At 72.6% G+C, this 56,284-nt stretch carries 52 protein-coding genes and 1 pseudogene (2 of these 53 cut by a window edge); 33 read left to right on the forward strand and 20 right to left on the reverse strand.

Features of this window, described 5'->3' with window-relative positions; genetic code table 11:
• Positions 1-170: the 3' end of a serine hydroxymethyltransferase gene (gene glyA / locus AC1UE5_RS11240; protein ID WP_482923191.1), read on the forward strand. The gene continues 1,123 nt to the left of window position 1, outside the view; only the last 170 of its 1,293 coding nucleotides appear in the window; the start codon falls outside the window, past its left edge; it ends in the stop codon at positions 168-170.
• Between the two features lie 3 nt (positions 171-173).
• Here the strand turns inward: glyA and AC1UE5_RS11245 are convergent, their stop codons facing one another.
• Positions 174-1,631 (reverse strand): calcium-binding protein, encoded by a 1,458-nt coding sequence (locus tag AC1UE5_RS11245; protein ID WP_482923193.1) that lies wholly within the window; start codon positions 1,629-1,631, stop codon positions 174-176.
• A gap of 116 nt (positions 1,632-1,747) precedes the next feature.
• Between AC1UE5_RS11245 and AC1UE5_RS11250 the strand changes: the two genes are divergently transcribed.
• Positions 1,748-2,572 carry a DUF6597 domain-containing transcriptional factor gene (locus AC1UE5_RS11250; protein ID WP_482923195.1) on the forward strand — a complete coding sequence of 275 codons (825 nt, stop codon included), beginning with the start codon at positions 1,748-1,750 and terminating at the stop codon, positions 2,570-2,572.
• Here the strand turns inward: AC1UE5_RS11250 and AC1UE5_RS11255 are convergent.
• The 5 genes from AC1UE5_RS11255 to AC1UE5_RS11275 are packed head-to-tail and all read right to left on the reverse strand — an operon-like array spanning position 2,569 to position 9,195.
• Positions 2,569-3,657 (reverse strand): glycosyltransferase, encoded by a 1,089-nt coding sequence (locus tag AC1UE5_RS11255; protein ID WP_482923197.1) that lies wholly within the window; start codon positions 3,655-3,657, stop codon positions 2,569-2,571. The genes AC1UE5_RS11250 and AC1UE5_RS11255 overlap by 4 nt on opposite strands.
• Positions 3,654-5,654 (reverse strand): polysaccharide biosynthesis protein, encoded by a 2,001-nt coding sequence (locus tag AC1UE5_RS11260; RefSeq protein WP_482923199.1) that lies wholly within the window; start codon positions 5,652-5,654, stop codon positions 3,654-3,656. The genes AC1UE5_RS11255 and AC1UE5_RS11260 overlap by 4 nt, the downstream gene beginning before the upstream one ends.
• Complete coding sequence (locus AC1UE5_RS11265; RefSeq protein ID WP_482923201.1) at positions 5,602-6,492, reverse strand: NAD-dependent epimerase/dehydratase family protein; 891 nt, start codon at positions 6,490-6,492, stop codon at positions 5,602-5,604. The genes AC1UE5_RS11260 and AC1UE5_RS11265 overlap by 53 nt, the downstream gene beginning before the upstream one ends.
• A complete protein-coding gene (locus AC1UE5_RS11270; protein ID WP_482923203.1) occupies positions 6,489-7,352 on the reverse strand; it encodes an NAD-dependent epimerase/dehydratase family protein in 864 nt (287 codons plus the stop codon). The genes AC1UE5_RS11265 and AC1UE5_RS11270 overlap by 4 nt, the downstream gene beginning before the upstream one ends.
• 22 nt (positions 7,353-7,374) lie before the next feature.
• Complete coding sequence (locus AC1UE5_RS11275; protein WP_482923205.1) at positions 7,375-9,195, reverse strand: NHL repeat-containing protein; 1,821 nt, start codon at positions 9,193-9,195, stop codon at positions 7,375-7,377.
• 175 nt (positions 9,196-9,370) lie between these two features.
• Here AC1UE5_RS11275 and AC1UE5_RS11280 point away from each other — a divergent pair, with 175 nt between their 5' ends.
• A complete protein-coding gene (locus AC1UE5_RS11280; RefSeq protein ID WP_482923207.1) occupies positions 9,371-10,567 on the forward strand; it encodes a glycosyltransferase family 4 protein in 1,197 nt (398 codons plus the stop codon).
• On the opposite strand, the gene AC1UE5_RS11285 is transcribed toward AC1UE5_RS11280, so the two are convergent.
• The 3 genes from AC1UE5_RS11285 to AC1UE5_RS11295 are packed head-to-tail and all read right to left on the reverse strand — an operon-like array spanning position 10,564 to position 12,655.
• Positions 10,564-11,043: a hypothetical protein gene (locus AC1UE5_RS11285; protein WP_482923209.1), complete on the reverse strand. Its 480-nt coding sequence runs from the start codon at positions 11,041-11,043 to the stop codon at positions 10,564-10,566. The two genes, AC1UE5_RS11280 and AC1UE5_RS11285, sit on opposite strands and share 4 nt — an antisense overlap.
• Positions 11,040-12,059 (reverse strand): DUF354 domain-containing protein, encoded by a 1,020-nt coding sequence (locus AC1UE5_RS11290; RefSeq protein ID WP_482923211.1) that lies wholly within the window; start codon positions 12,057-12,059, stop codon positions 11,040-11,042. The genes AC1UE5_RS11285 and AC1UE5_RS11290 overlap by 4 nt, the downstream gene beginning before the upstream one ends.
• Positions 12,056-12,655 (reverse strand): TetR/AcrR family transcriptional regulator, encoded by a 600-nt coding sequence (locus AC1UE5_RS11295; protein WP_482923213.1) that lies wholly within the window; start codon positions 12,653-12,655, stop codon positions 12,056-12,058. Before AC1UE5_RS11295 ends, AC1UE5_RS11290 begins: the two co-directional genes overlap by 4 nt.
• Before the next feature lie 50 nt (positions 12,656-12,705).
• Between AC1UE5_RS11295 and AC1UE5_RS11300 the strand changes: the two genes are divergently transcribed.
• Genes AC1UE5_RS11300 through AC1UE5_RS11320 form a run of 5 tightly spaced genes read left to right on the forward strand, consistent with a single transcriptional unit; the run spans position 12,706 to position 17,448 of the window.
• Positions 12,706-13,629, forward strand: a complete 924-nt coding sequence (locus AC1UE5_RS11300; protein WP_482923215.1) for a ribonucleotide-diphosphate reductase subunit beta — start codon at positions 12,706-12,708, stop codon at positions 13,627-13,629.
• Between the two features lie 22 nt (positions 13,630-13,651).
• Positions 13,652-14,026: a cupin domain-containing protein gene (locus tag AC1UE5_RS11305; RefSeq protein WP_482923217.1), complete on the forward strand. Its 375-nt coding sequence runs from the start codon at positions 13,652-13,654 to the stop codon at positions 14,024-14,026.
• Complete coding sequence (locus AC1UE5_RS11310) at positions 14,023-14,958, forward strand: hypothetical protein (RefSeq protein ID WP_482923220.1); 936 nt, start codon at positions 14,023-14,025, stop codon at positions 14,956-14,958. The genes AC1UE5_RS11305 and AC1UE5_RS11310 overlap by 4 nt, the downstream gene beginning before the upstream one ends.
• A complete protein-coding gene (locus AC1UE5_RS11315) occupies positions 14,955-15,455 on the forward strand; it encodes a metallophosphoesterase family protein (RefSeq protein ID WP_482923222.1) in 501 nt (166 codons plus the stop codon). The genes AC1UE5_RS11310 and AC1UE5_RS11315 overlap by 4 nt, the downstream gene beginning before the upstream one ends.
• Positions 15,456-15,465: 10 nt before the next feature.
• Complete coding sequence (locus AC1UE5_RS11320; protein WP_482923224.1) at positions 15,466-17,448, forward strand: SpoIIE family protein phosphatase; 1,983 nt, start codon at positions 15,466-15,468, stop codon at positions 17,446-17,448.
• A gap of 18 nt (positions 17,449-17,466) precedes the next feature.
• On the opposite strand, the gene AC1UE5_RS11325 is transcribed toward AC1UE5_RS11320, so the two are convergent.
• From AC1UE5_RS11325 to AC1UE5_RS11335, 3 genes are all read right to left on the reverse strand, one after another.
• Positions 17,467-17,919 carry a VOC family protein gene (locus tag AC1UE5_RS11325; protein WP_482923226.1) on the reverse strand — a complete coding sequence of 151 codons (453 nt, stop codon included), beginning with the start codon at positions 17,917-17,919 and terminating at the stop codon, positions 17,467-17,469.
• Positions 17,920-17,929: 10 nt separating this feature from the next.
• Positions 17,930-18,376 (reverse strand): helix-turn-helix domain-containing protein, encoded by a 447-nt coding sequence (locus AC1UE5_RS11330; protein WP_482923228.1) that lies wholly within the window; start codon positions 18,374-18,376, stop codon positions 17,930-17,932.
• Between the two features lie 100 nt (positions 18,377-18,476).
• Entirely contained in the window at positions 18,477-19,370 is an 894-nt protein-coding gene (locus AC1UE5_RS11335) for a cation diffusion facilitator family transporter (RefSeq protein ID WP_482923230.1), read from the reverse strand.
• 151 nt (positions 19,371-19,521) lie between these two features.
• Between AC1UE5_RS11335 and AC1UE5_RS11340 the strand changes: the two genes are divergently transcribed.
• The 9 genes from AC1UE5_RS11340 to atpC are packed head-to-tail and all read left to right on the forward strand — an operon-like array spanning position 19,522 to position 26,606.
• Entirely contained in the window at positions 19,522-19,890 is a 369-nt protein-coding gene (locus tag AC1UE5_RS11340; protein WP_482923232.1) for a hypothetical protein, read from the forward strand.
• Positions 19,887-20,777 carry a F0F1 ATP synthase subunit A gene (atpB, locus tag AC1UE5_RS11345; protein WP_482923233.1) on the forward strand — a complete coding sequence of 297 codons (891 nt, stop codon included), beginning with the start codon at positions 19,887-19,889 and terminating at the stop codon, positions 20,775-20,777. Before AC1UE5_RS11340 ends, atpB begins: the two co-directional genes overlap by 4 nt.
• 15 nt (positions 20,778-20,792) lie before the next feature.
• A complete protein-coding gene (atpE, locus tag AC1UE5_RS11350; protein ID WP_482923235.1) occupies positions 20,793-21,062 on the forward strand; it encodes an ATP synthase F0 subunit C in 270 nt (89 codons plus the stop codon).
• Between the two features lie 22 nt (positions 21,063-21,084).
• Complete coding sequence (gene atpF / locus AC1UE5_RS11355) at positions 21,085-21,669, forward strand: F0F1 ATP synthase subunit B (RefSeq protein ID WP_482923237.1); 585 nt, start codon at positions 21,085-21,087, stop codon at positions 21,667-21,669.
• Positions 21,670-22,206, forward strand: coding sequence for an ATP synthase F1 subunit delta (gene atpH, locus AC1UE5_RS11360; protein ID WP_482923239.1), 537 nt, complete (start codon positions 21,670-21,672; stop codon positions 22,204-22,206). It abuts the gene before it with no gap.
• 2 nt (positions 22,207-22,208) lie between these two features.
• Complete coding sequence (gene atpA / locus AC1UE5_RS11365; protein WP_482923241.1) at positions 22,209-23,801, forward strand: F0F1 ATP synthase subunit alpha; 1,593 nt, start codon at positions 22,209-22,211, stop codon at positions 23,799-23,801.
• Complete coding sequence (gene atpG, locus AC1UE5_RS11370; protein WP_482923243.1) at positions 23,798-24,715, forward strand: ATP synthase F1 subunit gamma; 918 nt, start codon at positions 23,798-23,800, stop codon at positions 24,713-24,715. Before atpA ends, atpG begins: the two co-directional genes overlap by 4 nt.
• An 18-nt stretch (positions 24,716-24,733) precedes the next feature.
• Entirely contained in the window at positions 24,734-26,158 is a 1,425-nt protein-coding gene (gene atpD / locus AC1UE5_RS11375) for a F0F1 ATP synthase subunit beta (RefSeq protein ID WP_482923245.1), read from the forward strand.
• A gap of 10 nt (positions 26,159-26,168) precedes the next feature.
• On the forward strand, positions 26,169-26,606 hold the full coding sequence (atpC, locus tag AC1UE5_RS11380) for an ATP synthase F1 subunit epsilon (RefSeq protein ID WP_482923247.1): 438 nt from the start codon (positions 26,169-26,171) through the stop codon (positions 26,604-26,606).
• 68 nt (positions 26,607-26,674) lie between these two features.
• Here atpC and AC1UE5_RS11385 read toward each other — a convergent pair whose 3' ends face one another.
• From AC1UE5_RS11385 to AC1UE5_RS11395, 3 genes are all read right to left on the reverse strand, one after another.
• Complete coding sequence (locus tag AC1UE5_RS11385) at positions 26,675-28,567, reverse strand: hypothetical protein (RefSeq protein WP_482923249.1); 1,893 nt, start codon at positions 28,565-28,567, stop codon at positions 26,675-26,677.
• A gap of 76 nt (positions 28,568-28,643) precedes the next feature.
• Positions 28,644-30,506 (reverse strand): hypothetical protein, encoded by a 1,863-nt coding sequence (locus tag AC1UE5_RS11390; RefSeq protein WP_482923251.1) that lies wholly within the window; start codon positions 30,504-30,506, stop codon positions 28,644-28,646.
• A 112-nt stretch (positions 30,507-30,618) separates the two neighbouring features.
• Entirely contained in the window at positions 30,619-31,524 is a 906-nt protein-coding gene (locus AC1UE5_RS11395) for a manganese catalase family protein (RefSeq protein WP_482923253.1), read from the reverse strand.
• A 117-nt stretch (positions 31,525-31,641) separates the two neighbouring features.
• Here AC1UE5_RS11395 and AC1UE5_RS11400 point away from each other — a divergent pair, with 117 nt between their 5' ends.
• Positions 31,642-33,276: a SpoIIE family protein phosphatase gene (locus AC1UE5_RS11400; RefSeq protein ID WP_482923255.1), complete on the forward strand. Its 1,635-nt coding sequence runs from the start codon at positions 31,642-31,644 to the stop codon at positions 33,274-33,276.
• A 4-nt stretch (positions 33,277-33,280) separates the two neighbouring features.
• Here the strand turns inward: AC1UE5_RS11400 and AC1UE5_RS11405 are convergent, their stop codons facing one another.
• Both AC1UE5_RS11405 and AC1UE5_RS11410 read right to left on the reverse strand, forming a co-directional pair.
• On the reverse strand, positions 33,281-35,371 hold the full coding sequence (locus AC1UE5_RS11405; protein ID WP_482923257.1) for a PKD domain-containing protein: 2,091 nt from the start codon (positions 35,369-35,371) through the stop codon (positions 33,281-33,283).
• An 81-nt stretch (positions 35,372-35,452) separates the two neighbouring features.
• A complete protein-coding gene (locus tag AC1UE5_RS11410; protein WP_482923259.1) occupies positions 35,453-35,935 on the reverse strand; it encodes an Lrp/AsnC family transcriptional regulator in 483 nt (160 codons plus the stop codon).
• 68 nt (positions 35,936-36,003) lie between these two features.
• Between AC1UE5_RS11410 and AC1UE5_RS11415 the strand changes: the two genes are divergently transcribed.
• The 4 genes from AC1UE5_RS11415 (at position 36,004) to AC1UE5_RS11430 (ending at position 40,953) form a co-directional block, all read left to right on the forward strand.
• Complete coding sequence (locus tag AC1UE5_RS11415; protein WP_482923262.1) at positions 36,004-37,395, forward strand: cystathionine beta-synthase; 1,392 nt, start codon at positions 36,004-36,006, stop codon at positions 37,393-37,395.
• Positions 37,392-38,507 (forward strand): trans-sulfuration enzyme family protein, encoded by a 1,116-nt coding sequence (locus AC1UE5_RS11420; RefSeq protein WP_482923264.1) that lies wholly within the window; start codon positions 37,392-37,394, stop codon positions 38,505-38,507. Before AC1UE5_RS11415 ends, AC1UE5_RS11420 begins: the two co-directional genes overlap by 4 nt.
• Positions 38,508-38,573: 66 nt before the next feature.
• Entirely contained in the window at positions 38,574-39,662 is a 1,089-nt protein-coding gene (locus AC1UE5_RS11425; RefSeq protein ID WP_482923266.1) for a hypothetical protein, read from the forward strand.
• 46 nt (positions 39,663-39,708) lie between these two features.
• On the forward strand, positions 39,709-40,953 hold the full coding sequence (locus tag AC1UE5_RS11430) for a Glu/Leu/Phe/Val family dehydrogenase (protein ID WP_482923268.1): 1,245 nt from the start codon (positions 39,709-39,711) through the stop codon (positions 40,951-40,953).
• On the opposite strand, the gene AC1UE5_RS11435 is transcribed toward AC1UE5_RS11430, so the two are convergent.
• Both AC1UE5_RS11435 and AC1UE5_RS11440 read right to left on the reverse strand, forming a co-directional pair.
• Complete coding sequence (locus tag AC1UE5_RS11435; protein WP_482923270.1) at positions 40,865-41,617, reverse strand: TVP38/TMEM64 family protein; 753 nt, start codon at positions 41,615-41,617, stop codon at positions 40,865-40,867. The two genes, AC1UE5_RS11430 and AC1UE5_RS11435, sit on opposite strands and share 89 nt — an antisense overlap.
• Positions 41,578-42,504, reverse strand: coding sequence for an isoaspartyl peptidase/L-asparaginase family protein (locus tag AC1UE5_RS11440; protein ID WP_482923273.1), 927 nt, complete (start codon positions 42,502-42,504; stop codon positions 41,578-41,580). Before AC1UE5_RS11440 ends, AC1UE5_RS11435 begins: the two co-directional genes overlap by 40 nt.
• 175 nt (positions 42,505-42,679) lie before the next feature.
• On the opposite strand from AC1UE5_RS11440, the gene AC1UE5_RS11445 reads away from it, so the two are divergent.
• The 11 genes from AC1UE5_RS11445 (at position 42,680) to AC1UE5_RS11495 (ending at position 56,200) form a co-directional block, all read left to right on the forward strand.
• On the forward strand, positions 42,680-44,530 hold the full coding sequence (locus AC1UE5_RS11445; protein ID WP_482923275.1) for an ATP-dependent nuclease: 1,851 nt from the start codon (positions 42,680-42,682) through the stop codon (positions 44,528-44,530).
• A gap of 70 nt (positions 44,531-44,600) precedes the next feature.
• Positions 44,601-45,749 carry a M20 family metallopeptidase gene (locus AC1UE5_RS11450; protein WP_482923277.1) on the forward strand — a complete coding sequence of 383 codons (1,149 nt, stop codon included), beginning with the start codon at positions 44,601-44,603 and terminating at the stop codon, positions 45,747-45,749.
• Between the two features lie 26 nt (positions 45,750-45,775).
• Positions 45,776-47,260, forward strand: coding sequence for an LCP family protein (locus tag AC1UE5_RS11455; protein WP_482923279.1), 1,485 nt, complete (start codon positions 45,776-45,778; stop codon positions 47,258-47,260).
• Positions 47,257-48,798 (forward strand): LCP family protein, encoded by a 1,542-nt coding sequence (locus tag AC1UE5_RS11460; protein WP_482923281.1) that lies wholly within the window; start codon positions 47,257-47,259, stop codon positions 48,796-48,798. The genes AC1UE5_RS11455 and AC1UE5_RS11460 overlap by 4 nt, the downstream gene beginning before the upstream one ends.
• Positions 48,799-48,843: 45 nt before the next feature.
• Positions 48,844-50,178, forward strand: coding sequence for a UDP-glucose dehydrogenase family protein (locus tag AC1UE5_RS11465; RefSeq protein WP_482923283.1), 1,335 nt, complete (start codon positions 48,844-48,846; stop codon positions 50,176-50,178).
• A gap of 2 nt (positions 50,179-50,180) precedes the next feature.
• Positions 50,181-51,287, forward strand: coding sequence for a nucleotidyltransferase family protein (locus tag AC1UE5_RS11470; protein ID WP_482923285.1), 1,107 nt, complete (start codon positions 50,181-50,183; stop codon positions 51,285-51,287).
• Positions 51,288-51,298: 11 nt separating this feature from the next.
• Positions 51,299-52,348, forward strand: a complete 1,050-nt coding sequence (locus AC1UE5_RS11475; RefSeq protein ID WP_482923287.1) for a bifunctional phosphoglucose/phosphomannose isomerase — start codon at positions 51,299-51,301, stop codon at positions 52,346-52,348.
• Between the two features lie 48 nt (positions 52,349-52,396).
• Positions 52,397-53,149 (forward strand): hypothetical protein, encoded by a 753-nt coding sequence (locus tag AC1UE5_RS11480; protein WP_482923289.1) that lies wholly within the window; start codon positions 52,397-52,399, stop codon positions 53,147-53,149.
• A 67-nt stretch (positions 53,150-53,216) separates the two neighbouring features.
• Positions 53,217-53,573, forward strand: a complete 357-nt coding sequence (locus tag AC1UE5_RS11485) for a MerR family transcriptional regulator (protein ID WP_482923291.1) — start codon at positions 53,217-53,219, stop codon at positions 53,571-53,573.
• 24 nt (positions 53,574-53,597) lie between these two features.
• A complete protein-coding gene (gene ahcY, locus AC1UE5_RS11490) occupies positions 53,598-55,016 on the forward strand; it encodes an adenosylhomocysteinase (protein WP_482923293.1) in 1,419 nt (472 codons plus the stop codon).
• An 11-nt stretch (positions 55,017-55,027) separates the two neighbouring features.
• Positions 55,028-56,200, forward strand: coding sequence for an adenosylhomocysteinase (locus tag AC1UE5_RS11495; protein WP_482923318.1), 1,173 nt, complete (start codon positions 55,028-55,030; stop codon positions 56,198-56,200).
• 10 nt (positions 56,201-56,210) lie between these two features.
• Here the strand turns inward: AC1UE5_RS11495 and AC1UE5_RS11500 are convergent.
• Positions 56,211-56,284, reverse strand: a pseudogene (locus tag AC1UE5_RS11500) (hypothetical protein); its annotated part runs 706 nt beyond the window's last position; the annotation flags it as partial.

Genomic DNA, 56,284 nt, shown 5'->3' on the forward strand with positions numbered 1-56,284 from the left:
CAACCCGCGGCGTCCAGGCCGACGACTTCGCCGAGATCGGCGAGATCATCGCGGCCGCGCTGCAGGACGACTTCGAGGCCCGCAAGGGGGAGCTCGGCGACCGCGTCGCCGCGATCGCCGAGCGCTACCCCCTGTACGAGCACCTGGGCAAGGCCGCCGCGACGGCCTAGCCGCTACTTCGTGAGGGTCACCGTCGTCCGGCGCTTGCCCGCGACGACGGTGAGCTTCACCGTGTGCTTCTTCGCCAGCCGCTTCTTCGCGGCCTTGGTGAAGCGGATCGTCACCTTGCCGCCGCGCTTCGCGCGGCCGCTGCCGACGGTCCTGCGGCCCTCCAGCGCGCGCACCATCGTGCCGCGCTTGACGCCCGTGAGGGTGAGCTTGAGGCCGCTGCGCAGCGCCGGGGCGAGCTTGAGCTGCTTGCCGTTCGCCCCGTCCTTCTTCGTCGTGCCCTTCTTCGGGTCCGTCGCGACGGGCTTGGGGCCGGCGGCGGCCGCGCGGTCGACCTGCTCGCAGTCGGGCGCGATGGTGTCCGCGGCGTCCGCGATCACCTTGTCGGTGCCGGTGCCGCACGTGACCGAGTCCGCCTCGCCGTCGCGGACGTTGACGGTGTCGTTGCCGAACGGGTGCTTGCACCACAGGTAGCTGCACTCGCTGGTGGCCTGGTCGGCGGTGATCGTGTCGCGGCCGGGCCCACCGGTGATGTTGTCGTCGCCGAAGCCGCCGTCGAGGCGGTCGTTGCCGGCGCCGCCGTCGACGGTGTCCTCGCCGTCGCCGCCGCGCAGCTCGTCGTCGCCGCCGTTGCCGATCAGCGCGCCGGGCTCGCCGACCTGGTGGAGCTTCATGAACTCCGGCGCGTCGGTGCCGACGATGCGGCCGCCCGGCGCGGTGAGCGTGAGGCGCTCGACGCCCTGGATGTCGTCGTTCTCGCCCGGCCGGCCGTCGTCCGCGCCTCCGCCGAGGGTGAACGCGCTCTGCGGGTCGCTGTCGGTGAAGCGGGAGCTGTAGTCGGCGTCGATCGTGTCGATGCCCGCGCCGCCGTCGACGACGTCGGTCGACTGCTGCTCGTAGCCGTCGGGCGCGAGGTTGTCGTTGCCGTTGCCGCCGCTCAGCCGGTCGGCGCCCTCGCCGCCCTCCAGCGTGTCGTCGCCGTCGCCGCCGTCGAGGACGTCGGCGTTGGTCCAGCCGCGCAGCTTGTCGTTGCCCGGGCCCCCGATCAGGGTCTCCTTGGCGCCGAAGCCGCCGAGGTCGTCGGCGCCGTCGCCGCCCTCCACGACGATCGTCGCGTCGGCCCAGAAGTCGGAGCTGGTGGCGAACGAGTCGTCGAGGTCGCCGAGGACGTACTTGATCGCGCCGGCCGGCCGCGGGCACTCGACGAAGTTGCCGTTGTCGCGGTAGTCGTCGCACTGGGCGGGGAACGCGGTGAGCGTGTTCCCGTAGCCGGGGCCGATCGCGGCCTTCGTGCTGTCGAAGCTGCCGCGGTAGAGGTTGACGTCGTTGTCCTCGCCGTTCGCGGCGCGGAAGACGAGGTCGTCGCCCTCGTACGCGAGGGTCGCGGCGCCGGCCGTGGAGGCGGCGCCGCCGAGGGCCGCGGTCGCGGCCAAGGCAGTCAGCAGGAGGCGGGTCGATGGCATGCCCGGGACCTTCGCCGCCGGGGACCCCGGCACGCGTCGGGGGGATGACGGGTACGCACCCCCGATGACGGCCGGGGCCGCCGCCTCCGGACCCCGGCGAGGTAGCGTGGGGGCGGATGGAGACCACCAGCCGCCGCGGCATCGTCAACCCGCGCGAGGGGTTCCGCCACTTCCGGCTCACGCGCGAGGAGCCGCACCCGGACCTCGCGCCCTGGGTCGAGCGGCACTGGATGGTCGAGTGGGATCTGCGCGGGCGGCCGCCGTTCACCCAGCAGGTCATCCCTCACCCCTCGGTGAACGTCGCGTCGGAGCCGGGCGGCACGTGGGTGCACGGCATCGGCACGGCGCGGTTCGCGCGCGAGCTGACCGGGCGCGGCGCGGCGTTCGGGACGAAGTTCCGTCCCGGGGCGTTCGCGCCCTTCCACGGCGCGCCGGCGTGGGAGCTGACCGACGCGGTGCTGCCGGTCGGCGCGGTCTTCGGGGCTGACGGCGATGCGCTGGCGGAGCGCATCGCGGCGCGCGGCGCCGGCTTCGACGCGCACGTGGAGGAGGTCGAGGCGTTCCTGCTCGCGCGGCGGCCGGCGCCGGACTCGAACGTCGCGACGATCCACCGGATGATCGTCGCGATGCTGGAGGAGCCCGCGAACCTGCGCGCCGCTGACGTCGCCGAGCGGTACGGGATGTCGCAGCGCACGCTGCAGCGGCTCTTCCGCCGGTACGTCGGCGTGGGGCCGAAGTGGGTCCTGCAGCGCTACCGCATCCACCAGGCGGCGGAGCTGCTCGCGGACGGCGAGCACGACGACTGGGCGGCGATGGCGCTGGATCTCGGCTACTTCGACCAGGCGCACTTCGTCAACGACTTCCGCGCGGTGGTCGGGATGCCGCCGGCGCAGTACGTCGCCGTGTGCGCGGCGGCGCGCGAGGAGCTGGCGGCGGCCTAGCGGCGGCGGCTCGCGGCAGCCGCGCGCAGCACGGCCTCCATCCGCTCGACCTGGCGGGAGAGCGCGTGCGGCTCGGCCGCGGCGCGCGCGGCGGGGTTCGGGGTGCCGAGCGCGGCCGCGCGCTCCAGCCCGGCGCGGATGCTGTCGACGTCGAGCGGGTCGACGAGCGCACCCGCCTCGGGCGTGACGAACTCGGGTGGCCCGCCGACCGTCGTCGCGACGACCGACCGCTGCGACGCCATCGCCTCCAGGACGACCTGGCCGAGCGGCTCCTCCAGCGACGGCAGGACGAGCGCGTCCGCGGCGGCCATGTAGCGGGGGATCTCGGCGTGGGGGACCCGGCCGCGCAGGACGATGCCCTCACGGCCCTCCAGCTCGCCGCGCAGCTCGCCGTCACCGACGCAGACGAGCGTCCCGCGCCCGAAGGCGGCGAACGCGTCGCGCAGCCGCACGACGTTCTTGCGCTCGATCAGCGAGCCCGCGAAGAGGAACACCGGGCCGGGCGCATCGGCGAGGCCGAGCTCCGCGCGTGCGGCGGCCGGGTCGGCGGGCGCGAACGCGTCGAGGTCCACGCCGCAGTCGATCACGATGCTGCGGCGCGCCTTGAGCGGCAGCGTGTCGCGCAGGAAGGCGGAGTTGAAGATCGTCGTGTGCGCGCGCCGCAGGACGAACGCGGTCGCGCGCTGGACGAGCGAGCCGTGGAGCGCGTTGCGCACGTCCTGCCCGTGCGCCATCACGACCAGCGGCGGCCAGCGGCCGACCGTTACGAGCGCGGCGGCCAGCCCGGCGGGCACGAGGAAGTGGGCGAACACGACGTCGGGGCGGCGCGTCCGGGCCAGACGGAGCGTGTCGAGCAGGAGCTTGGCGTCGCCCGCGCGCCCCGCGCCGCGCCGGTCGACCACCGCGCGGTCGACGGTGTGGCCGCGCCGCTCCAGCTCCTCCACGACCTGCCGGACGAACACGCCGAGGTCGGGGTCGTCCGGACCCGGCCAGAACTGCGAGACGAGCAGGATCCGCAGCGGGCCGGTGCCGGGGACCTCGCCGCCCGGGGCGTCCGGCGTGGGGAACGGGCCCGCGGTGGTCACGGCCGCTGGGCGGCGCCCGGCGCGGGCGCCATCGCCTCCAGCCACAGCGCGCGCCGCGCGTCCACGTCGCCGGCCGCCTCGACCTCGTCGACCAGCGCCGCGGCCAGCGCGAGGTCGGCCACGCCGTCGATCGTCGCCACGCCCTGGCGCAGCTCGCCGCCCAGCTCCTCACCCGGTCCCACGAGCACCTCGCTCATGGTCTCCCCGGGCCGGACTCCGGCGATGTGCATGTCCGGCTCGCCGCCGACCGCCGCGCGCCAGATGCGCTGCGCCAGCTCCCCGATCGGCATCTCGATCGGGTCGTGCGCCGTCACGAGCCGTGCGCCCTCCTGCGCCGCCAGCGCGCCCTGCGCGACGAGCGACGCGGCGTGCGCCATCGTGATCCAGAAGCGCTCCATCGACGGGTCGGTGAGCGTGAGCGGGACGCCGGCGCGCGACTGGCGCAGCCACAGCTCGGTCGCGCTGCCCGCGCTCCCCAGGACGTTCACCAGCCGCACTGCGGCGCGGCCGCCCCCGGCGCGCTCGGCCGCGTGGGCGGTGAGCGCCTCCATCATCTGCTTCGTGCGGCCGTAGAGGTTCGCGGCGCGCGCGGCCTTGTCGGTGGACGCGACGACGACGCTCGACGCGCCCGCGGCCTCGGCGGCGCGCAGGACGTTCCACGAGCCGTCGAGGTTCGTCGCCGCGAACTCGGCCGGGTAGCGCTCGGCCCAGTCGACGTGCTTGTAGGCAGCGAGGTGGAAGACGAGGTCGGGCCGCGCGCGCGACGTCTCGGCGTCGAGCCGCACGCGATCGCGGATGTCGCACAGCACGTGCTCGAACCCCGCCAGGCGCAGCGCGCCCTTCTGGTGGCGGTCGGCGGTGAGCGCCGCCTCGTGCGTGTCGAGCACCGTGATCAGCTCGGGGCGGAACGCGGCGAGCAGGTTGGTGAGGGAGCGGCCGATCGAGCCCGCGCCGCCGGTGACCAGCACGCGCGCGCCGGCGAGCCGGTCGGCGAGCCCGAGCACGTCCGGCACCGGGTCGCGGCGGCCGATGACCTCCTGCCAGTCGAGCGTGTCCGGCGGCAGGCGCCGCGGCGGCGGGCGCCAGCGCTCGGCAGGGCGGGCGAACGCGCGCTCCAGGTGGCGGTAGCCGTCCTTGATGTGCGGCGAGAAGCGGTGGTCGGGCTCGTTGATCTCGGCGACGACGTACGGGACGAGCTCGCCGATGCGCGCGGCGATCGGGTCGAGGTCGAGCTCCCCCTCGGGCGCGTCGTAGTCGAGCCCCTCGCCGAGGATGCCGCGCGCGTTGGAGACGTGCGCGACCTGCGTGTGCGGCCCGAGCTCCTCCACGTAGCGCTCCAGCTCCAGCCCCTCGTCGCCGGCCAGGCCGAAGAGCGTCGGGTAGGCGGCCGCGAACGCGCGGAAGAGCGCGGCGTGCGAGGTGTCGAGCGTGAAGCCCAGCGCCGGCACCCGCGCGCGCCAGTCGAGCATGTCCTGCCAGTGGCCGCCGACCGGCGTGTAGAACGCGCCGCCGGTCCGCATCCGCAGCACGGGCGGGACGTTCTCGATCAGCGGAGCGACGCCGTGCGCGGCGCACGTGTCGGCGAAGAACGTGAGGAACTCGGTCACCGCCGCCTCGTCCACGCGCGCGCCCGCGCGGAACTGCTCGGGCGTGAGGGGGATGTAGAGGTGGATCGTCAGCACCGGCGAGCCGATCGCGGCGGCGAACCGCGCGCTGCGCTGGATGCCCGTGCGGGCCTCAGCGTCGAGGCGGTCGACGCGCACGTGGTTGCCGCTCGGCCACGAGACCGGGGACTCGGCGAGCAGCGTCAGCTCGCGCGCGCCGACGCCGGTGCGGACGACCTCGATCGCGCGCTCGACGGCCTCGTCGGACGCGACGTGCGGCGGCAGGAGCGCCAGCTCCATCCCCCGCCAGTCGCCGCCCTGGAGGCGGTCGGCGATCTGGTCAGGCTCCGGCGCGGCCTTGAGCAGCGGGATGGGAGCGGAGCCAGTGGACATACGCGGCGACCGCTTCGGGGAGCGGGCGGACCGGTGATGCTAGCCGTGGGACGCCCGGATCCAGGGCGTAGCTGTCGTTCTCGCCGGACGGCAGGTCGCCTCCCGGCCGGTCGATCGGGGTGCCGGAGCCGACTGCGGCGACGGTCAGCTCGGCCGCTTCGAGCAGCGGCGTGGCGACGCCGGAGCCCGCGTAGAGCAGCTCCGGCCACGCGTCGAGCGGCTCGGCGGCGAGCTGCTCGATGCCCGCGACGAGGTCGTCGACGTAGAGGAAGTCGCGGGTGCGGTGAGGGTCGCCGGGGATCGCGATCGGGCGCCCGTCGAGCGCGCGGGCGGCGAACGCGGCGATCGCGCCCGTCGCGCCCTCCCAGGCCACCTGGCCGGGGCCGAAGACGGACGTCATGCGCAGGGAGGTCGCGGGCGCCTCGTGCGCGGCGCACGCCGTCTCGCCGAGGAGCTTGGAGATCGCGTACGGGTCGGGTGCGGACGCCGCGCGCGCGGACGAGGGGTAGACGAGCCCCGCGCCGTGCTGCGCGCACGCCTCCAGCAGGTTGAGCGTCGTGCCGGCGTTCTCGCGCACCGCGCGCGCGGGGTCCTCGCGGGCGCGGCGCGGGTCGGGCACGCCGGCGAAGTGCAGGACGGCGTCGCGGCCGGCCACCAGGTCGCGGGCCTCGGGTGCGCCGGCGTCGGCCTCGACGAGGCCGGGGAGATCGCGGGAGGCGGCACGCTGCGCGTGCCCCGGGCGGGCGAGCGGGAGGACGTCGTGGCCGCGCTCGCGCAGGAGGGTCGTCGCGCGCCAGCCGAGGTAGCCGGTCGCGCCGGTGACGAGGAAGCGCGTCACTGCGCGAGGTACCCCGCGACCGAGTGGTCGTACGTGTAGGGCGAGACGACCGTCCACGCGGCGCCGCCGACCGGCGCACGGCCCTCGGCCAGCGCGGCGACGTCGCCGACGGTGATCGTCTCCGCCGCGACGTTGGCGATCTCGTCGTGCGCCTCCAGAGCGATGCGCGCGACGTCGGCCACGTGCACCGCGCCGATCGTGGCGCGGCCGCCGGCGTCGATCGTGAGCGGCTCGCCCGCGGCCGCCAGCCGGCGGAACTTGTCGATCACGGTCTGCGACTCGGGGCGCTCGTGCTCGACCGGGCTCGGGCCGTAGACGATGCCGAGGCGCAGCAGCGCGAGGGGGAACCCGTGGCGGTCGGCCTCCATCCGCAGCAGCAGCTCGGCGTACACCTTGGAGAGGTGCGCGAGGTCGCCCTGTGGCCCGTACGGGCGGTCCGTGTCGACGGTGCCGACCAGGCCGGTGCCGTACACGTGCAGCGAGCTGCCGTAGACGAGCGGCGGGTTGCCGTGCTCGGCGGTCGCCGCCGCGACGTGCCGAGGGCCGACGAGGTTCGTCTGCTCGGTGTAGTCCGGGTCGGCGAACGAGAGCGGCCGGCTCGCCTGGGCGGCGAGGAAGATGACGCGCCCGACGGTGCCGTCCGGGCCAGCCGCAGCCGCGAACGCCGCATCGACGTCCGCGCGCGAGCGGATGTCGCAGTCGACCACCCGCGCGCCCCGCGGCTCGAGCGGGGAGACCTGCGTGCGCTCGGTCGTCGACCAGTTGTCGGCGAGGACGACGTCGGCGCCGGCGTCGAGCGCCCGCTCGGCGACCTTCGCGCCGATGTACCCGGCGCCGAGGATGAGGAGGCTGCCCGCCATGTGCGCGGGCAGCCTAGCCCGCTCAGCCCTGGACCACCGTGATGACGCTGCCGCCCTTGACGGCGCGGCCGTTCTTGCCGACGCGGCAGGTGCGGTAGGCGCGCGTCTCGCGGACGGTCCTGCCCTTCGCGTCCTTCGCGACGACGTGCACCTCGAACGTGTCCTGCTTGAGCTTGCGCAGGTCGACGGTCGCGGTCAGCCGGCCGTTCTTGCTCGTGACCTTCACGCTCTTGCCGGCGACCTTCACCGTCGCCGAGCGCAGCGCCTTCGGCCGCAGCCGGATCGTGAAGTTGCGGCGGCTCACGCAGGAGCGCAGCGTCTTCTGCTGGCTCTGCGCGGTCACGGTCACCGCGGTGCCCGTCGAGCTCGACGCCCGCTGCTGGTCGCCGCCGCCGGGCGTCTCGGAGCCGGTGCCCGACCCGCCCGCGCCGGGGCCGCCGGTGCCGGGGTCGCCGGTGCCCGGGTCGCCCGTGCCGGGGCCGCCGGTGCCCGGGCCGCCCGTGCCGGGGCCGCCGGTGCCCGGGCCGCCCGTGCCGGGGCCGCCGGTGCCCGGGCCGCCGGTGCCGGGGCCGCCGGTGCCGGGGCCGCCGGTGCCCGGACCCGTCTTCGGGCCCAGCTTCGCGAAGAGGCCGGTGAAGGTCCCGGCGGGCGCGCCGTCGAGCGAGCGCTCGGCCGCGCGCCAGCCCGCGAAGGCGAAGATCACGCCGCCGTCGACCGGCGTCGGCGCCGAGCTCTCGAACGACGTCCGCGCGCGGTCGACGATCACGATGCCGTCGCCGTCCGCGGCGCCGGTCGCGCTCTCGTCGAACGTCGCGTCCGGCGTGCCGTCCTCCGTGATCCGCAGCAGCGCGCGTCCGTTGCCCGTGTGCGCCTCGCCGGCCAGGCCGCTCGCGAGGATCTTGCCGTCGTCCTGCACCGCGACGAAGCCCCAATCCGCCCCGGCCGCAGGGCCGAGGTCGGCGTCCTCGACCTTGACCTCGCCGTCGCCGCCGAACGTGTCGTCGAGCGCACCGGTGGTCGCGTCGAAGCGGTAGAAGCGCCAGGGCGCGCCCGACCAGCTGTCGTCGGGCTGCACGACCGGCCGGTCCTTCCCGTCGATCGTCACGACGACGTTCCAGCTGCCGGCCGGGACGCCAGGCGTGACGAAGGCGCCGTCGCGGGCGCCGTCGGCGGCGACGCGGATGACCTGGTGGGTGCCGCGCTCGGGCATCGCCACGAGCACGAACCGGCCCTCGCTGTCGACCGTGCCGGTGCTGGCGAGGAAGTCCTCGACGGTGACCGAGGACGGCTTGCCCGCTCCGTAGGTCGTGATGACGGTCGCGTCGGTCTCCCAGTCGACGGAGAACGTGTGGAGCGTCCCGTCATCCTCCAGGACGCCGTCCTGGAGGTCGGCCCCGTCGAGGTCGAGCGCCGTGTCGCTGAGGACGGTGCCGTCGGCCGCGAGACGCAGCAGCCAGCCGCCCCGCCAGCTCCACAGCGCGATCGTCCCGTCGGCGAGCACGCGGACGGCCGAGACGGAGTCGGCGTGGCCCGCGATGGTCACCGCGCCGCCCGTGCCCCACGTCGTGACAGGGTCGCCCTGAGCATCGAGCTTCGTGATGACGAGGTCCCGCCCGCCCGCGTCCCGGCGCTCCGGCATCTCGGCCTCGACCGGGTTGGCGACCACGAAGCCGCCGTCGGCCGTCTGGTCCGCGGCAGGAGCCTGCATGCGGTTCGCGCCGGCGAACTCCTGGAAGGTGAAGCCGTCGGCGTCGAAGGCGGCGGACGCCGGACTGGGGGCCGCGACGGTCGCGGCAAGGATGAACGGGAGCGCAAGCGCGCTCCGAGCTGCTCTCCGGGGCATGGCGGAGCATGGAACTCGCGCCGGAACCGGCGAACAACCGGACATCTGTCCAGCCGCGGCCCAAGATCCTTGAGCCGCGGCCGGGGCGCCCCTGGGATTACCCCTGGACCGTCCTGGGGGCGCTTCGCGGGCGCGCGCGAGGGGGTCGGCCGGGGCCTGCGCGATACTGGGTCGCATGTCCTTCACGGACACCATCGAGGCGCTCGTCGACGAGGGGGCCGTCGCCTGGGGCCTGCTCAGCGCGCTGGCGCTCGTGGTCGTGCTCACGCCGCTGGTCACGCGGCTCGCGATCCGGCTCGGCGCGTTCGACATGCCGGGGCGTGACCGCCCGCGTGTGCACACGCGGCCGATCCCGCGCATCGGCGGGCTGGCGATCGCGGTCGGCATCCTCGTGCCGGCGTTGCTGTTCCTCGACATCGACGGGTCGCTGGAGGGCATCGTCATCGGCATCCCCGTCGTCGCCGCGATCGGCCTGTACGACGACGTCAAGGGGCTGAGCGCGAGCCGCAAGCTCCTGCTCGTCCTGGGCGCCGCGTGCATCCCGGTGGTCGGCTACGACCTGTGGTTCCGGCAGATCGGCGTGCCGTTCGCGTCGTTCGACGTCGAGGCGTGGATGGGCATCCCGCTCACGCTGCTGTGGATCGCGCTCGTCGCCAACCTCGTGAACCTGATCGACGGGATGGACGCGCTCGCCGCGGGCATCGTCGCCATCGCCAGCGCGTCGTTCGCGATCCTCGCGATGTCGTTCGGGCGCGTGGAGGCGGCCGCGCTGGCCGCGATCGTCTGCGGCGCGACGCTCGGGTTCCTGCGCTCCAACTACCACCCGGCGAAGATCTTCATGGGCGACACCGGCTCACTGACGCTCGGCTTCGTGCTCGGCGCGCTGGCGGTGGAGGGCGTGCTGAAGACCCCGGCGACGATCGCGCTCGCCGCGCCGCTGCTGATCATGGCCGTGCCGATCCTCGACACGTCGTTCGTCGTCGCCAAGCGGCTCAAGTACAAGCGCCGCCCGTGGGCGCCCGACCAGAACCACTTCTACCACCGGTTCATGCGCATCGGGCTGTCGCAGCGCAAGACCGCGGCGTACCTGCACGTGTGGGCCGCGGTGCTGGCCTCGTACGCGATGCTGCTGCGCTTCGTCCCGCCCCGCCCGCTCGGCATCTGGGACACCGGCAACGCGGTCGTCTGCGGCGTCGCGGGCTTGTTCGTCCTCGCCGGCTCGGTCTGGATGGTCTACGAGCTGGAGATCCTCAAGGCGCGCCACTTCCAGGTGCTCGGCCTCAAGCGGCTCTCGCCCGCGGAGGAGGAGCCCGAGGAGGCGATGGAGGAGCTCATCCACGCGGGCGACGGCCGCGGGCCGTCGCGCGACTAGCGCGCGAGGAGCGCCTCAAGGCGTGCCGACGCCGCCTCGACGCCGGTGACGGCCTGCTGGACCGCGTCGTCGTCCAGCGCGGCGAAGGCGGTGCGGAGCGTGCGGAGCGCGGCGACGTACGCGCGCGCCGCCTCGCCGACGTCGCCGGCGAGCGGCGCGACGCGGGCGTCCGCCTCGTCGAGCGCCCAGTCCCACGTGCCCTCGCCGTGGGCGAGGAGCGCGGCGACCCGCGGGGACGCGTCCCGAGACGCCTCCGCCGCCGCGCGCGCCTCCCGGAGTGCCGCCGCCGCCCGTGCTGCCGGGGTCGCGTCGGCGTCGGCGTCCGCCGCCTCGCGCCGCAGCAGGGCCTCGACCAGCGCCTTCGCGTCCGGCGCCTCGGTCGCGATCGCCCGTGCGACCTCGACCCGCCGCTTGCGCGCCGCGACGAACGCGGCCTCGATGCCCACGAGCGCTTCGTGGACGGCGTCGGTGCTCATCCGAGGGGAACCGACGGGAGCGCGAGCCGCAGCAGCTCGGCGGGATCGCGGGTCGTCTCCGGCACGCCCGCCGACGCGCGCTTGCGCACGACCACGTCGTCAACGTCGCGCAGCACCTGCAGCCGCCCCTCGGCGATGAGCTGCTCGTCCACGCCGCCCATGCGCCCCTCGAACATCGTCCACACCGGCGTCCCGAGCGCCGCGGCCTCGCGGTTCATCGACCCGCCCGCGCTCACCAGCGCGTCGGCGTAGGCCACGAGCGACCGGGCGTCGACCGCGCGCGGCGGCACGATCACGTTCGCCAGGCCGAGCCCGAGCACGTCCGCCGCCTGCTCCGCGTTGCGCGTCAGGACGACCGTCTGCACCCCGTCGGCGTCGAGCTTGCCGAGCAGCCGCGGCAGCAGCGGCGTCTCGCTCCCGCCCAGGTACAGCGCGTACGACGGCGCGGTGCGCACCACGGCCAGCGGCCGCGACCGGTCGACGCCCAGCCCGTCCACCACGCTCGCGTCGGGCGTGAAGCCGTGCAGGACGTACTCCTCCTTCAGCCCCGGGTACTGGACGAGCTTGGCGCCGCGCGCGCCGTAGCGGGCCAGGCGCTCGCGCGGGATCGCCTCCGGCACCAGCACGCGGTTGGCCAGGCGGCAGTTGAGCGAGTGCTGCGCGACCGCCCACTCGTAGTCGAACATCGTCGTATTGGGCACGCGCAGGAGGCGGCAGGCGACCGGCAGATCGGTCGAGCCGTGCGCCAGCGCCGCGTCGAACGGCCCGTGCGCGCGGCCGAACGCCACCATCCGGCGCGCCCGCGACGCGGCCTTGCGGGCCTTCCCCAGCCGGCCCGCTCCGCCGTGCTCGCCGAACGCCACGAAGGGGTGGCCCCAGTCCTCGAGCAGCTCGACCGTGGCCGACAACGGCCGCACGGTCAGCACGACCTCGTGGCCGGCGGCCTCCAGCAGCTCGACCAGCGGCTTCAGCACGACCACGTGGGCCGTGTTGGTCAGATCGACCCAGACCCTCAAGCTGAAGTAGAGCCGTAGACCGTGCGCGCGAAGATGGTCGTGAGCGCGTCCACGACCTGGTCGGTGTCGACCGGCGTGCCTTGGACGCGGTGCTCGTAGAACGTCCGCTCCACCATCCAGACGAGCGAGAACGCCATCGCGTCGGCCGGGCCTTCGAGGCCGCGCCCCGCCTCCTGCTCGGCGACGATCCGGTCCCGCGTCGCGTCCACGAACCGCCCGACGAGCGAGCGCCAGTACGTCGCGACCTCCTCGTCGTAGGTCGAGACCTCGACGACGACCCGCAGCAGCGCGCCGTGCGCCCCGTAGATGCCGGCGATGCGCTGGAGCGCGTCGCGCATCTCCGTCTCGCCGGTCCACCAGCCGTCGGCCGCGGCCATCAGCTCGTCGTTGACGTCGCTGGTCAGCCGCATCAGCAGCTCCCGCTTGTCGCGGAAGTAGAAGTAGAACGCGGTGCGCGAGATGCCCGCGCGCGTCGCGATCTTCTCGATGTTCAGCTCGGCGAACGAGGCGCCCGAGGAGAGCAGCTCCTCGGTCGCGCGCAGCACGTCGCGCTCGATGGCCGCGCGCTTCTCGCTCTGTCGTCCCAGTGACGCCACCGACCGATCATAGCCTTGACACGCTGTCAAACAGCGTGTTCACTAGCCCGATGGCCACCCTGCTCCAGCTCACGTCCCAGGGCGACGTGGGCACGATCACGGACGAGTCCAAGCTCAGCCAGGTCAGGCTGATGAACCCGCAGCAGCTGTACGAGCTGTGGGAGCGCCAGCCCTGGAGCGCCCACGCGATCGACCTCGAGCAGGACGCTCGCGAGTGGGACGAGCGCGTCACGCAGGCCGAGAAGGACCAGCTCGCGTACAACCTCTCGGCGTTCTTCATCGGCGAGGAGCGCGTCGCCACGCAGTTCAGCGGCCTGGTGATGTCGTACGCCGACCAGGGCGAGGAGGCGTTCCTCACCACCCAGCAGGTCGACGAGGCGCGCCACGCGCAGTTCTTCAACCGCTTCTACGCGCAGGTCCTGCAGCGCGACGGCACGTTCGAGAGCCGGCTCGAGCAGGCGCGCGACGACGTCAACGACGCGTTCGTCGAGCTGTTCGACGGGCACCTCGTGCGCTCGCAGCAGCGGCTGATCGAGAACCCGCGCGACCTGGAGGCCAAGGTCGACTTCGTCGTGCTCTACCACATGGTCATCGAGGGGACGCTCGCGCTGACCGGCCAGCACTTCATGCAGTCCTACCTCGAGCGCCAGGGCTTCCTCGCCGGGCTGCTGGAGGGCTACCAGCGGATCTCGCAGGACGAGCACCGGCACGTCGCGTACGGGACGTGGTTCCTGAAGGAGCAGTGCCAGGACCCGGGCATCCGGCGCCGCGTGCAGGCCCGCCTGCAGGAGCTGATCCCGATCGCCACCGGCGTGCTCGTCCCGCCCGGCGTGACCGATCCGTTCGACTACGAGCTGCTCGGCTACCACAGCTCCGAGACGCACGAGTTCGCGTTCAAGGCGCTGTCGCGACGGCTGAAGGTGATCGGCGTGCCGCTCGGCGCGCCGGAGGAGGAAGCGGCCGCCACCGCGTAGGCCGCTCGCTACGTTGGGCGGCGTGCTCATCGGCCGACTCGATGAGGCGTCGCCCTTCATCACGAAGGACGGCTCGGAGATCCGTGAGGTCGCCGGGCCCCAGACGCTTCCCAGCCAGAACCAGTCGCTCGCGGAGGCCACGGTGCCGGTCGGCGGGCAGACCACCGCGCACTTCCACCGCATCTCCGAGGAGATCTACGCGTTCACACAGGGCGTGGGACGCATCAAGGTCGGAGACGAGGAGCGCGAGATCCGCGCGGGCGACACCGTCGTCCTCCCTCCCGGGACCGAGCACAAGCTCTGGAACACCGGGGACGTGCCGCTCGTGCTGCTCTGCTGCTGCGCGCCGGCCTACTCCCACGACGACACGATCCTCACCGAGCCCGAGCCTGCGTGATCCGGCGCCTGGCCATCGTCCTCGCGCTGACGCTCGCCGCTCTCGGGGCCGCCGCCGCGCCCTCGCAGGCGCTCGTCGTCGGCATCGCGGACCAGAAGCCGGACATGTTCACCGACGCGCGGTTCGACATGCTCGGCGTCAAGCACGCGCGGCTGAACGTCTCGTGGGACGCGATGACGCGGGCGTGGGAGGTCGCCGAGATCGATCGCTGGATGGGCCTGGCGCGCGCGAACGGCGTGCAGCCGCTGGTCTCGTTCGGCCGCTCGCGCGTCGACCGGCGCAAGCTCCCGACGGCCACGGGCTTCCGGAACGAGTTCCTGAAGTTCAAGCGCCGCTACCCGTGGGTGCGCACGTACGCGACGTGGAACGAGGCCAACCACTGCGGCCAGCCGACCTGCCACAAGGAGAAGCTCGTCGCGGCGTACTACCGCGAGCTGCGGATCGCCTGCCGGGGCTGCACGGTCCTCGCCGCCGAGCTGCTCGACATGCCGAACATGCTGTCGTGGGTCAAGCGGTTCCGGAGGTACTCGAAGGTCGAGCCGAAGTACTGGGGCCTGCACAACTACGTCGAGGCCAACCGCTTCAAGGACGTCGCGCTGAAGAAGCTGCTGCGGCGCGTGAAGGGCCAGGTGTGGCTGACGGAGGTCGGCGGGCTGGTCAAGCGCCGCAACAAGAAGCGGTACACGGTGCGGCGCATCCCGGAGTCGGTCTCGCACGCCCGCCGCGTCACGACGTACCTGTTCGACGAGCTGCTGCCGGTGAGCCCGCGGATCACGCGCGTCTACGTCTACCACTGGAACACGGCGACGCCGACCGACCTGTGGGACTCGGCGCTGATCGGGCCCAACGACCGCGTGCGTCCCGCGTTCTGGGTGCTCTACCGCGCGATGCGCACGCTGCGCGACGAGGGGTCAGCGGCCTTCCGTCGGTGAGGGTCGCGCTCCTCTCCGACACCCACCTGCCCCGCGGGCGGCGGCGGCTCCCGGACCGCTGCGTCGCCGAGCTGCGCGCGGCGGACCTGATCCTCCACGCCGGCGACATCGCCACGGTCCCGGTGCTGGAGGAGCTCGAGGCGCTCGGCCCGCCCGTGCGCGCGGTGCTGGGGAACGTCGACGAGCCGGCGCTGGCCGCGCGCGGGGTGCCGTCGGAGCTCGTCGTGGAGGTCGAGGACGCGCGCATCGCGGTGGTGCACGACGCGGGGCCGGCGCGCGGCCGGCTCGCCCGGCTGCGGGCGCGGTTCCCGGACGTGGACCTGGTCGTGTTCGGCCACTCGCACATCCCGCTCCACGAGGCGGCCGAGGGGTTCCAGATCTTCAACCCGGGCAGCCCGACCGACCGCCGCCGCCAGCCCCGGCACACGATGGGGATCGCCGACGTTCGCGGTTCGCAGGTGAACGTCGTTCATCTCGTCGTCGACCCGAAGCCTTAGAGTCGGCGCGATGCCGGCAGAGACCGACGCCTACGCGCTGCTGGACGCGCTCTTCGCGAACGCGCCAGTCGGCCTCGCCTTCTGGGACACCGAGCTGCGCTACCAGCGGGTCAACGCGGCGCTCGCCGCGATCAACGGCATCGCGCCCGACGAGCACCTCGGCCGCCGGGCCACCGAGCTGCTCGGGGAGATGGGTGAGCGAGCCGAGCGCATCCTGTGCGACGTCCTCGCCGACCGCGTCCCGCGCGTGGAGGTGCCGTTCGAGGGCGAGACGCCCGCGATGCCCGGTGACACCCGGCAGTTCCACGCGAGCTTCTACCCGGTGGTCGACGGCGACGGGGAGCTGCTGGGGTGCGCGGCGGTCGTGCTCGAGGTGACCGCCGAGCGCGCCGCCGTGAAGCTGCAGGAGGCGACGAGCGCGCTGCTGGACGCGGTCTTCGAGGCGGCGCCCGTCGGGATCGCGTTCTGGGACGCCGACCTGCGATACCGGCGCGTCAACGACGCGCTGGCGAAGATCGACGGCGTGCCGGCCGCCGAGCACCTGGGCCGGACGCCGGCGGAGGTGCTGGGCGACGAGCTCGGGAGCCAGGTCGAGGCGCTGCTGCGCTCGGTCGCGGCGCGGCGGGAGGCGAGCGTCGACCATCAGTTCCAGCGCGTGCTCCCCGGCGGGCGGCGCCAGTGGCGCAACACGACGATCTTCCCGGTGATCAACCCGCAGGGCGAGCTGGCCGGCCTGGCCGGCGTGGTGCGCGACGTCAGCGCGCAGCACGACGCCGAGCAGGAGCGGACGCGGCTGCTGCGCGAGGCGCTCGCGGCGCGGGCGGCCGCGGAGGAGGCGCGGCAGCGGGCCGACGTGCTCGCGCGCGCGGGCGAGCGGCTGGCGCTCGTCACGCGCGACTACGAGGCGACGCTCCAGGAGGTCGCGAGCTTCGCGGTCCCGGCGTTGGCCGACCGGTGCACGTTCACGCTGGTGGACGCGCGCGGCGTCGCACGGAAGGTGGCGGTCGCGCCGGAGGGGGAGGCCGGCCCGCGCACGGTGCCCCCGGCGGTGCTCGAGGTCCTCGAGTCCCAGGAGGCGCTGCTCAGCGACGCGACGATGGTCGTGCCGCTGCTCACGCGCGGCCGCACCATCGGGGCGCTGCGGATGGAGCGGACGACGACCCCGCGGCCGTTCACCGAGGACGACCTGCGGACGGCGGAGCTGTTCGCGGTGCGGGCGGCGCTGAGCGTCGAGAACGCGCGCCTGTACACGGAGCGCTCGCACATCGCGCAGACCCTCCAGCGCTCGCTGCTCCCGCCCGCGCTCCCCGACGTGCCGGGGCTGGAGCTGGCGGCGCGCTACCGCGCGGCGGGCGAGCAGAACGAGGTCGGCGGCGACTTCTACGACGCGTTCCGCAGCGGCGACGGCGTGTGGACGGTGATCATCGGCGACGTGTCCGGCAAGGGCGCGGAGGCAGCGGCGCTGACGTCCCTGACGCGGCACACGCTGCGGGCGGCGTCGCTGCGGACGCTCGACCCGATCGAGAACCTGCGGCTGCTCGACGATGCGCTGCGCGCGCAGAACGACCCCGCCGGCCGGTTCACGACGGTGCTCTACGCGCAGGTCCAGCCCGACGCGCGCGGGGCGGAGGTGACGCTCGCGACCGGCGGCCACCTGCCCCCGATGATCCTCCGCGCGGGCGGGCGCGTCGAGCGCATCCAGCTGCGCGGCGCGATCGTCGGCGCGCTGCGCGAGCCGACCTTCGGCGAGCGCCGCGTGCGCCTCGACCACGACGACACGCTCGTCCTCTTCACCGACGGCGTCGTCGAGCTGCGGCGCAGCCCGCGCGGCGGCGTCCGCTCGGGCGAGGAGGCGCTGGAGGAGGTCCTCGCCGCGAACCGCGGCGCGTCCGCGGCGGACCTCGTCGCGGCCGTCGAGCGCCGCGCGGTCGAGCTCCAGGCGGGCGACCCGCGCGACGACATCGCGCTGGTCGCCATCCGCCCGCACGCCTGACGGCCGACCTCCCGCCGCTCAGGGGTACGTGGTGCCGGCCTTGCTCTCCGCCGGCGGCTCGATGCCGGTCGCGACGCGCTGGGTCATGCGGATGTGGTTGCCCGAGTCGTCGCGGAAGCCCGCGTCGATGCCGTAGAAGCGCTCGGTCGGCGGGTCGACGAACTCGACGCCCTTCGCGACCAGCTCCTCGTACTTCGCGCGGCAGTCGTCCACCTCGAAGAAGAGCGAGCCGCCGGCCATCCCCTTCGCGACGAGCGTGTCGAGCTGGGCGGCGCTCTCGGCGTCGATGAACGGCGGGCCCGGGCGCTCGAGCAGGATGTTCAGCTCGGGCTGGTTCGGCGGGGCGACCGTCAGCCACCGCATCGGCCCGAGGTCCATGTCCTCGGTGAGCGTGAAGCCGAGGGTGTTGGTGTAGAAGTCGAGCGCGCGGTCCTGGTCGAGCACCCGGAGCGCGGTGATGATGAGCTTCATGGCCGCGACGCTATGCGCGGCGCGGGCTCACCGCTTCTCCATTCCTGCTGTCTCCGTTCCCGCCCGCCGCCCCGACCGGCCGCGTCCACTGCGCCGCCCAGCAGCCGGGGATCTGCGGCGCGTACCCCTTCCACGTGGCGCGGTAGGCGGTCGGCGTCATGCCGACCACGCGCTGGAACGCCTTCCCGAACGACCCGAGCGACTGGAACCCGACCTCCAGGCAGACGTCCGAGACGGACGTCTCGGTGTTGCGCAGCAGCTCCTGCGCCCGCTCGATCCGGCGGGTCAGGACGTACTGGTGCGGCGTCTCCCCGAACGCCGCCTTGAACCGTCGGCTGAAGTGCGCGGGCGACACGTGCGCGTGACGCGCGAGGGCGGCGACGTCGAGCGGCTCCGCGTACGCGCGGTCCACGAGGTCCTTCGCGCGGCGCAGGTGCAGGGCCTCCTCTGGCGTCACGGGCTCGATCCTACGCCAGCGCGGATGGGGTCTCGCGGAGGTGATGCGCCTTTTCGACCGTATGAGTCGAGAAGGCGCATCACCTTCGCGCGTCCGCGCTTCAGGGGTGGAAGTGGGGGAGCCGCTCGATCTCGAGCAGCCCCTGGTCGGTGTGCTCGTGGTCGACCTGGAGGGTCGTGTGCTGGATGTCGAACTCCTGCGCGAGCCGCGCCTGGAGCACGCGGCGGAGGCCGTGGCAGTCCTCGCCGGGCGCGACGACGACGTGGGCGGCGATGGCGGGGAAGCCCGTGGTGACCTCCCACACGTGGAGGTCGTGGACCTCGATCACGCCCGGCTCGGCGGCCAGCGCGCGGCCGACGACGTCCGGATCGACGCCCGACGGCGCCGCCTCGAGCAGCACCCGCGACGCGTCGCGCAGGAGGCGCCAGCCGGAGGTCACCATCAGCGCCGCGACCACGAGCGCGGCGATGCCGTCCATCTCGCGGAAGCCGGTCGCCCAGATCACGACGCCGCTCACGACGGCGGCGAGCGAGCCGTAGAGGTCGGTGAGCACGTGCGCCATCGCGCCCTCGACGTTGAGCGACTGCCGCTCGGCCCGCGAGAGCGCCCACGCGGAGCCGACGTTCGCCAGCGCGCCCGCCGCGCCGACGGCGATCACCACCACGCCCTCGACGTCGGGCGGCTCGACGATCCGCTGCCCGGCCTCCCACGCGATCACCGCGGCCAGACCCAGCAGGACCGCGCCGTTGATCTGCGCCGACAGGATCTCCGCGCGCCCGAGCCCGAACGTGAACGGCCCGCGCGGCGGCCGTGCCGCCAACCGGGCCGCGACGAGCGCCAGCGCGATGGCTCCCGCGTCGGTGAGCATGTGCGCGGCGTCCGAAAGCAACGCCAGCGAGTCGGCCAGGACGCCCGCCACGACCTCGACGGCCATGAAGCCGACGACGATCGCCAGCGCGATCGACAGCCAGCGCCGGTCGGCGTCCGGGGACACCGCATGGCTGTGCCCGTGGCCGTGATCGTGGGAATGCCCGTCGTGATGGTGCGTTTCAGGTGTCACAAACGTGTTACAAAGTCGTCAGGGCCGCTATATTCCCAGCCCCGCTCCCGGGTTGGCATCGACGGAGCGGCTCGTCCCTCTCTTCATGCCCTTCCTGCGGAACATCGATCTTGTCCTGCTCGCGCTCGCGCTGCCGCTGTTCCTGGTGGCCGGCATCGACGTGCTGGGCTGGGTCGCGGGCGCCGCGGTCTGGGCCATGTGGCGCGGGATCGGTGAGTGGGCGGAGCGCCGCGCGGCGGCTGCCACCACCCCGAAGGAGACCGCCGGCGTCGTCGCCGGATCGATGGTAGGGCGCGGATGGCTCCTGGGGCTTATGCTCCTGGCCGCCGGCCTCGCCGCAGGCAAGGACGTCGGCCTCGCAGCCGCGGTCCTGTCCTTCGCGCTCTTCACCGTCCACCTGACCTCCAAGCTCGTCCTGCGCTCTACCGAGCCGCAGCGACCCACCACCACATGACCTCACGACGGAACCTCGTCCTCCTTGTCCTGCTGGTCTGGCTCGTGCCGGCCGTGCTGCTCGGGATCATCTTCGGGTCGGACGGGCGCAACGACGCCTTCCAGCCGACCGAGGAGTTCCGGCTGGACGACTGGATCGACCTCGGCCTCCTCAGCATCAACAAGGCCGTCCTGTACCTCCTCATCGCGTGCATCCTCACCGCGGTGTCGGTGCTCTACATCGCGAACAAGATGGAGCAGCGGCCCAACCGCGTGCAGACCGCGGTCGAGACGCTCTACGTCTTCATGCGCGACAACCTCGCGCGGGGGAACATGGACGAGGCGATGGCGCGGAAGTGGTTCCCGTTCTGCGGGACGCTCTTCCTCTTCATCTGGTTCTCGAACCTGATCGGCTACATCCCCCTGCCGACCAACACGCACGAGAAGGTCGACGTGTTCGGCCTGGAGATCCCGTCGTTCGCGCTCTACGCCGCGACGGCCAACATCTCGGTGCCGCTCGTCCTCACCCTCATGGTCTGGTTCGCCTACCACTTCGAGGGCATCCGGGTGCAGGGTCCGGTCAAGTACCTCAAGAGCTGGGTCCCCGCGGGCGTCACCGGCCCGGCGGTCGGCCCGATCTTCCTGATCGAGGTCATCTCGCACTTCGTCCGGATCATCTCGCTCAGCGTCCGACTCTTCGCGAACATCCTCGCGGGACACCTCCTGATCCTCTTCATGGCCGGCGGTCTCGGCGTGATCCTCGGCCTCTCGGCCCTCGGTTGGATCACCCTCCCGATCGCGATCGCGTTCTTCCTGTTCGAGGTGGGCCTGGTCGCGACGCTGCAGGCCTTCATCTTCGCCACCTTGACCGCCATCTACCTCGGGGGCGCGACCTCCGAGCACCACTAGGAGTCACGAAGTCACATGGACCTTCTCGCGCTGTTCCTCCCGCTCGCCCAGGCGGCCGACCCGACCGACGGGCTCAAGGCCATCGCGCTGGGTGTCGGCGCGGGCCTCGGCACGATCGGCCCGGGCATCGGCGTCGGCTACATCTTCGGCAAGGTCATCGAGTCCGTGACCCGTCAGCCCGAGATGCGTGACGAGATCACCTCGATCCAGTGGCTGGGCTTCGCACTGACCGAGGCGATCGTCTTCTACGCGTTCATCTTCGGCCTGATCGCCTTCTTCCTCTAGGCCGAACGCACTTCACGACCACGTGAACACGCTGCTCAACACCATCATCCTCGCCACCGCTGAAGGCGGCGGCGAGGAGGAGGGCGGCTCCTTCCTCGTCGAGCCGGGCCTGGGCCTGATGATCTGGACGCTGATCGCGTTCGGCATCACGCTCTACGTCCTGGCGAAGCTCGCGTTCCCGCGCATCGGTGAGGCCCTCGACAAGCGCCAGAAGGCGATCGAGGAGTCCATCGACGTGGCGGATCGCACCAAGGCCGAGGCCGAGGAGCTCCTGGCGGAGTACCGCCAGCGCCTCCACGACGCCCGCCAGCAGGCGGAGGAGATCGTCGCGCGCTCGCGCAAGGCGGCCGAGACGAACGAGCGCGACTCGCTCGAGCAGGCTCGCAAGCAGCGCGAGGAGCTCATGGCGCAGACGCGCCGCGACATCGAGGCCGAGACCCGTCGCGCGATCCAGGAGATCCGCAACGAGGTCGCCGACCTCACCGTCCTCGCGACGGAGAAGGTCACGCGCAAGGCGCTCACCGAGGAAGATCAGCGCCGCCTCGTCGAGGAGGCCCTGGCCGACCTCGACTTCGACGCGCTGGCCGGCGACGGGAAGGCGCGGTAGATGGAGGAGATCGCCGAGGTCTACGCCCGGTCGCTGTTCGAGGTCGCCAAGGACGACGGCAAGCTCGACACCGTCCGCGAGCAGCTCGGCCAGGTGGCCGACGCCCTCGCGGAGAACCGTGAGCTGCAGGTCTTCTTCTTCTCGCCGTACTTCTCGTCGGACGAGAAGGTCGAAGGCCTGTCCAAGGCGATCTCCGACGCCGACGAGACGGTGGCGAACTTCCTCGCCCTCCTCGTCGAGAAGCACCGCATGCCTGCGCTCTTCCGGATCCGCCAGCGCTTCGAGGCGCTCTGGCAGGAGGAGAACAAGATCCTGCCGGTGCAGATCACGTCGGCCATCGAGCTCGACGAGCAGACCGTCTCGAACATCGGCGCCCGCATCGGGGAGCGCACCGGCCGCAAGGTCGAGCTCCGCAGCGACGTCGATCCCAACATCCTCGGGGGCATCGTCCTCCAGGTCGGCAACAACGTCCTGGACGCCTCCATCCGCAATCGCCTCGAGAACCTTCGAAAGCACGTCGCAAGGGGCACCGCCTGACCATGCAGATCAAGCCCGACGAGATCACCTCGATCCTCAAGTCCCGCATCCAGGGGCTCGACGACCAGTCCGCCGAGCTGACCGAGGTGGGCACCGTCCTCTCCGTCGCCGACGGCATCGCCCGCGTCCACGGCCTCGAGAACGCCCAGTCGTTCGAGATGCTGTCGTTCCCGCACGACGTCACCGGCCTGGCGCTGAACCTCGAGTCCGACAACGTCGGCGTCGTGCTGTTCGGCGAGTGGGACAAGATCGTCGAGGGCGACACGGTCAAGCGGACCGGCAAGCTCCTCGAGATCCCGGTGGGCGACGCCCTCCTGGGCCGCATCGTCGACCCGCTGGGCAACCCGCTCGACGGCAAGGGCGACATCGAGACGACCGAGTTCCGGCCGGCCGAGTTCAAGGCCCCGGGCGTCGTCCAGCGCCAGCCGGTCACCGAGCCGCTCCAGACCGGCCTGAAGGCCGTCGACTCGATGATCCCGATCGGCCGCGGCCAGCGCGAGCTGATCATCGGCGACCGCCAGACCGGCAAGACGGCGATCGCGATCGACACGATCATCAACAACAAGGACTCGGGCCTCATCTCGGTCTACGTCGCGATCGGCCAGCGCATGGCCACCGTCGTGGCGCTCGCCGAGACGCTGGCCGAGGCCGGCGCGCTCGACAACACGATCATCGTGGCGGCGGGTGCCGACGAGGCCGCGCCGATCAAGTTCATGGCCCCGTACGCGGGTGCCGCGATGGCCGAGTACTTCCTGTACAAGGGCGGCCACGCCCTGTGCGTGTACGACGACCTCACCAAGCACGCGTACGCGTACCGCCAGATGTCGCTCCTGCTCCGCCGCCCGCCGGGCCGCGAGGCGTACCCGGGCGACGTCTTCTACCTGCACAGCCGCCTGCTCGAGCGTTCGGTCAAGCTGAACGACGACCTCGGCGGCGGCTCGATGACGGCGCTGCCGATCATCGAGACGCAGGCGGGCGACGTGTCGGCGTACATCCCGACGAACGTCATCTCGATCACCGACGGCCAGATCTTCCTCGAGCCGAAGCTCTTCTTCTCCGGCGTGCGCCCGGCCATCAACGTGGGCATCTCGGTGTCCCGCGTCGGCGGCAACGCGCAGATCAAGCCGATGAAGAAGGTCGCCGGCCGCCTGAAGCTCGACCTCTCGCAGTACCGCGAGCTGGAGGCCTTCGCGCAGTTCGGGTCCGACCTCGACCCCGACACCCAGGCCACGCTGGCCCGCGGTGAGCGCCTCGTGAAGACGCTCAACCAGGGCGAGCGCCAGCCGGTGCCGGTCGGCGAGCAGGTCGCGGTCATCTACGCCGCCACCAACGGCTACCTGGACCGCGTGAACGTGGACCGCGTCGAGGAGTTCAACGTCGCGCTCCAGCAGCGTCTGCGCTCCGAGTCCGCGGACCTGATCGCGAAGATCGCCGACGGCAACTGGGACGACTCCACGGTCGAGGCCCTCGAGGGCAAGATCAAGGAGTTCGCCGAGGACTTCGGCTACGACCTCGACGAGGACGGCCAGCCGATCACCGACGCCACCGACGACGCGCCGCGCCGCAGCGAGGAGCGGGAGGCTCAGCCCGCGTGAGCTCCCAGCGGGACGTCCAGAATCGCATCGGCTCGATCAAGAACATCGAGAAGATCACCCGTGCGATGGAGATGGTCGCGGCGGCGCGCCTGCGCCGGGCCGAGCAGCGGATCGCCGCGCTCCGCCCGTACGCGGGCGCGATCCGGCGGATGACGCGGCAGGCGGCCGAGGCCGCCGGCAGCGAGATCTCCAGCCTGCCCGTCCTGCAGCAGCACGACAGCGAGGAGACCGTCGCGCTGCTGCTGGTCACGGGTGACCGCGGCCTCGCCGGCGCGTTCAACTCGCAGATCCTCCGCGCGGGTCTCCGCGCGGCCGCCCAGCACGAGGAGGAGGGCCGCAAGGTCGTCTTCTACGCGTCGGGCCGCCGCGGCGTGTCGACCCTGACGTTCCGCAAGCGCGAGCCGGCCGGGGCCTACACGGGCTTCACCGACCGGCCCGCGTACGCGAACGCGCGGGAGATCGCCGACGACCTCACGGCCGCCTTCGTGGACGGCGAGGTCGATCGCGTCGAGATCTTCTACAACGGCTACGTGTCCCCGCTGACGCAGGAGGTGCGTCGCGAGACGCTGCTCCCGCTCCAGCAGGCCACGATCCTCGACGAGAACGAGGAGAACGGCGGGGGCGACGGGAACGGCTCCGAGGAGGGCAAGAAGCACGCCCTCGTCGAGTACGAGCCCGACCCCGCGGAGATCCTCGGGCGGCTCGTGCCCCAGTACGTGGAGATCTCGATCTTCCGCGCGCTGCTCGAGTCGACCGCGTCCGAGCACGGCGCGCGCATGACCGCGATGCGCAACGCGTCGGAGAACGCCGGAACGCTGATCGACGACCTCACGCTCGAGATGAACCGCGCCCGCCAGGCCGAGATCACGCAGGAGATCATGGAAGTGGTCTCCGGAGCCAACGCCCTTTCGTAACGGAGAACCTGACTGACCATGGCTGCAACTGCCGAGCCGCAGACCGCGAAGAACGTCGGCCGGATCGAGGAGATCCAGGGCGTCGTCATCGAGGCGGTCTTCCCCGAGAAGCTCCCTGAGATCAACAACGCGATCACGGTCGCGACGAAGGATCAGGAGGGCAACGACTTCGAGCTCGTCTGCGAGGTGCAGCAGCACCTGGGCGACGAGCGCGTCCGCGCGGTCGCGATGGACTCCACGGACGGCCTCGCCCGTGGCATGGAGGTCGTCGACCGCGGCGCCCCGATCGAGGTGCCGGTCGGCCGCGCGACCCTCGGCCGCATCTTCAACCTGCTCGGCGAGCCGATCGACCTCGGCGACCCGGTCCAGGCGGACGAGAAGTGGGCGATCCACCGCGACGCCCCGACCGTCGAGAACCTGACCCCGACCACCGAGATGTTCGAGACGGGCATCAAGGTCGTCGACCTCCTCGCGCCGTACGCGAAGGGCGGCAAGGTCGGCCTGTTCGGCGGCGCCGGCGTCGGCAAGACGGTCCTCATCCAGGAGCTCATCAACAACCTCGCGCAGGAGCACGGCGGTCTGTCCGCGTTCTGCGGCGTGGGTGAGCGCTCGCGCGAGGGCAACGACCTCTGGCTCGAGATGAAGGAGTCGGGCGTCATCGACAAGACCATGCTCGTCTTCGGCCAGATGAACGAGCCCCCCGGGGCGCGCATGCGCGTGGCGCTGTCCGGCCTGACGATGGCGGAGTACTTCCGCGACGTCGAGGGCCAGGACGTGCTCCTCTTCATCGACAACATCTTCCGGTTCGTGCAGGCCGGCTCCGAGGTCTCCGCGCTTCTGGGCCGCATGCCGTCGCAGGTCGGCTACCAGCCGACGCTCGAGACCGAGATGGGCCAGCTGCAGGAGCGCATCACCTCGACGCGCAAGGGCTCGGTCACGTCGGTGCAGGCGATCTACGTCCCGGCGGACGACCTCACCGACCCGGCTCCGGCGTCGGTGTTCGCCCACCTCAACGCGACGACCGTGCTCTCGCGCTCGATCTCCGAGAAGGGCATCTACCCGGCCGTCGACCCGCTCGACTCGACCTCGACGATCCTCAAGGCCGACATCCTCGGCGAGGAGCACTTCACGGTCGCGAACCGGGTCAAGGAGATCCTGCAGCGCTACAAGGAGCTCCAGGACATCATCGCCATCCTCGGCATCGACGAGCTCTCCGACGAGGACAAGCTGATCGTCGGTCGCGCCCGCCGCATCGAGCGCTTCCTGTCGCAGCCGTTCCACGTCGCCGAGCAGTTCACCGGCACCCCCGGTGCGTACGTGCCGATCGGCGAGACGATCCGCGGCTTCAAGGAGATCCTCGACGGCCAGCACGACGACATCCCCGAGTCGGCGTTCCTGCTCAAGGGCACGATCGACGACGTCGTCAACTCGGTCAAGAAGTAGCTGACGGCTGATGGCCTCGCACGAGACGTTCAAGGTCGAGGTCCTCACCCCCGAGGGTGAGGTCTTCAACGACGAGGTCCAGCAGGTGTCCACCCGCACGGGCGTGGGCTCGGTCGGCATCCTCGCGCGGCACCAGCCGCTGCTGGGCATGCTCGAGCCCACCGAGCTGCGCCTCTACAAGAGCGAGTCGGACGTCGTCCGGTTCGCCCAGGGCGAGGGCTACGTGCAGGTGTCGCCCGAGGGCGTCCTGCTGCTGGTCGAGGAGGCCGTCGACCCGGACTCGCTCGACCAGGCCGAGCTCGAGGAGAAGCTCCGCGCCGCCGAGGACGAGCTGTCCTCCGCCGAGGAGGACTCCGAGGCCGCGCGCCGCGCCGCCCGCGACAAGAAGCGGTGGGAGGCCTTCCTCCGCGTCGCGCGCGGCGAGGAGAGCGTGGCCGGCGCCCGCTAGCGCCTCGCACGCCACCTAGCCGTACCGAGGGCCGCGCAGCTGCGCGGCCCTCGCTCGTTCGTGGGACGCTAGCGGCGCCGGATGGTGACGCGGAGCGTCGTCGTGATCGGCGCGACGGTCGCGCCCGTCAGCTCGACGGTGACGCGCCGCGCATGGCCGGTGCGCAGGAGCGTGCGGTGGCGGCGGGCGATCGCCACCGTGATGGTCTTGGCGGTGCCGGCGGCGAGGCGGAACGTGCGAGCGCCGAGGCGGCGCTTGGTCGAGCGGTCGCGCAGGGCGACGGTGCCGGCGCAGGCCGGGCCGCCGCTCGCGCAGGTGACGCGCAACGTCGCGCGGGTGCGCGTGAGCTTCACCGCGGCACGGTCGACGGTCGCCTTGCCGGCGAGGCGCCGTGGCCCGCTCGCCCCCGGCTTCGGCCCGGCGCCCGGCGTCGGCGCGCCTGGCGCCGTGCCGCCGGGGACGGGGCCGGCGGTCCCGCCGCCCGGCGTCCCGCCGCCTGCCGGGGGCGCGGGCGTGTCGTCGCCGATCTGCAGCAGCCGCCCGAACGCCTCCTGCTTGCCCTGCATGAGGCCGCCCGTACCCGGCGCGCCCAGCCACAGCGCCGCGAGCGTGTCCGCACCTGTAGGGACGAGCACCGGCCAGCTGCCGTCCGACGCGTCGTCGCCGTCAGGCCCGGTCACCGCGAGCCGAGCGCCCTGCGCGGGGAGGAGCGGCGCGAGCGCTGGATCCGCCAGCTGCGCGTAGACCTCCATCTCGTCGCCGCCGAACGGGGCGCCGGGGTACGCCGCGCCGGCGATCACGTTCCATCCCGCCAGCGGCGCCACCGCCGGGGTGTAGGTGCCGACGCTCGCGTCGCCGTCGACGCCGGTGCGGGTGACGCGCCGGTCGGCCGTCGCGCCGAGCTCGTCGAGGTCGGCGTCGAGGCGCTGCGCGTACAGCTCGGTCTCCGTCGGCGCCATTCCGCCGGTGCCGGGTGCGGTGCTCCAGGCGACGACGATCTCGCCGGTCCCCGGCGCGACGGCGAGCGCCTGGTGGCCGATGTTCGTGCGGGTCGCGGGATCCGCGGTCTGCGAGACCGTCAGCGGCGAGCTCACCGAGCCGTTGGGGTGGACGTGGCGGGCGAAGACCTCGGACTTCTCGGGCGCCCACCCGGGCCCGCCGGGCTTCTCGACCGTGGTCAGCACGTAGCGGTCGGTCCCCGGGTGGTGGACCACGGCCGGCCTCGCGGCGCCGGTCTTCAGGTCGTTCTCCGCGCCGCGCGCGGCGAGCGGCAGCTGCGCGCCGGAGCCGATGTTGCCGAGCGTGCCGTCGACGACCCGGCCGCGCACGTACTCCTTGTAGCCGCCCGGCGGGGGCAGCAGGACGTCGACCGTCCACGCCACGAGCGCCTCGCCGCTGGCCTCGTCGACGGCCACGTCGGGCGCGGACGCGAGCTGGTCGACCGCGCCGACGCCGCTCTCGGACAGCCGCACGTCCTCTGGCGCGTGCAGGCGTGCTCCGGCTGCCGAGATCCGGTTGGCGAAGATCTCGACGTCCGCGACGTTCAGCGGCGCGGCGTTGGACTGCCAGACGACGATCCACTCGTCCCGCTGCGGGTTGAAGGCGACCTTCGGGCGTGTCGCGTCGCGCGTGTCGTCCCCGGCGCCTTGAGAGACGGGGAACGCGGCGCCGAGCGGCCGGAGGTCTGGGCCGAGCAGCCGGCCCATGATCGTCTGCTTGGACTTCCCGGGCCCGGCGGGCGTGCGCGCCGTGAAGACGAGCAGGATGCGCCCGGTCTCAGGATCGCGCGCCGCGTCCGGGTCCGCGACCTGCTCCCCGGCCACGGCGTCGCTGCCGGTGTTCGTGAGGCGCTGGAGGTCGCTTGCGGGGAGGAGCGCGGGGTCCGCCGCCGCGGCGGCGGGGACGAGGCCGGCGGCGAGGACGGCGGCGAGCGGGGGGAGGAGGCGCGTCGGGCGTGGCATGCGCCCACCCTCCTCACCCCGCCTTACCGAAACCTTCCCGCCGTGCGGGCGCGGGCCGCGCGGCAGCCGGATGGGGCTAGCGGCGCACCACCTTCAGGCGCAGGTTCGTCGTCGCGCGCGCCACCTCCTTGCCCGAGCGCGTCGCGATCTCGACGGCGATCCGGCGCGTCTTGCCGACGCGCAGCAGCCGCCGGCGATCGGAGCGGATGGTCACCTGCACCGTGCGGCTCCTGCCGACGGGGATCGTGAACCCGCGCGAGCCCAGCTGGCGCTTCGTCGACCGGTCCCGCACCACGACGTCGCCCACGCACACCGGCCCGCGCGCGCCGCACGTCAGCTTCAGCGTCACGGCGGTGCGCGTCAGCTTGACGGCCTTGCGGTCGACCGCGACCTTGCCGGGCGCGATGACGGGGAGCTTCGGCAGCGCGGGCGCGGGCCCGGCGGGCGGCGCCGGCGTGGGCGTGCCCGGCGGCGCGGGCGGCGGCGGGTCGGGCTGGAGCGTGAGGAGCTGCGCGAACACATCGCGCTTGCGCGGCACGGCGCCGGGCGTCGCGGGCGGGCCGCTCCAGAGGGCGAGCACGCGGTCCTCCGCGAGCGGCAGCAGCTCCGCGCCGGAGATCCGCGTCTCCGTGACGCCGTCCGGCCCGACCGCGGAGGCCCGCACGCCGACGCCCGGCAGCCGCGGCGTGAGGTCCTCGCCGACGTGCTGTACGAACGCCTCGAGCTCGTCGTTGGCGAGCGGCTCGGGATCGGCCGACGCGAGCACCGCCGCGCCGCCGCGCAGCGGCGCGATGGCCGGCTCGATCGCCGAGCGCTGCGCGGTCCCTGCCGGGGCGGTGGACGTGAGCTGCCGGTCGGTCGCGCCACCGAGCTCCGTGAGGTCGCTGCCACGCACGCGTTGGCCGAAGACCTCGTACTTGTCGGTCGGCAGGGCGCCGGCGCCCGGCGCGGTGGACCAGGTGACGAGCAGCTCCCCCGCCCCATCGACCGCGAGAGCCGGCCGGCCGACGCCCGTCCGGGAGCCGTCGAGCGCGGTCTGCGACCAGCGCGTCGCCGACGGGCCCACCGCCCCGTCAGCGCTGACCGGGATGCCGAACACCTCGCTCTTGTACTCCGCGAACGCGTACGTGCCGGTGACGCCCACGCGCGCGGCGTACGCGACGACGTAGCGGCCGGTCCGCGGGTGGAACACGACTTCGGGCTGCTCGACTCCGGTCGCGTCGTCGCTCGCCGCGCCGACGGCCCCGAGCGTGAGCGGCGCCCCGAGCGGCGCCAGGTTGCCGTCGATGCGCTGGCCCACGGCGCTGCGCTTGAGGCCGAACGCCGGCCCCTCGTTCCCGGCCTCCCACACGACGAGCGCCTCGCCGCGCGTAGGGTGCACCGCCAGCCGCGGCGCGTAGGGCCTCGGGTCGCCGTCCCCGTCGGCGCCGACGTGCGAGAGCCGCACCTCCGGCCCCGCCGCGAGCACGCCGGTCGCGGTCAGGCGGTGCGCGAAGATCTCCTCCTCCTCGGTGCCGGCCGACACGTACCCGCGCCAGGCGACGAGCCACTCACCGCGCGCCGGGTTGAACGCCACGTCCGGCGACAACGCGTCGTGGTCGTGCCCGCCGGGCGTCGTCGAGATCTTCTGCTCCGGCCCGAGCGGCGCGAGATCCGGCCCGAAGAAGCGGCCGTGGATCTCGTACTTGATCTGGCTGTCCCCCGGGCCCCACGCTTCGCCCCGCGCGTAGACGACGAGGATGCGGCCGGTCGCCGGATCGCGGGCGGCCGCCGGCAGGAGCCCGTGGCTGCGCAGCGAGTCGTCCGGGCCGGCCTGCGTGAGGCGGATCGCGTCGCCGCTCCTGCCGAGGATCTCCGCGTGGGCCGCGGCGGGCACCGCCGCGCAGCTCAGCAGCGCAGCGGTCAGCAGCAGGGTCAGCCGTGCTCCGGGACGGGACATGTGCCGACCCTCTCCGATCCGCACCCGCCAGGTCAACCGCGGGCGGGAGGCCCGCGCGCCGGCCGGCGGGCCACCTCACCGAGGGCCCGCCGGCACGCCGCGGAGGGCGGCGTCAGTCGCCGGTCATGGCGCCCATGACCGAGCGCGTGAAGCGGGCGGCCATCCCGCCGCCGGAGCCGGGCGAGGCCGGTCCGGTCGCCTCGACGCCCGCGTGGACCTCGGGCGGCGCGGGCTGCAGCTCGGGCTGCGGCGCCGCGAACCTCTGCGGGTCGACGACGCCGCGGAACTCGCTCTTGCCGTCGAGCGTCGCGCCCTGCAGCCAGCGCGCGCCCGGGTCGACCTCGCCATCCGGCGCGTGGTGGACGAACGAGTACGCGGCCTCGTCGTACTCCTTGCCGTTGTCGAAGTCGCCCGGCGCGTTCGCGGCCATCTCCGGGCCGAGCTCCTCGAGCACCGCGAGCCACTGCTGCTGGTGCATCGTGTCGCGCGCGATCAGGTAGCGCAGCAGGTCCTTCATGCCCGGGTCGTCGGTCAGCTCGAGCAGGCGCAGCGCGAGCGTGCGCCCGACCGCCTCCGCCGCGACGTTCGCGCGCATGTTGGCGATGAGGTTGCCGGCGGTGTCGACGGATGCCGCGTTGAACGGCACGCCGTTGGCGTCGGAGGGCATGGCGCTCAGGCCGCCGGAGAGGTAGTGGCGCGGCTCCAGCGCGCCCATCCGCGCGGCCACCGCCGGGTTGGTGACCACCTCGTCGACCATCTCGGACTTCGCGCCCTCGAGGTTCATCGCCACGGCGGTCGCGAGCAGCTCGACGTGCCCCATCTCCTCCGTTCCGGTCGAGATGAGCAGGTCGCGGTACTTCGCCGGCCCGCGGTAGCCCCAGCCCTGGAAGAGGTACTGCGTCATCACACGCAGCTCGCCCTCCGGCCCGCCGATCGCCTGCTGCAGCATCCGCGCGAACACGGGGTTCGGCTTGTCGACGCGGACCGTGTAGGCGAGATCCTTGTGGTGGAAGAACATGTCGCCGGTCGGACCCGCGAGACGCGCCGCCGAAACGGCCTACGCGCCAGCGGCTGTCGCTTTGCAACCGCCGTCCGTAAGGTTCGTCGGGGTGCTCGGGAGGGCAGGAGGGAGCAGGTGATCGACGAGCTGTTCGGGTCCGCGCCGGTCGGGCTCGGTGCGTTCGACGCCGAGCTGCGCTACGCGGCGGTCAACGACGCGCTCGCCGAGCTGTCGGGGACGACCGCCGACCGGCTGATCGGGCGGCGGCCGTCGGAGGTGATCGGGCCGGTCGGCGAGCGCGCCGAGGAGGCGCTGCGGCGGGTCAGGGAGTCCGGGCAGGTCGAGCGGCTGATCGGCTCGGGGACGCTGCCGGGCGCCAGTGAGGAGCGCTGGTGGCAGGTCGTGCTCTTCCCGCTCGCCGGCAGCGACGCGATCGGCATCGCCGCGGTCGACGTCACCGAGCGGATCCGCAGCGAGCGTGAGCTGGCCGACGCGCATCGCCGCGACGCGCTGCTCGCCCGCGCCGGCCACCTGCTCTCCACCGCGCTCAGCGTCGAGGAGACCGCGGAGGCGATCGTCAAGCTCGTCGTCCCGGAGGTCGCCGACTGGTGCTTCGTCGAGCTGGCGCGCGACGGGCGGGTCGACCGGGTCGCCTACGGCCACCGCGACCCCGCGAAGTCCGCGGCGCTGCGCGAGTTCGAGCAGCGCTACCCGATCGACCCGGAGGCGCCGGCCGGAAGCGCGGCGGTCGTCCGCACCGGCGAGCCCGAGCTGGTCCCGGAGATCCCCGACGCGATGCTCCAGGCCGTCGCTCAGGACGCCGAGCACCTGCGCATCCTGCGCGACATCGGGTTCCGCTCGTCGTGCGTCGTGCCGCTCGTCGCGCGCGGGCGCATCCTCGGCGACCTCGCGCTGGCCACCGACGGGACCCGCGAGGACGCCCGCACGTTCGGGCCCGAGACGCTGAGCCTCGCGCGGGCGATCGCCGACCGCGCGGCGCTCGCGCTCGACAACGCGACGCTCTACGCGCAGCGCGACCGCGTCGCGGTGTCGCTGCAGGAGGAGCTGCTGCCGCCGCGGCTCCCCGCGATCCCGTGGCTCGACGTCGCCGCGCGGTACAGCGCGGCGGGGGAGGGGAACGAGGTCGGCGGCGACTTCTACGACCTGTTCGCGTCCGGCAGCGGCTGGCAGGTCGTGATCGGCGACGTCGTCGGCAAGGGGCCGGCCGCTGCCGCGATCACCGGCCTCGCGCGCCACACGATGCGCGCGGTCGCCGCCTACGAGAGCGCTCCGAGCCGTCTGCTGCGCGTGCTCAACGGCGCGCTGCTGGCCGAGCGCGAGGGCCACCGCATCGCGTCCGTCGCGTGCGTGCGGCTCGACCGCGAGGGCGACGGGCTGCGCATCACGGTGAGCATCGCCGGCCACCCACGCCCGTTCGTCGTCCGGCGCGACGGGTCGGTGCGCGAGGTCGGCGAGTTCGGCCACCTGCTCGGGCTCGAGCCGGAGGTGCTCGTGTTCGACGTCGAGGAGCGCCTCGACCCGGGCGACGTCCTCGTGCTCTACACCGACGGCGTGGTCGACGCGGGCGGGCCGAACGGCATGTTCACCGAGCAGCACCTGCCCGCGCTGCTCGCGGACCTCGCGGGCCAGGCGCCCTCCCGCATCCTCCAGCGCGTGCAGGGCGCGGTGCTCGCGGCGTCCGGCGGCCGCCCGCGCGACGACGTGGCGATGATCGCGCTGACGGTCCGCCGGCCCACCGACCCGGTCTGACGCCTCAGCGCCGCACGGTGAGCGTGGCCGTCGCCGCCGCGCGCCAGCCGTCCCCGGCAACGCCCTCGGCCCGCACCGCGAAGGCGACGGAGCGCCGCTTGGCCAAGCGCCGCGCGACCGCCTTGCTCAGCCGCAGCCGCAGCGTCGTCTTCCGGTTCGCCTTCGCCGCCGACCGCACGGTCCCGACCGTCACGCGCTTCGCGCCCTTCGCGACCTTGAGCCCGAGCGCGCGCGCCGTCGCGGCGTCGACCGTCACGCGCACGGTGCACCGGCCGGCGATCGGCAGGGTGCAGGTGAGCGCGAGCGAGCGCCGCTCGGCGACCGTCGCCAGCCGTTGGGCGGGGGCCGCGAGCTGGACGCGCAGGCGCGGCGGGACGGGTGGGGTCGGGGTGGTCGTCGTCGCGCCGCCGGGCGTCGCGCCGCCGCCACCGCCACCACCGCCGGCCGGGCCCGGATCGCCGCCGCCCGGACCCGGATCGCCGGTCAGCGGCGACACGCTCACCGTCGCGCTCGCGGTCGCGGGCGCGCCGAACCCGTCGGTCGCGCGCACCGTGACGGTGTACGACCCCGCCGCCGCGAAGGCGTGCGTCGCGCTCGTGCCGGTGGCGGTCGTGCCGTCGCCGAAGTCCCAGGTGACCCCCGTCGCGCCGCTCGCCTGCACCGAGAAGCTCAGCTGGGTCCCCGCGATGCCGGTCACGGGAGCCACGAGGTCGCTCAGCGACGGCGTCGCGGCGTCGAAGTCGACCGTCGACAGGAGCGTCCTGCCGAGCGAGAGGGCGGTGACGGTCGCGTTGCCGCCGGGCGCCGCCGCCACCGCCGGGACGCCGTACTCGTCCAGCTCCGTCGCGAGGTCCCGGGCGGGCTCCCAGTCGCGGTCGGGCGCAGGGGTGCGCCGCGCCGCCTGCAGCGTGCCCACGCCGCCTGCGTACGCCATCCACGTCGCCGTCGCGGTGCCCTGCTCGTCCAGCACCAGCGCGAGGTTGCGGGTGTCGAGTCCCGCCGCGGACAGGTCGTCCGGCGACTGCCACGACCCACTGCCTGCCGGGTGGCGGGCCGCCTGCGCCACCACGTCCGTCCCGTTGTCGCGCGACCACGCCGCGAGGGCGTCGCCGCCGGGCTCCATCACCAGGTCGACGAACTCCGCGTTGCCGCCCGCGGCCGACACCTGCTCGGACGCCGACCAGGTCGACGCGCCCGCCGCCCGGCGGCTGGCGCGGACGACGCGGTGGGTGCCGTTCGACTCGGTGAAGGCCACGGTGCCGTCGCCGTCCGCGTCGACCGCGATCGCCGGTGTGCCGGCGCTCGTCCCGGGCGACGGCACGTCGGCGGGCGCGCCCCACGCCCCGCCCGTGCTGCGCGTCCGGGTCCGGACGACCGTCGTGCCGCCGGCGGCGTGGGTCCACGCGACGAGCGCGGCGCCGTCGGGCGCGAACGCGAGGCGGGCGGCACTGGCGCGCTCCCCCGCGCCCGCCGCGAGGACGTCGGGCGCGTCCCAGTCCGACGCGCCGGGCGCGAGGCGCGCGGCGTGCAGCTCGGTGGTCGTGCCGTTCACCGGAACGGTCCACGCGGCGAGCGCCTCGCCGTCGTCGGTGAGCGCCAGGTCGGAGACGTTGAGCGTGGTCTGGACGACGCCTGAGACGTCGCGCGTCGGACCCCACGTGCCGCCGGCCGGCCGCAGCCGCGCGCGGATGCGGGCGTTCCACGCGCCAGCGGAGCCGTTGACGTCGCGCTCCGCCCAGACGACGACCGCGTCGCCGCGGGCGTTGACCGCCAGCTCGACGCCGCCCTCGGCCATCCGGCCGCGGTCGCCCGCCCCGTTCGTGCCCGCCGGCCGCGTGTCGAGGCTGAGCTTCACGGGCTCCTGCCATCCCTCGCCGGCGGGGCGGTCGGCCGTCATGATCCGCGGCGCCTGCGCCGGCACGCCCTGCAGCCATGCCGCCGTGCCGTTCCCGGCGCCGTCGTACGCCAGACGCGGGACCCACGCGAGGTCCACGACGTCCGACAGCGGCGCCGGCTCCGTCCACTCCGCCGCCGCGCCCGGCGCCAGCGCGCCGCAGCAGGCAGCCACGATCATCGTCACGAGCGCAGCGCGCACGTCCTACCTCCGGGTCGTCGGTCCCTGAACCGGGGCGCGACGGTACCAGTGGTCGCCGCGTCGCCCAAGCGGCGTGGACGCTCAGGCGACGGGGAGCGCGGGGTGGATGCCAGGCCCGCGGCGGTGCTCGTAGATGAGGGAGGTCTCCGCGTGCGCGACCGCCGGGTGCGTGGCGAGGTGGTCGACGACGAACTCGCGCAGGTCCTGCGCGTCCGCCGCTCCGACCCACACGAGGTAGTCGACCGGGCCGGTCATGTGGAAGATGCTGAGCACGCCCGCGAGCCCGCGCACGTGGCGGGTGAAGTCCTCGATCTGCCCGCGCGCGTGGACCGCGAGGCGGACCGCGATCATCGCCTGCAGCGGCCGGCCGAGCGCCGCCAGCTCGACCTCGGCGTGGAAGCCGGTGATGACCCCGTTGGCGCGCAGCGCGCGCACGCGAGCAAGGGCCGTCGACGGCGCCACGCCGACCCGCTCGGCGAGCTGGTTGTTGGGGATGCGCGCGTCGTCGGCCAGGATTTCGAGAATGGCGCGGTCGGTCGCGTCGAGCGGTGGGAAGTTCGCCATATCGCGGAAGTTTCGCAGGATCTTCGGAGGTCCTGGACATAGCCCGAATCGTTCTTACACTCGGAGACATGTCTGCGCTCCCTGAGACCCGCACCGGCGCGATCAAGGACTCGATCCTCGACGCGATCGGCGACACGCCGCTGGTCCGGCTCGCGCGGCTGGGCGCCGGCCTGACGCCCCAGCTCGTCGCGAAGGTCGAATCGCTCAACCCCGGTGGCTCCATCAAGGACCGCGTCGCGGTCGCGCTCATCGAGGCCGCCGAACGCGACGGCAAGCTCCGTCCTGGCGGCACGATCGTCGAGCCGACCTCCGGCAACACCGGCACCGGCCTCGCCATCGCCGCGCGCCTGAAGGGCTACCGCGTCGTCGCGGTCATGCCCGACAAGATGTCGTCCGAGAAGATCGACCTCCTGCGCGCCTACGGCGCCGAGGTCGTCGTCGCGCCGACCGACGTCCCGCCGGACTCGCCGCAGTCCTACTACCGCGTCGCCGACCGCCTCGCCGCCGAGATCCCCGGCGCGTTCCAGCCCAACCAGTACTTCAACCCGGCCAACCCGGCCGCGCACTACGCGTCGACCGGCCCCGAGATCTGGGAGCAGACCGAGGGCAAGATCACCCACCTCGTCGTCGGCGTCGGCACGGGCGGCACGGTCTCCGGCACCGGCAAGTACCTCAAGGAGCAGAACCCCGACATCGTCATCGTCGGCGCCGACCCGGTCGGCTCGATCTACTCCAACGACGAGGTCAAGCCGTACCTCGTCGAGGGCGTGGGCGAGGACTTCTGGCCCGAGACGTTCGACCGCGACATCGTCGACCAGTGGGAGACGGTCTCCGACAAGGACTCGTTCCTCATGACGCGCAAGCTCGCGGCGGTCGAGGGCATCCTCACGGGCGGCAGCGGCGGCATGGCCGTCGAGGCGGCACTGCGCACGGCGGCGAAGATCACCGACCCGAACGCACTCGTCGTCGTGATCCTCCCCGACGGCGGCCGCTCCTACCTGAGCAAGATCTACTCCGACGCGTGGATGACCCAGTACGGGTTCCTCGAGCGCGGCGGCGCCCAGACCGTCGGCGAGGTGCTTCGCCGCAAGACCGAGGAGGGCATGGTCCCCGGCCTCGTCTCCGTCCGCACCCACGACAAGGTCCGCGACGCGGTGGCGCTGCTGCACGAGCACGGCGTCTCGCAGCTGCCGGTGGTGTCCGCGCACGACCCGCAGGCGGTGGTGGGATCGGTCTCCGAGTCCGGCCTGCTCCGGCACGCGGTGTCCGACGCGCAGATGCTCGGCGAGGAGGTCGTGCGGGTGATGGAGGCGCCGTTCCCGGCGGTCGCCGCCGAGGACCCGGCCACCGAGGCCGTCGCGCTCCTGCAGGGCGACCGCCAGGCGCTGCTCGTGACGATCGACGGGCGCGCGGCGGGCATCGTGACGCGCGCGGACCTGCTGGAGGCGCTCGCCCGGTGAGCGCCTCCGACACCGCCCGCGACACCCGCGACTTCGCCACCCGCGCCGTCCACGCCGGCCTGGAGCCCGACCCGCATTTCGGGTCGGTCATCCCTGCCATCCACCAGACGTCGACCTACCGCCAGCCGCGGCCCGGCGAGTTCGTCGAGGAGTTCGACTACTCGCGCAGCGCGAACCCGACCCGGGCGGCGCTGGAGAAGGCGCTCGGCGAGCTGGAGGGCGGGCTCGGGAGCGCGTTCAGCTCCGGCATGGCCGCCACCCACGCGCTGCTCACCGCGGCGGCCGGCGCGGGGAAGCACGTCGTGCTCCCCAACGACCTGTACGGCGGGACGTACCGCCTGGTCGACAAGGTGCTGACGCGGTTCGGGCTGGACTACACGCTGGTCGACCAGACGACGCCGGAGAACGTCGTCGCCGCGCTCCGGCCCGAGACCGCCGTCGTGTGGATCGAGACCCCGACGAACCCGCTCCTCAACGTCGTCGACGTCGCGCGCGTGGTGGAGCTCGTGCGCGCCGCGCCGGGCGGCGGGGAGATCGTCATCGCGGTCGACAACACGTTCGCGACGCCGGTCGTGCAGCGCCCGCTGGAGCTCGGCGCGGACGCCGTCGTGCACTCGACCACGAAGTACCTGGGCGGCCACTCCGACGTCGTCGGCGGCGCGGTGATCGTGCGCTCGCCGGAGCTGTACGAGCAGGTCCGCTTCGTCCAGAACGCCGTCGGCGCGGTGTCCGGCCCGTTCGACTCGTTCCTGGTCCACCGCGGCCTGCGGACCCTGCACCTGCGCGTCGCGGCCCACACCGCCAACGCCCGCGAGGTCGTCGCGTTCCTCGAGACGGCGCCCGGCGTCACGAACGTCCGCTGGCCCGGCTTCGGCGGCATGGTCTCCTTCCAGCACCCCGACGCGCTCGGCATCGTCTCCCGCACGAGGCTCTTCACGCTCGCCGAGTCCCTCGGCGGCGTCGAGTCCCTCATCGAGGTCCCGCAGGCGATGACCCACCAGTCCGTCGAGGGCTCCGACGCGGCCGTGCCGGCCGACCTCGTCCGCCTCTCCGTCGGCGTCGAGTCCGCTGTAGACCTCGTCGCGGACCTCCGTCAGGCCTTGGCGGCCTGACCCTCGCGTACGACGGTCGTCCACCAATTTTGAGGTGCAGCGCAGACGCGGCCTAGCGTCCGCGCCATGAGGAGAACGCAGCTGTGCCGGTTCCTGGCAGGGGCCGTCATCACCGCCGCGGCGTGCGCGCCCACGGCGTCCGCCCACGACGGCATCGACCACGAGCTCGACGTCGAACAGGAGCGGGTGGGCGCTGTCGTCGTCACCACCCATGGCGATCGGGGGCACAAGCGAACCGTGCTCAAGGACGAGCGGCTCGAGCGCTCTGCGACAGCGGTCTCCCCGCAGAGCGAACCCGGCAAGCAGTACATCGACTACGTTCCGCAGATCCAGCCCAACTGCGCTGGTGACGGAACGAAGCGGTACCGCGTGCTGTACGGGCACTTCGCGGACCAGCCGAACCGGCTGAACTCCTTCGTCGAGGAGATCGGGTTCAGCCTCCGCGCGAACAACGGCCTCCTCGCGCAGAACTCCCGCCAGGCGCGCAACGGGGTGTACAAGGAGGCGCGTCTCCGCCTGAACTGCGATCAGGGCGGCAACATCACGATCGAGCCGCTGGTGGTCAACCACGGTGCTCCGACCTTCTTCGGCAACATCGTCGACGCGGTCGAAGCGCAGTACGGCGACAACGACGGCGAGTACGAGTACAAGGGCGACGAGCGGTTCCTCGTGTACATGGACGCCTCGTCGGGGTCGACCGAGTGCGGCCGCGGCCAGATGATCACCAAGGACTCGACCGGCGACACCACGCCGGCGACTGTCGGCTCCTGGACCAACTTCAGCAACACCTTCGGAGGTCACGTCGCCGCCGTGTACCGGTCGCCGACCCGGTCGGGCCACACGTGCTGGGTCACCGATACGGCGCTTCACGAGGTCCTGCACACGATGGGCGCGGTGCAGCCCAGCGCGCCACACGCGTCGCTCCACCTCCACTGCACCGACGGGCACGACGTCATGTGCTACGACGACAGCGATCCGGACGATCCTCCCGGCTCTCCGGTGTACACGACGACGTCATGCAGCTGGAACGCGATCGACTGCGGCAGCGACGACTACCTCAGCGTGTGGTGGCCGACCGGCAGCACGTGGCTCAACACCCACTGGAACATCGGCGATCCGACCATGAACGGCTGGATCCACATCCACACCAGCTAGCGCAACCCGACGTGTAGCGGGCTCGCCCGACAGGTAGGTCTGCCGGGTGAGCACGTTCACCGACGCGAGCGGCCGGCTGGAGGCCGCGATCGAGCACGCCGGCGTGTCGCGGGACACGATCGAGCGGCTGAAGCTCCCCAAGTCCGTCTTCAAGGTGTCGATCCCGGTCCGGATGGACGACGGGCGGCTGGAGGTGTTCGCCGGCTACCGGGTCCGGTACGACGACACGCGGGGGCCGACGAAGGGCGGCGTGCGGTTCCATCCGGACGTCGACGCGGACGAGGTGCAGTCGCTCGCGTTCTGGATGACGTTCAAGTGCGCGGCGCTCGGGCTGCCGTTCGGCGGCGGGAAGGGCGGCGTCGCGGTCGACCCCAAGCGGCTCTCGACATCCGAGCTGGAGCGCCTGAGCCGCGGCTACGTCTCCGCCGTCGCCGACGTCATCGGGCCGGACGTCGACATCCCCGCACCGGACGTCGCGACGAACGCGATGGTCATGGGCTGGATGATGGATCAGTACGCGATCATCAAGCGGCGCATCGAGCCCGGCGTGGTCACCGGCAAGCCCGTCTCGATGGGCGGTTCGGTCGGCCGCGACACCGCCACCGGCGACGGTGCGTGGCACGTGATCCGCACGCTCCTCCCCGACCTCCTCGACGGCGACGCCGAGAGCGTCACCGTCGCCATCCAGGGCTTCGGCAACGCCGGCCAGGTCCTCGCCCAGCAGCTCCACAACGCCGGCCACAGGGTCGTCGCGATCAGCGACTCGAAGATCGCGCTCCACAACCCCGACGGCATCGACGTCCCGGCCGCGCGCCAGGCGAAGGCCGGCGGCGGGCTGAAGGCCAACGGCGCCAAGGAGATCGACCCGCGGGACCTCCTGGCGCTCGACGTCGACCTGCTGTGCCCTGCCGCGCTGGAGAACGCGATCACCGAGGACAACGCGCGCGACGTCCGCGCGAAGGTGATCTTCGAGGTCGCCAACGGCCCGGTCAGCGCGGCGGCTGACGACATCCTCGCCGAGCGCGACGTCACGATCGTCCCCGACATCCTCGTCAACGCGGGCGGCGTCACCGTCAGCTGGTTCGAGTGGGTGCAGAACCGCACCGGCCTGCCGTGGGACGAGGAGAAGGTCGCCCGCGAGCTGGAGGACCGCATGGTCCGCGAGACCTGCAACATCCGCGACCTCGCGCGCGAGAAGGGCCTCACCCTGCGGACGGCGGCGTACGTCCATGCGCTCCGCCGGATCGGGGAAGCGGTGGACGCGCGGGGCGCGCACGACGACTACGCGTGACGAGCCGCCGCGCCAGCTCGGCCCCGACGACCGCGGTGAGGATCAGCACCCCGACGGCCGCGAAGGCCAGCGGCGAGTCGGGGTCGTCGAGCGACGCGCCGATCGACGTGTAGGAGAACGCGCGCGGGGCCGCGCCGATCGCGGTCCCCAGCGCGATCTGCCACACGCGCAGGCCGAGCGCGCCGAACACGTACGACGCGGGCGCGTCGGGGACGCCGGGGATCAGCCGCTGCACGATCACCGCGACCGTCCCGTGCTCGCGCGCCAGCTCACCCAGCGACTCCAGCCGCGGGCCGGACAGCGCCTCGACCGCGTCGCCCGCGGTGCGCCGCGCGGCCAGCAGCGCGATGACGGCGGTGAGCACCGACGCCGCGATCGTCGCGACCGTCCCGACCGCCGCCCCGAACAGCAGCCCGCTCGTTCCCGCCAGCACCGGCCCCGGCACGAGCGCCGCGCCGAGCAGCCCGCCGACCACGACGTAGGCGACCGGGGCGAACGCGCCGAACGGGTCGACGACCGACCGCACGTCGTCGGAGTCGAGGACGTCGAGCAGCCAGAACGCGGCGAACGCGGACGCCAGCGTGAGGGCGACCGCGGTGAGGCGGAAGGCGGCGGCGCGCCGGCTCAGCGGCGGGGCGGGTCCCCAGGCCCGATCGCCGTCCACGGCTCGCCGCCGGTGCGCAGCAGTCCCCGCGCCATCGCGGGCGTCGTGAACGGGAGGCAGACGTTGCCCTGCGGGTCGACCCCGACGATGCCGCCGGTGCCGGGCACGCGGCTGCGCAGCACGAGCGAGCAGACCTCCTCGATGCCCAGCTCGCTGAAGCGCAGCGTCGCGGCGACCTCGTGCGCGACGGCCGCCGTGATGAACGCCTCGCCGTCGCCCGTGGCCGAGACCGCGCAGACGCCGTCCTGCGCCCAGGTCCCGCTGCCCGGCAGCGGCGCGTCGCCGACCCGACCGGGGAGCTGACCCTTCATGCCGCCGGTCGACGTGGCCGCGGCGAGGTGGCCGGCCGCGTCGAGCGCCACCGCGCCGACGGTCTCCGCCTCGTCGAACGGCGTCTCGGACGCCGCGCGCTTGCGGGCCGACGCGGCCTCGCCGAGCGGGATCGCCTCCGGGCCGCTCAGCTCGGCGGCGCGCGTGAAGTACTCCGGCGGGACGCGTTCGAGCCCGACCTCGTCGGCGAGCGCCTCGGCGCCGCGGCCGACCATCAGCACGTGCGGCGTCCCGTCGAGCACCGTGCGCGCGAGGGCGACCGGGTGCTTGACGCCGGTGACCGCCGCCACGGCGCCGGCCCGCGGCCCGATGCCGTCCATGATCGCGGCGTCGAGCTCGACCGTTCCGTCGGCGGTCGCGACCGCGCCGTGGCCCGAGTTGAAGCGGGGCGAGTCCTCCAGCACCTCGACCGCGGCCTGGACGGCGTCGACGGCCTTGCCGCGCCGCTTGAGGATCTCGCCGCCGGCGAGCAGCGCTTCGCGCAGGGCCTCGTGGACGAGCTCCTCGCCCTCCTTCTTCCAGGCTCCCGCGCCTCCGTGGATGACGATGACGGACACGACGGAGGAGCGTACGGAAGACGGCGCATCGCGGCTGAGCAGGGTGGTGCTTCGCGCACGGTGGTCGTTACCGAACAGGCCGGAACCGACCGGCACCACCAATAACGTGCACCACGTGCGTCTCTTGTCATGCGGAATGTGGGGCTACCGTCGCTTCCGAGACGTTGCTCCCAACATGGACGTTGCGTCGGCCGTCGTCGCGATCATCGGTCCGAACGAAGCGGGGAAGTCCTCGTTCCTTCGAGGGCTTCTGCAGTTGAACGGAACCGGGGAGTTCGCACCCGGCGACGCCACGCGCGGCAGCGACGGCCGCGTTTGCGTCCGAGCGACTTTCGCGCTGGAAGAGCGAGACCGACAGCTCTTGCTGGACATTCCCGAGGCAGCCGAGATCCGGACGATCGATGTCTGGAAGCGAGAGAGCGGACGACTTCACGCCGACGTAGCGCCTGAGATCGTCCGGTCGATTGAGCCGCGGCTTGCGGCTGCGAAGGCGCTTGAGGTAGTCACTGCACAGAAGCGATTTCGAGACGACGCGGAACTCCAGGCCGACATCGGGAGCTCGTTGACCGTGCTCCGGAAGCAGGAGGAGTCGCTGGCTGAGAGCGACGTCGCGACGTTGACATCATTGGCGGGGAAGCTTGCCGGTTGGGAGCCCTCGACCGCAGCACAGCGAAACGCTCTCACGAAGCTCGGGAGTGCGATCGAGAACGAGGCTCGGCCCGCACCGGGGGCGCTCGCGGCCCAACGCCTGCTCGACGAGCGACCCGAGTTCCTCATGTTCGACGAACCACATCGGGCGCTCCCGGCCACGCACACGCTCGGCGAGAAGGTTCCGCTCGCACTTCGGAATCTCACCGAGCTTTCGGCGCTCGACGTGGCTGATCTCGTGGCTGCGGTGGATGCTGGCGATGAGGCGACCGTCGAGGAGCTGCTCTTCTCGGCGAACCGTGCGCTTGAGCGGATCTTCGCGAAGTGCTGGACGCAAGCGAACGTCGCGGTCCGGTTCCGTGTCACGGATCGCACACTTCATGTACTCGTGACGAGTGCCCCAGGCCGATTCATCTCTCTCGCGGAGCGGAGCGACGGCTTCAGGCAGTTCGTCGCGCTGATGAGCTACGTCGAGCGCTTTAGCGCGCGACAGGACGTCGTCCTGCTCATCGATGAGGCGGAGACGCATCTGCACTACAACGCACAAGCGGACTTCGTGCGGGTGCTGACCTATCAGGAGCTAGCCGGCAAGGTCATCTACACCACTCATTCGGCGGGTTGCCTTCCCGAGGACATCGGCGTCGGGGTGCGCCTCATCGAACCCACCGGGCCGACGGACGTCCCCGCGGGAGAGTGGCAGCACAGCAGAGTCGAGAACCGAGTTTGGGGCCGGCCGGACCTTCAGGGCGCCTATTCGCCGCTGCTCATCGCGATGGGCGCGGGAGCGCTGGCGTTCTCGGCCGCTCGGTATGCCGTCGTTGCTGAGGGCCTTACGGATGCGATGCTACTGCCGACACTCTTGCGAGAGGTCACAGGAAGGCCCGCTCTCGGCTATCAGGTCGCGCCTGGCATCTCTGAGGCAAGCGCCGAGACATTAGGTGCGCTGGATCTCTCGGCGGCTCGCGTCGCGTACGTCACTGACGGTGACTCGGACGGCGCGCGTCTTCGGCAACGACTTCTCGATGCGGGTGTTCCGGCTGAGCGCATCTTGAAGCTCGGAGACAGCAGCCGTCCTCTGTCTCTGGAAGATCTGCTCGATCCTGCCGTGTACCTCACGGCGCTGAACGCAGAACTAAGGGACCGTCATGGAGTCGCGATGCCTGCGTCGTCTTTGGCACCGTTCGGTCGAGCGACCGCGGCGCGCGAGTGGTTGCGCTGCGAGCTTGGAGATCGATCTGTCGACATCTCCAAGCGGGCAGTCGTGCAGCGCGTGCTAGACCACGACACCGCGCCCTTGGTCGCGGCAAACCGTCGACGTCGACTAGCCGCATTGCACAAAGAGATCACCCGAATTCTCGGAATCCCGTTGGAAGCCTGACCGTCAGCGTAGGTTCGCCGGTCCGGGTTACGGATGAATGAGGCCGCGATCGATCCCTAGACTCGCTCGGATGGACGAACGCGTGCTGTGCGAACGCCTCATCAGCGCCGACACGAGCACGCTCGACGGCCTCCGGAGCGCCGCCGGGTTCGTCAAGGGCTGGATGGAGGCCCGCGACATCGCGGTGCAGGAGCACGACTTCAACGGCCTTCCCGTGTTGGTCGCTGCTGTGGGCCCGCCGCCCGAGACCAACCCGCCGACCGTCGTCTTCCACGGCCACCTCGACGTCGTCCCGGCGCACCCGGAGCAGTTCACGCCCCGGATCGAGGGCGACCGGCTGATCGGCCGCGGCGCCTACGACATGAAGGGCGGCCTGAGCGCGATGATGTGCGCGCTGCGCGACGTCGCCGACCAGGATCGCGTGCGGGTCGTCTTCACGTGCGTGCCCGACGAGGAGTCCGAGGACGTCGAGCGCCACTCGATCGACTGGCTCGTCCGCGAGCACGGCATCCAGGGCGACTTCGCCATCACCGGCGAGCCCACCGACCTGCACATCGGCATCCAGGCCAAGGGCGTGCTCGCGCTGCGCGCCGCGGTCTCCGGCACCGCCGCCCACGGCTCCACGCCCTGGCTCGGCGACAACGCGATCTTGAAGGCCCATGACGCGTTCCGGCGAATCGAGACCTTGCCGTTCTCGCGCGAGTCGTCCGACCTCTTCGACCGCCCGTCCATCAACCTCGCGCGGATCAACGGCGGCGACGCCTTCAACAAGGTCCCCGATCGCTGCGAGATGGACGTCGACATCCGCTATCTCCCCAACCAGGACCCCGGCGCGATCCTGGCCCAGATCCGCGAGATCGCCGATCTGGAGATCGTCCGCTGCTTCACGTGGCCGCCCGCGGTCGTCTCGCGCACGAACCCGTACGTCGTCGCGCTGCGCGCCGCCGTGCGCCGCTACACGGCCGGGGAGGAGTCGCTGAGCGTCGGCCGCGACGGCGCGTCGGACGTCATCACGTTCCTCGAGGCGGGCATCCCCGGCGTCGAGTTCGGCCCCACCGGCGCCGGCCACCACGGCCCGGAGGAGTGGGTGTCGATCGCGTCGCTCGCGCGGTACCGCCAGACGCTGACCGACTTCATCACGATGCTCCCGGAGCGCCTGGCCGAGGAGGATGCCTCCGCCCCGGCCGACCTGCGCGCGATCGACGGCGGCCTCGCCTGATGGACACGCCGCGCGCGGATCGCAGCATGCTCCTGCGTGCGTTCCTCGCTGCGGTGCTCATCATCGTGCTCACCGCGGGCGCCAGCGCGACCGCGGCGCTCCTGAAGATCGACGAGATCCTCCCCGACATCGAGCCGCCGCAGATCCTCGCGCCCGACATCAACAAGGAGATCGAGAAGCCGGAGCCCGGCGAGCCCCAGACGCTCCTGCTGATCGGCTCCGACGGCCGCTGGCAGAAGGACGACGAGGAGCCCGCGCGGTCGGACACGATGATGCTCGTCCGGATGGACGACGAGCAGAAGGCAACGACCGTCCTGTCGATCCCGCGCGACCTGCGCGTGCAGATCCCCGGCCACGGCCTGGCGAAGATCAACGACGCGTACGCGCTCGGCGGCCCGAAGCTCACGCTCCAGACGATCAAGTCGATCACGGGCCTGAAGATCCACGGCGTCGCGAACGTCAACTTCAAGGGCTTCCGCAGGGCCGTCAACTACTTCGACTGCTTCTACGTCGACGTCGACCGGCGCTACTACCACTCCAACGTCGGCGTCCCGATCGGCCAGCGCTACGACGCGATCGACATCCCGCCCGGCTACCAGAAGCTGTGCGGCATCAAGGCGCTCGACTACGCGCGGTTCCGCCACCTCGACACCGACCTCGTGCGCGCCGCCCGCCAGCAGGACCTGCTCCGCGCGGCCAAGGACCAGATCGTCGACCAGATCTCCAACGGGTCGGTCGAGGAGCAGATCAAGGACCTCGGCCAGATCGTGGCCGACTCGATGCAGACCAACGGCCGGCTGCGCGAGAAGGCCGGCTTCCTGTCGATCGCCAAGCTGGCGCTGGCCTCGCGCGACCACCCGGTGCGGCAGGTCGAGTTCCCCGCGACGTTCGTCGACGAGGGCGGCGAGGACGGTCAGAAGATCTCGTACGTCGAGTCGACGCCCGACCAGATCGCCGGCGCGGTCTTCCAGTTCCTCCACGGCGGCCAGACGCAGGCCGAGATCGACGGCACCGCGCCCAAGAAGAAGGCGGTGTCGAAGAAGAAGCGCGGCACGGTCGCGCAGGCGCAACTGCGCGACGCGCGGGAGGAGGGCGCCAAGCTCGTCCGCGACACCGGCAGGCGCGCCGACCGGCTCGGCTTCCCGATCAAGTACCCCACGCACCTCACGCAGCGCGGCAAGTACGACGACAAGCTGCGGCTCTACCAGCTGCGCGACCGCGAGGGCCACCTGCGGCAGGCGTTCCGCTTCACCGTGGCGGAGGACGAGAACGCCGGGCAGTTCTATGGTGTCCAGGGCACGACCTGGAAGGATCCGCCGCTGCTCAAGAACCCGAGCCGGACGCGGCGGATCAAGGGACGGAAGCTCGAGCTGTTCCGCGCGGGCTCCAAGCTGCGCTTCGTCGCGTGGCGCACGGACGCCGGCACGTACTGGATCTCGAACACCCTGAACATGAAGCTGAGCGACGACGAGATGCTGGCCATCGCGGCCTCGCTGAAGACCGCCAAGTGAGCGCCCTGCCCCCATCAGATCACCCGCCGCGCCTGGCGTGGGGGATGTGGAAGCGCTTCCTCGCGGCCATGGTCGCGATCGCGTTCTTCACCGCCGCCGCGAGCGCGACCGCCGTGCTGCTCGAGGTCGACTCGTCCCTCGAGGCGTTCACCCGGTACAACAAGCCGCTCGAAGGCGTCGACGAGGTCCTCGAGGACGTCGACTCGGGCGAGCCGCAGACGATCATGCTGATCGGCTCGGACCGCCGCTGGGGCGACACGAAGGCCGGCATCAAGCCGCGCTCGGACACGATCATCCTCGTGCGCCTCGATCCGGACGAGGACGCCACCGCGATCCTCTCCATCCCGCGCGACCTGAAGGTCACGTACCAGAGCAAGGACGGCGGGACGTACAACGACAAGATCAACGCCGCGTACTCGATGGGCGGGCCCAAGGCGACCGTCCAGAAGGTCAAGCAGCTGATGGGCGGCGACTTCCCGATCCACCACGTCGTCAACGTGAACTTCGGGGCCTTCACGCGCGCGGTCAAGCGGCTCGGCTGCTTCTACATCGACGTCGACCGCCGCTACTTCAACGACAACAACCCGCCGGTCGCGAGCGACTCGAACTACGCGACGATCGACCTCAAGCCCGGCTACCAGAAGCTGTGCGGCCAGGACTCGCTCGACTTCGTCCGCTTCCGCCACCTCGACACCGACATCGTGCGCGGCGCCCGCCAGCAGCACTACCTGTCGGAGGCCAAGGACCAGCTGGGCATCGAGCGGCTGTTCCAGGACCGCGAGGAGCTGCTGGAGCTGTTCGGGCGCTACACGGACACCGACATCCGTTCGAGCGCCGCGGTGCTGCGGCTCCTCAAGCTCACCTACGAGGCGTCCCGCTCGCCGCTGCGGCGCGTCAACTTCCGCGCCGACCTCGGCCAGGAGTTCGTGACGATCACGCCCGAGAACCTGGCGCGCGTGCGCAACGAGTTCCTCGAGGTGAAGGCGTCCAAGACGACCCAGTCGACGAAGGCGCGCTCCAGCGGCACGTCCTCCTCGTCCGGCAAGTCGTCCAAGCGCAAGAAGAGCAGCGGCGCGTCGAGCGTCCCCGGCCTGTCGCCGACCGGCACGCCGGTCGAGGACTCGGCGATCCTCGCGCAGCCGAAGGTCCCGTTCCCGCTCTACTACCCGACGCTGATCCGCACCGGCGGACGCATGTGGGACGGCTTCGAGTCCGACAAGCCGCGCACCTACGACCTCTTCGACCCGGACCGCAAGCGCTACCGCGCCTACCGGTTCACCGTCGAGGCTCCCGGCCTGGGCGAGTACTACGGCATCCAGGGCACGAACTGGAAGAACCCGCCGCTGCTCAACAGCCCGTCCGGCTACCAGACCTCGCGCGGCCGCAAGCTGATGCTCTTCCGCGACGGCTCGCGCCTGCGGATGGTCGCGTGGAAGACCGACAAGGGCGCGTACTGGGTGTCCAACACGCTCCTGCGCTCGCTGACCAACCGGCAGATGATCGCCATCGCCTCGTCGCTCAAGCGCGTCGGCGGCTAGGCGGCCCTGCGGTCCTCCCCTACGGCTAGATTGTCCGACTCCCTTATGAGCAGCCAGCGTGAACCCATCGGCGTCATCGGCACCGGCTACGTCGGCCTCGTCACCGCGGCCGGCTTCGCAGAGCTCGGCAACGAGGTCTGGTGCATCGACATCGACGCCGACAAGATCGCCCGCCTCAAGCGGGGCGAGATCCCGATCTACGAGCCGGGGCTGGCGGAGCTGGTCGAGCGCCACAAGGGGCGCCTCCACTTCTCGACGGACATCGCGGACGCGCTGCAGCACGCGCGCCTGCTCTTCGTCGCCGTGGGCACCCCGCCGTCGTACTCCGGCGACGCCGACCTGAGCGCCGTGTACTCCGTCGTCGAGGCGATGCCCGCCTCCGAGGAGCACGCCCTGGTGATGAAGTCGACCGTCCCGGTCGGCACCGGCCGCCACATCAAGCGGCACTTCCAGGACACCGGCAAGGCCGGCTTCCGCTACGTCTCGTGCCCCGAGTTCCTCAAGGAGGGCTCGGCCGTCAAGGACTTCCTCCACCCGGACCGCGTCGTCATCGGCGACGACGGCGACTGGGCGGGCCAGGCCGTCGAGGAGCTCTACGCCCCGCTGGGCGCGGAGATCCTGCGGATGGACATCGCCTCGGCGGAGATGGTCAAGCTCGCGTCCAACGCGTTCCTCGCCACGAAGATCTCGTTCATCAACGAGATCGCGAACGTCTCCGAGGAGACGGGCGCCGACGTGCTCGAGGTCGCGAAGGGCATGGGCCTGGACGACCGCATCGGCCAGAAGTTCCTCCAACCGGGCATCGGCTTCGGCGGCTCGTGCTTCCCGAAGGACGTCAGCGCGCTCAAGCAGCTCGCGGGCAACTCCGGCTACCACTTCCAGCTGCTGTCGGCGGTCATCGAGGTCAACGAGCTGCAGAAGCGGCGCGTCATCGGCAAGCTCAAGCGCCACGTCGGCGCGCTGCCGGGCAAGCGCATCGCGCTCCTCGGGCTCGCGTTCAAGCCGGACACCGACGACATGCGCGAGGCCTCCTCGCTCGTGCTCGCGGGGCGGCTGCAGGGCGAGGGCGCGACCGTCGTCGGCTACGACCCGATCGCCGAGGAGGAGGCCCGCAAGCTCATGCGCGGCGTCGAGTTCGCGCCGTCCGCGCTGGACGCGGTCAAGGACGCGGACGCGGTCGTGCTCGTCACCGAGTGGCAGGAGTTCCGCGAGCTCGACTTCGGCGCCGTCGCCTCGGCGATGCGCGGCGACCTCGTCATCGACGGGCGCAACGCGCTCGATCCGGACGCCGTCCGGGCCGCCGGCCTCAAGTACGAGGGCGTCGGGCGCGGCACCGACCGCGAGTTCGCCGCCGAGCCCACCGGCGAGATCACCGTCTGAGCATGCAGGCCGTCATCCTCGTCGGCGGCGAGGGGACGCGGCTGCGGCCGCTGACGTCGACCGTGCCCAAGCCGGTCGTCCCCCTCGTCGACCGGCCGTTCCTCGCCTACATGCTCGAGTGGCTCAAGTCGCACGGCGTCGACGACGTCGTGCTGCTGATGGGCTACCTCTCGACGGCGGTGCGGAACGTGCTGGGTGACGGCTCGCAGTACGGCCTGAAGATCACGTACGTGGAGGAGCCGGATCCCCGCGGCACGGCCGGCGCGCTGAAGTTCGCCGAGTCGCTGCTGGCGGAGCGGTTCTTCATGCTCAACGGCGACGTCCTCACGGACCTCGACCTGACCGCCCAGCTGACGCAGCACGAGCGGACCGGGGCGAAGGGGACGCTGGCGCTGGTGCCGGTCGACGACCCGTCCGCGTACGGCCTCGTGCGCTGCCGCGACGACTGGTCGGTGGGGGGCTTCGTCGAGAAGCCGCCGGCCGACCAGGTCCCGGCCGATCCGCTGATCTCCGCCGGCGCGTACATCCTCGAGCGCGAGGTCGTCGACCTGATCGCGCCGGACAGGAACGTGTCGATCGAGCGCGAGATCTGGCCGCGGCTCGTGGGCGACGGCCTCTACGGCTTCGCGGACCGCCGCGCGTACTGGATGGACATCGGCACGCCCGCGCGGTACCTGCAGGGCACGTTCGACATCATCGAGAAGCAGGTCAAGACGCAGGTGGCCGAGCGTCTCGGCGTCGGCTACCTCGCGATCGACGAGTCGGTGCAGGGCGACGGCCGCGTCGTCCCGCCCGCGGTCGTCGAGCGCGACTGCGTCATCGGCGAGGGCGCGCACGTGGGCTCGCTCGTCGTCCTCGGCCCCGGCGTGACCGTGGGCCCGCGCGCCAACATCGAGCGCGCCGTCGTCATGCAGGGCGCGAAGATCGGCGCCGAGTGTGTGCTCCGCGACTGCGTGGTTGCCGCCGGTGCGGTGGTCGGCGACGGGGTCCACGTGACCGGCGGCGCGGTGCTCGGCGAGGGGGTGACCGTGGGGGCAGACAACGTGATCGCTCAGGGCATGCGAGTCTTCCCGCACGTGGACATCCCCGAGGGTGCAGTCAAGTTCTGATGGCGGGTGGGATGCTCACCCGTGAGGCGATCGGCCAGATCGACCGTTCCGGCCTGCTGGCGGACGTGCTGTCGATCCCCGATCACCTGCGCGATGCGCTGTGGCGGGTCGAGAGCGCGAGCGGCCTCATGGAGGGCTGGGACTCCCCGGGCGGCCTGATCGTCGCCGGCATGGGCGGCTCGGCCATCGGCGGCGGGCTCGCGCGTGCGGCGCTGGGCGACCACGCGTCGCGGCCGATCGCGGTCTCGCGCGGCTACGGCCTGCCGCCGTGGGCGACGCCCGAGACGACGGTGCTCTGCGCCTCGTACTCCGGCAACACCGAGGAGACCCTCGCCTGCTACGACGCCGCGGGCTACGTCGGCGCGCGGCGGGTCGTGGTGACGAGCGGCGGCCGGCTGGCCGAGCAGGCGCGCGCCGACGGCGTGCCGGTGATCCCGATCCCCGGCGGCTTCCAGCCGCGCGCCGCGGTGGCGTACCTGACGGTGGCGACGCTCGAGGTCGCGGCGCTCTGCGGCGTCGCGCCGCGCATGACGTCCGAGGTCGACGTCGCCGCGTCGCACACGCAGGCGCTGGTCGACGAGTGGGGGCCCGAGGGCGCCGACGACTCGCTGTCGAAGACGATGGCCCGCGCGCTCGTGGGCACGGTGCCGATCATCGCCGGCGCCGGCCTGACGTCGCCGATCGCGTACCGCTGGAAGACCCAGCTCAACGAGAACGCGAAGGTGCCGTCGTTCTCGCACGAGCTCCCCGAGCTCGACCACAACGAGATCGTCGGCTGGGAGGGCTCGGACGGCCTCGGCCCGTTCTCGGCCATCTTCCTCGACGACGAGGACCTGCACCCCCGCGTCCGCGCGCGCATCGAGCTGACCTCGTGGATGGTCGAGCCCAACGCGGCGCACACCTTCCGCGTGGAGACGCGCGGCAAGAACGCGGTCGAGCGGGTCTTCTCGCTCGTGCTCCTCGGTGACCTCGTGTCGCTCTACGTCGCCGTCCTGCGGGGGATCGATCCCACGCCGGTCACGGTGATCGAGCGGCTCAAGTCCCAGCTCGCCGAGCGGTAGCTCACACTCCGGTTTGCGGTGCCCTGCCCGACGGGCAGGGCACTGGACATGGATCTCTTCACGCCCGTGCGGGTCGGCGTGTCCGTTGCGACGCACGCCGTGAAGCTCGTCACCGCCGTCCCGAAGTCGATCGCCGAGCACGCCCTGCACCGGGGGCACAACGGCGACGACCGGTACGCGCCCACCACGCCCACCGCGTCGGCGGCGGCCGCGCCGGGCGCCGCGCCCGCCGGGACGCGGCCGTCGGACACGGACCGCGCCGTCGCCACGAGGCCCGCTCCCGCGCCCGAGCCGTCGTCGCCCGCCCGCGGCGGGACCGGCCGGCGCACGCCGTCGCCGCGCACGACCGCCCGGCGGCGCGCGACGACCTCCCGCGGCGTCCAGCGCGCGAAGGCGCCGGCCGAGCCGACGAGCGCCGCGGGCGCCTCCGGCGGTGTGGCGGGAACGGCCGACGCCCCGGGCGACGCCGCCGTCGCCGGCTCGCCCGACCCGACCGCGGCCTCCAGCACGAGCCCGCGCCCGGTCGCGCCCGAGGGCAACCGCCGCCCGACCGACGTCACCCCGGCCCCGATCTCGCAGGTCAAGACCGTGGACGACACGCCGACGGTCGTCGAGACCGAGGGCGGTGCCACGCCGGCCGCGAACCTGCGCGTCGACGAGCCGTGGCCGAACTACACGAAGATGAAGGCGCCCGACATCGTCGACCGCGTCCGCGGCGCCGACGAGGCCACGAAGGCCGTCGTCCGCCTCTACGAGCAGTCGCACAAGAAGCGCAAGTCGATCCTCACCGCGACGCAGTAGGAGGCCGCCGCGCCGAGCCCGGCGCGCGCGCAGAACCTTGACACGCCCGTGGTAAGGTTCGGGGCCAGTGCAGGACGCCCTGACCATCCACGAGGCTGCCGAGACGACCGGCTGGTCGGCCCGCATGCTGCGCTACATCGAGCGTGCGGGCCTCGTCGAGCCCCAGCGCTCGGCGTCCGGCTACCGGCTCTACGGCCCTGCCGAGCTGCAGCGCCTGCGCACCCTGCGCGAGCTGCTCGACCGGCACGACATCAGCCTCGGTGAGGTCGGCTTCGCGCTACGCCTGCGCCGCGACGAGGAGCTCCTCGGCGCGGTGGAGGCGTGGTTCGAGGCCGAGCCTGAGCGTCCCGCGCGTGTTCCCGCAGACGACTGGCTCGAGTGGGAGCGGCAGAAGCACATGAAGCTGCTCTCCACGACGGCCTGACGATCCCGACCCGTTAGGAGCCCCATGGCCACCACCGCCACGGACTACAAGGTCGCCGACATCTCGCTCGCCGAGTTCGGCCGCAAGGAGATCCAGCTCGCCGAGCACGAGATGCCCGGCCTGATGGCCCTCCGCAAGGAGTACGCCGAGCAGCAGCCGCTCAAGGGCGCGCGCATCACCGGCTCGCTCCACATGACGATCCAGACCGCCGTCCTCATCGAGACGCTCACCGCGCTCGGTGCTGAGGTCCGCTGGGCGTCCTGCAACATCTTCTCGACCCAGGACCACGCCGCGGCCGCGATCGCCGCGTCCGGCGTCCCGGTCTACGCCTGGAAGGGCGAGACGCTCGAGGAGTACTGGTGGTGCCTCGAGCAGACGCTCGACTTCGGCGACGGCCTCGGCCCGAACATGATCCTCGACGACGGCGGCGACGTCACGCTGCTCGTCCACAAGGGCACCGAGTTCGAGAAGGCCGGCGCCGTGCCGGACCCGAGCACCGCGGACTCGGAGGAGTACGGGGTCATCCTCAAGCTCCTCACGCGCTCGCTCGCCGAGAACCCGACGCGCTTCACGAAGATCGGCGAGGGCATCCTCGGGGTCACCGAGGAGACGACGACGGGCGTGCATCGCCTGTACGAGATGCAGAAGGAGGGCAAGCTCCTCTTCCCGGCGATCAACGTCAACGACTCGGTCACCAAGTCGAAGTTCGACAACCTCTACGGCTGCCGCCACTCGCTCGTCGACGGCATCAACCGCGCGACGGACGTCATGATCGCCGGCAAGGTCGCGGTCATCTGCGGCTACGGCGACGTCGGCAAGGGCTCGGCCGCCTCGCTGCGCGGCCAGGGCGCGCGCGTCATCGTCACGGAGATCGACCCGATCAACGCCCTGCAGGCGCTGATGGAGGGCTACGAGGTCCGGTCGCTCGACGAGGTCGTCGAGGAAGGCGACATCTTCGTCACGACGACCGGCAACTTCAACATCATCACGGCCGACCACATGCTTCGCATGAAGCACCAGGCCATCGTCGGCAACATCGGCCACTTCGACAACGAGATCGACATGGCCGGCCTCGCGAAGGTCGACGGCATCAAGAAGGTCAACATCAAGCCGCAGGTCGACGAGTGGGTCCGCCCGGACGGCCGCTCGATCATCGTCCTCTCCGAGGGCCGCCTGCTGAACCTCGGCAACGCGACCGGCCACCCGTCGTTCGTGATGTCGAACTCCTTCTCGAACCAGACGATCGCGCAGATCGAGCTCTTCACGAAGCACGACGAGTACAAGACCGAGGTCTACGTGCTGCCGAAGATCCTCGACGAGAAGGTCGCGCGCGTCCACGTCGAGGCCCTCGGCGCGACGCTGACGAAGCTCACGCCCGAGCAGGCCGCGTACATCGGCGTGCCGGTCGAGGGCCCGTACAAGCCCGACCACTACCGCTATTAGGCGCTAAGGCCATCACCGCCACCAGCGGAAATGGCCTCGCCCGGATCGAGTGGGCGGGCGGGCAGATGCCCGTCCTCCGCTCGATCCGGGCTCGTCTGTCTGCGGACCGCCCGCTCGACGGGGTCCGCGTCGGCGCCTGCCTGCACGTCACCGCGGAGACGGCGAACCTCGTGCTCGCCCTCCGCGCCGGCGGCGCCGAGGTGCACCTGTGCGCCGCCAACCCGTACGTCACCCAGCACGACGTCGCCGAGGCGCTGGGGGAGCACGTGCACGTCGGCGACTACCGCGACGGCCTCGCCGCGGTCGCGGCCGCGGAGCCCCACCTCGTCCTCGACGATGGCGCGGAGCTGATCGCGGCGCTCCACCCGTCGCTGCGCGGCGCCACCGAGGAGACGCGCAGCGGCCTCGTCCACCTGCGCGCGCTCGACGTCGCCTGCCCGGTCCTCGCCGTCAACGAGGCGGCCGCCGAGCGCGGCATCAACGACCGCTTCGGCACCGGCCAGTCGGCGCTCGACGGCATCCTGCGCGCGACGAACATGCTGCTCGCCGGCCAGACCCTCGTGGTGCTCGGCTACGGCTGGAGCGGCCGCGGCGTCGCGGTGCGCGCCCGGGGCGCCGGCGCGTCGGTGATCGTCTGCGAGGTCGACCCGCTGCGCGCGCTGGAGGCGCGGATGGAGGGCTTCGAGGTCCTCCCGTCGCTGGAGGCCGCCGCGCGGGGCGACGTGTTCGTGACCGTGACCGGCTCGCGCGACGTCCTGCGCGCCGAGCACTTCCAGCGGATGAAGGACGGCGCGGTGCTCGCCAACGCCGGCCACTTCGACGTCGAGATCGCGCTGGAGGACCTGCGCGCGCTCGCGGGCGACCGCGTCGCGCAGGTGCTGCCGCTCGTCGAGCAGTACGAGGTCGAGGACGGCGTGCGCCTCAACCTCCTGGCGCGCGGCCAGGTCGTCAACCTCGCCGCCGCCCAGGGCCATCCCGCGGCGGTGATGGACGTCTCGTTCGCGCTCCAGGCCCTGAGCGCGGTGCACCTCGCGGCCGCCGGCGACGGCGAGCTCGCGCCCGGCGTCCAGGCCGTCCCGCCCGCGATCGACGACGAGGTCGCGCGGCTGAAGCTCGCGTCGCTCGGCGTCGAGATCGACGTCGAGACGCCCGAGCAGCAGGCCTACCGCGGCCGCTGGGCGTAGCGCCCCGCGCTCACGCGTCCTCCCACGAGTCCACGAGGCGGCGGTGGCGCCGCGCGCGGACGCGGTCGGCCACGAGCACGAGCG

It is taken from the genome of Parviterribacter multiflagellatus (assembly GCF_056863265.1).

Excerpts from the sequence above, each read along its gene's own strand:
- AC1UE5_RS11415 (WP_482923262.1), top strand. The coding sequence starts at position 36,004 with ATGTCTGCGCTCCCTGAGACCCGCACCGGCGCGATCAAGGACTCGATC.
- AC1UE5_RS11425 (WP_482923266.1), top strand. The coding sequence starts at position 38,574 with ATGAGGAGAACGCAGCTGTGCCGGTTCCTGGCAGGGGCCGTCATCACC.
- AC1UE5_RS11465 (WP_482923283.1), top strand. The coding sequence starts at position 48,844 with ATGAGCAGCCAGCGTGAACCCATCGGCGTCATCGGCACCGGCTACGTC.
- AC1UE5_RS11450 (WP_482923277.1), top strand. The coding sequence starts at position 44,601 with ATGGACGAACGCGTGCTGTGCGAACGCCTCATCAGCGCCGACACGAGC.
- atpD (WP_482923245.1), top strand. The coding sequence starts at position 24,734 with ATGGCTGCAACTGCCGAGCCGCAGACCGCGAAGAACGTCGGCCGGATC.
- atpC (WP_482923247.1), top strand. The coding sequence starts at position 26,169 with ATGGCCTCGCACGAGACGTTCAAGGTCGAGGTCCTCACCCCCGAGGGT.
- AC1UE5_RS11390 (WP_482923251.1), bottom strand. The coding sequence starts at position 30,506 with ATGTCCCGTCCCGGAGCACGGCTGACCCTGCTGCTGACCGCTGCGCTG.
- AC1UE5_RS11245 (WP_482923193.1), bottom strand. The coding sequence starts at position 1,631 with ATGCCATCGACCCGCCTCCTGCTGACTGCCTTGGCCGCGACCGCGGCC.
- AC1UE5_RS11250 (WP_482923195.1), top strand. The coding sequence starts at position 1,748 with ATGGAGACCACCAGCCGCCGCGGCATCGTCAACCCGCGCGAGGGGTTC.
- AC1UE5_RS11325 (WP_482923226.1), bottom strand. The coding sequence starts at position 17,919 with ATGAAGCTCATCATCACCGCGCTCCGGGTGCTCGACCAGGACCGCGCG.
- AC1UE5_RS11385 (WP_482923249.1), bottom strand. The coding sequence starts at position 28,567 with ATGCCACGCCCGACGCGCCTCCTCCCCCCGCTCGCCGCCGTCCTCGCC.
- AC1UE5_RS11300 (WP_482923215.1), top strand. The coding sequence starts at position 12,706 with ATGGCCACCCTGCTCCAGCTCACGTCCCAGGGCGACGTGGGCACGATC.
- AC1UE5_RS11410 (WP_482923259.1), bottom strand. The coding sequence starts at position 35,935 with ATGGCGAACTTCCCACCGCTCGACGCGACCGACCGCGCCATTCTCGAA.
- AC1UE5_RS11445 (WP_482923275.1), top strand. The coding sequence starts at position 42,680 with ATGGACGTTGCGTCGGCCGTCGTCGCGATCATCGGTCCGAACGAAGCG.
- AC1UE5_RS11280 (WP_482923207.1), top strand. The coding sequence starts at position 9,371 with ATGTCCTTCACGGACACCATCGAGGCGCTCGTCGACGAGGGGGCCGTC.
- AC1UE5_RS11470 (WP_482923285.1), top strand. The coding sequence starts at position 50,181 with ATGCAGGCCGTCATCCTCGTCGGCGGCGAGGGGACGCGGCTGCGGCCG.
- atpB (WP_482923233.1), top strand. The coding sequence starts at position 19,887 with ATGACCTCACGACGGAACCTCGTCCTCCTTGTCCTGCTGGTCTGGCTC.
- ahcY (WP_482923293.1), top strand. The coding sequence starts at position 53,598 with ATGGCCACCACCGCCACGGACTACAAGGTCGCCGACATCTCGCTCGCC.
- AC1UE5_RS11480 (WP_482923289.1), top strand. The coding sequence starts at position 52,397 with ATGGATCTCTTCACGCCCGTGCGGGTCGGCGTGTCCGTTGCGACGCAC.
- AC1UE5_RS11475 (WP_482923287.1), top strand. The coding sequence starts at position 51,299 with ATGCTCACCCGTGAGGCGATCGGCCAGATCGACCGTTCCGGCCTGCTG.
- AC1UE5_RS11270 (WP_482923203.1), bottom strand. The coding sequence starts at position 7,352 with ATGGCGGGCAGCCTCCTCATCCTCGGCGCCGGGTACATCGGCGCGAAG.
- AC1UE5_RS11260 (WP_482923199.1), bottom strand. The coding sequence starts at position 5,654 with ATGTCCACTGGCTCCGCTCCCATCCCGCTGCTCAAGGCCGCGCCGGAG.
- atpA (WP_482923241.1), top strand. The coding sequence starts at position 22,209 with ATGCAGATCAAGCCCGACGAGATCACCTCGATCCTCAAGTCCCGCATC.
- atpE (WP_482923235.1), top strand. The coding sequence starts at position 20,793 with ATGGACCTTCTCGCGCTGTTCCTCCCGCTCGCCCAGGCGGCCGACCCG.
- AC1UE5_RS11320 (WP_482923224.1), top strand. The coding sequence starts at position 15,466 with ATGCCGGCAGAGACCGACGCCTACGCGCTGCTGGACGCGCTCTTCGCG.
- atpH (WP_482923239.1), top strand. The coding sequence starts at position 21,670 with ATGGAGGAGATCGCCGAGGTCTACGCCCGGTCGCTGTTCGAGGTCGCC.
- AC1UE5_RS11275 (WP_482923205.1), bottom strand. The coding sequence starts at position 9,195 with ATGCCCCGGAGAGCAGCTCGGAGCGCGCTTGCGCTCCCGTTCATCCTT.
- AC1UE5_RS11455 (WP_482923279.1), top strand. The coding sequence starts at position 45,776 with ATGCTCCTGCGTGCGTTCCTCGCTGCGGTGCTCATCATCGTGCTCACC.
- AC1UE5_RS11340 (WP_482923232.1), top strand. The coding sequence starts at position 19,522 with ATGCCCTTCCTGCGGAACATCGATCTTGTCCTGCTCGCGCTCGCGCTG.
- AC1UE5_RS11395 (WP_482923253.1), bottom strand. The coding sequence starts at position 31,524 with ATGTTCTTCCACCACAAGGATCTCGCCTACACGGTCCGCGTCGACAAG.
- AC1UE5_RS11285 (WP_482923209.1), bottom strand. The coding sequence starts at position 11,043 with ATGAGCACCGACGCCGTCCACGAAGCGCTCGTGGGCATCGAGGCCGCG.